The sequence below is a fragment of the Roseivivax halotolerans genome (genome assembly GCF_900115815.1).
In the GTDB taxonomy this organism is placed as follows: domain Bacteria; phylum Pseudomonadota; class Alphaproteobacteria; order Rhodobacterales; family Rhodobacteraceae; genus Roseivivax; species Roseivivax halotolerans.
The window spans coordinates 171,137-224,838 of record NZ_FOXV01000007.1; the positions used below are offsets into that span (position 1 = coordinate 171,137).

Annotated in this window: 60 protein-coding genes and 1 pseudogene (1 of these 61 cut by a window edge); 28 read left to right on the plus strand and 33 right to left on the minus strand. The window is 64.1% G+C overall.

Translation table 11 applies throughout. The features are described 5' to 3' along the window. Positions 1–3,217, minus strand: partial view of a chromosome segregation protein SMC gene (gene smc / locus BM171_RS11500; protein ID WP_093012373.1) — the 5' portion only. 239 nt of this gene lie to the left of the window's left edge; 3,217 of the gene's 3,456 nt are visible here — the first part of the coding sequence; it begins with the start codon at positions 3,215–3,217; its stop codon lies off the left edge, out of view. 203 nt (positions 3,218–3,420) lie between these two features. Here smc and BM171_RS11505 point away from each other — a divergent pair, with 203 nt between their 5' ends. Next, the gene (locus BM171_RS11505) at positions 3,421–3,882 is read left to right on the plus strand and encodes a GNAT family N-acetyltransferase (RefSeq protein ID WP_093012376.1); all 462 of its coding nucleotides are present in this window, start codon (positions 3,421–3,423) and stop codon (positions 3,880–3,882) included. On the opposite strand, the gene BM171_RS11510 is transcribed toward BM171_RS11505, so the two are convergent. The 5 genes from BM171_RS11510 to BM171_RS11530 form a co-directional block, all read right to left on the minus strand. Next, a complete protein-coding gene (locus BM171_RS11510) occupies positions 3,863–4,273 on the minus strand; it encodes a hypothetical protein (protein WP_093012171.1) in 411 nt (136 codons plus the stop codon). The genes BM171_RS11505 and BM171_RS11510 overlap by 20 nt on opposite strands. Before the next feature lie 35 nt (positions 4,274–4,308). Further along, the gene (locus BM171_RS11515) at positions 4,309–5,076 is read right to left on the minus strand and encodes an HpcH/HpaI aldolase family protein (protein WP_093012174.1); all 768 of its coding nucleotides are present in this window, start codon (positions 5,074–5,076) and stop codon (positions 4,309–4,311) included. A gap of 32 nt (positions 5,077–5,108) precedes the next feature. Next, complete coding sequence (locus BM171_RS11520; RefSeq protein WP_093012177.1) at positions 5,109–5,309, minus strand: hypothetical protein; 201 nt, start codon at positions 5,307–5,309, stop codon at positions 5,109–5,111. Next, positions 5,309–6,118, minus strand: a complete 810-nt coding sequence (locus BM171_RS11525) for a division plane positioning ATPase MipZ (RefSeq protein WP_093012180.1) — start codon at positions 6,116–6,118, stop codon at positions 5,309–5,311. Before BM171_RS11525 ends, BM171_RS11520 begins: the two co-directional genes overlap by 1 nt. Positions 6,119–6,227: 109 nt before the next feature. Then, positions 6,228–7,145, minus strand: a complete 918-nt coding sequence (locus BM171_RS11530; protein WP_093012183.1) for an endonuclease/exonuclease/phosphatase family protein — start codon at positions 7,143–7,145, stop codon at positions 6,228–6,230. A 90-nt stretch (positions 7,146–7,235) separates the two neighbouring features. On the opposite strand from BM171_RS11530, the gene BM171_RS11535 reads away from it, so the two are divergent. Continuing rightward, complete coding sequence (locus BM171_RS11535; protein WP_093012186.1) at positions 7,236–8,723, plus strand: DUF2252 domain-containing protein; 1,488 nt, start codon at positions 7,236–7,238, stop codon at positions 8,721–8,723. Here the strand turns inward: BM171_RS11535 and BM171_RS11540 are convergent. The 15 genes from BM171_RS11540 to ffh all read right to left on the minus strand — a co-directional run bounded on the left by BM171_RS11540 (position 8,714) and on the right by ffh (position 18,645). Next, the gene (locus BM171_RS11540) at positions 8,714–9,289 is read right to left on the minus strand and encodes a hypothetical protein (protein ID WP_093012189.1); all 576 of its coding nucleotides are present in this window, start codon (positions 9,287–9,289) and stop codon (positions 8,714–8,716) included. The genes BM171_RS11535 and BM171_RS11540 overlap by 10 nt on opposite strands. A 142-nt stretch (positions 9,290–9,431) precedes the next feature. Further along, positions 9,432–9,653, minus strand: coding sequence for a 50S ribosomal protein L31 (rpmE, locus tag BM171_RS11545; protein WP_093012192.1), 222 nt, complete (start codon positions 9,651–9,653; stop codon positions 9,432–9,434). Next, positions 9,650–10,057, minus strand: coding sequence for a 50S ribosomal protein L19 (rplS, locus tag BM171_RS11550; protein ID WP_093012195.1), 408 nt, complete (start codon positions 10,055–10,057; stop codon positions 9,650–9,652). Before rplS ends, rpmE begins: the two co-directional genes overlap by 4 nt. A 52-nt stretch (positions 10,058–10,109) precedes the next feature. Next, the gene (trmD, locus tag BM171_RS11555) at positions 10,110–10,913 is read right to left on the minus strand and encodes a tRNA (guanosine(37)-N1)-methyltransferase TrmD (protein WP_093012198.1); all 804 of its coding nucleotides are present in this window, start codon (positions 10,911–10,913) and stop codon (positions 10,110–10,112) included. Positions 10,914–10,984: 71 nt separating this feature from the next. Then, positions 10,985–12,016 (minus strand): hypothetical protein, encoded by a 1,032-nt coding sequence (locus BM171_RS11560; RefSeq protein ID WP_093012201.1) that lies wholly within the window; start codon positions 12,014–12,016, stop codon positions 10,985–10,987. Positions 12,017–12,195: 179 nt separating this feature from the next. Then, a complete protein-coding gene (gene rimM / locus BM171_RS11565; RefSeq protein ID WP_245760242.1) occupies positions 12,196–12,702 on the minus strand; it encodes a ribosome maturation factor RimM in 507 nt (168 codons plus the stop codon). A 75-nt stretch (positions 12,703–12,777) separates the two neighbouring features. After that, positions 12,778–13,548, minus strand: a complete 771-nt coding sequence (locus BM171_RS11570; protein WP_093012207.1) for a MipA/OmpV family protein — start codon at positions 13,546–13,548, stop codon at positions 12,778–12,780. A 166-nt stretch (positions 13,549–13,714) separates the two neighbouring features. After that, positions 13,715–14,092 carry a 30S ribosomal protein S16 gene (gene rpsP / locus BM171_RS11575; RefSeq protein ID WP_093012210.1) on the minus strand — a complete coding sequence of 126 codons (378 nt, stop codon included), beginning with the start codon at positions 14,090–14,092 and terminating at the stop codon, positions 13,715–13,717. A 47-nt stretch (positions 14,093–14,139) separates the two neighbouring features. Further along, positions 14,140–14,448 carry a chorismate mutase gene (locus BM171_RS11580; RefSeq protein WP_245760243.1) on the minus strand — a complete coding sequence of 103 codons (309 nt, stop codon included), beginning with the start codon at positions 14,446–14,448 and terminating at the stop codon, positions 14,140–14,142. Next, complete coding sequence (locus BM171_RS19210) at positions 14,441–15,040, minus strand: GNAT family N-acetyltransferase (RefSeq protein ID WP_093012216.1); 600 nt, start codon at positions 15,038–15,040, stop codon at positions 14,441–14,443. The genes BM171_RS11580 and BM171_RS19210 overlap by 8 nt, the downstream gene beginning before the upstream one ends. Continuing rightward, the gene (locus BM171_RS11590; RefSeq protein WP_093012219.1) at positions 15,037–15,567 is read right to left on the minus strand and encodes a GNAT family N-acetyltransferase; all 531 of its coding nucleotides are present in this window, start codon (positions 15,565–15,567) and stop codon (positions 15,037–15,039) included. The genes BM171_RS19210 and BM171_RS11590 overlap by 4 nt, the downstream gene beginning before the upstream one ends. Beyond that, on the minus strand, positions 15,564–16,079 hold the full coding sequence (locus tag BM171_RS11595) for a GNAT family N-acetyltransferase (RefSeq protein WP_093012222.1): 516 nt from the start codon (positions 16,077–16,079) through the stop codon (positions 15,564–15,566). Before BM171_RS11595 ends, BM171_RS11590 begins: the two co-directional genes overlap by 4 nt. Next, positions 16,076–16,606, minus strand: coding sequence for a GNAT family N-acetyltransferase (locus BM171_RS11600; protein ID WP_093012225.1), 531 nt, complete (start codon positions 16,604–16,606; stop codon positions 16,076–16,078). Before BM171_RS11600 ends, BM171_RS11595 begins: the two co-directional genes overlap by 4 nt. Next, positions 16,603–17,139, minus strand: coding sequence for a GNAT family N-acetyltransferase (locus BM171_RS11605; protein WP_093012228.1), 537 nt, complete (start codon positions 17,137–17,139; stop codon positions 16,603–16,605). Before BM171_RS11605 ends, BM171_RS11600 begins: the two co-directional genes overlap by 4 nt. Further along, the gene (gene ffh / locus BM171_RS11610) at positions 17,140–18,645 is read right to left on the minus strand and encodes a signal recognition particle protein (RefSeq protein WP_093012231.1); all 1,506 of its coding nucleotides are present in this window, start codon (positions 18,643–18,645) and stop codon (positions 17,140–17,142) included. 329 nt (positions 18,646–18,974) lie between these two features. Between ffh and BM171_RS11615 the strand changes: the two genes are divergently transcribed. Further along, positions 18,975–19,856, plus strand: a complete 882-nt coding sequence (locus BM171_RS11615) for a LysR family transcriptional regulator (RefSeq protein ID WP_093012233.1) — start codon at positions 18,975–18,977, stop codon at positions 19,854–19,856. Between the two features lie 6 nt (positions 19,857–19,862). Here BM171_RS11615 and BM171_RS11620 read toward each other — a convergent pair whose 3' ends face one another. After that, entirely contained in the window at positions 19,863–20,207 is a 345-nt protein-coding gene (locus BM171_RS11620) for an ArsR/SmtB family transcription factor (RefSeq protein WP_093012236.1), read from the minus strand. 255 nt (positions 20,208–20,462) lie between these two features. Between BM171_RS11620 and BM171_RS11625 the strand changes: the two genes are divergently transcribed. From BM171_RS11625 to BM171_RS11645, 5 genes are all read left to right on the plus strand, one after another. Next, positions 20,463–20,807, plus strand: coding sequence for an AtpZ/AtpI family protein (locus tag BM171_RS11625; protein WP_093012239.1), 345 nt, complete (start codon positions 20,463–20,465; stop codon positions 20,805–20,807). Continuing rightward, on the plus strand, positions 20,797–21,555 hold the full coding sequence (locus BM171_RS11630; RefSeq protein WP_093012242.1) for a F0F1 ATP synthase subunit A: 759 nt from the start codon (positions 20,797–20,799) through the stop codon (positions 21,553–21,555). Before BM171_RS11625 ends, BM171_RS11630 begins: the two co-directional genes overlap by 11 nt. A gap of 64 nt (positions 21,556–21,619) precedes the next feature. Further along, positions 21,620–21,856 carry a F0F1 ATP synthase subunit C gene (locus tag BM171_RS11635; protein ID WP_093012245.1) on the plus strand — a complete coding sequence of 79 codons (237 nt, stop codon included), beginning with the start codon at positions 21,620–21,622 and terminating at the stop codon, positions 21,854–21,856. A 91-nt stretch (positions 21,857–21,947) separates the two neighbouring features. Beyond that, positions 21,948–22,496: a F0F1 ATP synthase subunit B' gene (locus tag BM171_RS11640; RefSeq protein WP_093012248.1), complete on the plus strand. Its 549-nt coding sequence runs from the start codon at positions 21,948–21,950 to the stop codon at positions 22,494–22,496. Between the two features lie 5 nt (positions 22,497–22,501). Then, complete coding sequence (locus BM171_RS11645) at positions 22,502–23,065, plus strand: F0F1 ATP synthase subunit B (protein ID WP_093012379.1); 564 nt, start codon at positions 22,502–22,504, stop codon at positions 23,063–23,065. Between the two features lie 96 nt (positions 23,066–23,161). Here BM171_RS11645 and BM171_RS11650 read toward each other — a convergent pair whose 3' ends face one another. Both BM171_RS11650 and mutY read right to left on the minus strand, forming a co-directional pair. Next, on the minus strand, positions 23,162–24,325 hold the full coding sequence (locus BM171_RS11650; protein ID WP_093012252.1) for an alkane 1-monooxygenase: 1,164 nt from the start codon (positions 24,323–24,325) through the stop codon (positions 23,162–23,164). Between the two features lie 71 nt (positions 24,326–24,396). Beyond that, the gene (mutY, locus tag BM171_RS11655) at positions 24,397–25,455 is read right to left on the minus strand and encodes an A/G-specific adenine glycosylase (protein WP_093012255.1); all 1,059 of its coding nucleotides are present in this window, start codon (positions 25,453–25,455) and stop codon (positions 24,397–24,399) included. A 90-nt stretch (positions 25,456–25,545) separates the two neighbouring features. Between mutY and BM171_RS11660 the strand changes: the two genes are divergently transcribed. Genes BM171_RS11660 through BM171_RS11670 form a run of 3 tightly spaced genes read left to right on the plus strand, consistent with a single transcriptional unit; the run spans position 25,546 to position 27,938 of the window. Then, positions 25,546–26,058, plus strand: a complete 513-nt coding sequence (locus tag BM171_RS11660; RefSeq protein ID WP_093012258.1) for a DUF721 domain-containing protein — start codon at positions 25,546–25,548, stop codon at positions 26,056–26,058. A gap of 27 nt (positions 26,059–26,085) precedes the next feature. Continuing rightward, a complete protein-coding gene (locus BM171_RS11665; RefSeq protein ID WP_093012382.1) occupies positions 26,086–26,814 on the plus strand; it encodes a DsbA family protein in 729 nt (242 codons plus the stop codon). Next, on the plus strand, positions 26,811–27,938 hold the full coding sequence (locus BM171_RS11670; RefSeq protein ID WP_093012261.1) for a CaiB/BaiF CoA transferase family protein: 1,128 nt from the start codon (positions 26,811–26,813) through the stop codon (positions 27,936–27,938). The genes BM171_RS11665 and BM171_RS11670 overlap by 4 nt, the downstream gene beginning before the upstream one ends. A gap of 11 nt (positions 27,939–27,949) precedes the next feature. On the opposite strand, the gene BM171_RS11675 is transcribed toward BM171_RS11670, so the two are convergent. Then, the gene (locus tag BM171_RS11675; RefSeq protein ID WP_093012264.1) at positions 27,950–29,608 is read right to left on the minus strand and encodes a Y-family DNA polymerase; all 1,659 of its coding nucleotides are present in this window, start codon (positions 29,606–29,608) and stop codon (positions 27,950–27,952) included. Positions 29,609–29,690: 82 nt separating this feature from the next. Beyond that, positions 29,691–29,960 carry an I78 family peptidase inhibitor gene (locus BM171_RS11680; RefSeq protein ID WP_093012267.1) on the minus strand — a complete coding sequence of 90 codons (270 nt, stop codon included), beginning with the start codon at positions 29,958–29,960 and terminating at the stop codon, positions 29,691–29,693. A 51-nt stretch (positions 29,961–30,011) separates the two neighbouring features. Between BM171_RS11680 and BM171_RS11685 the strand changes: the two genes are divergently transcribed. From BM171_RS11685 to BM171_RS11695, 3 genes are read left to right on the plus strand one after another with little or no spacing between them, the layout of a single operon-like run. Beyond that, the gene (locus BM171_RS11685; protein ID WP_093012270.1) at positions 30,012–31,142 is read left to right on the plus strand and encodes an S-(hydroxymethyl)glutathione dehydrogenase/class III alcohol dehydrogenase; all 1,131 of its coding nucleotides are present in this window, start codon (positions 30,012–30,014) and stop codon (positions 31,140–31,142) included. A 3-nt stretch (positions 31,143–31,145) separates the two neighbouring features. Continuing rightward, the gene (locus tag BM171_RS19390) at positions 31,146–32,030 is read left to right on the plus strand and encodes a GNAT family N-acetyltransferase (RefSeq protein ID WP_342741992.1); all 885 of its coding nucleotides are present in this window, start codon (positions 31,146–31,148) and stop codon (positions 32,028–32,030) included. Between the two features lie 18 nt (positions 32,031–32,048). Continuing rightward, positions 32,049–32,768 (plus strand): NYN domain-containing protein, encoded by a 720-nt coding sequence (locus tag BM171_RS11695; RefSeq protein WP_093012276.1) that lies wholly within the window; start codon positions 32,049–32,051, stop codon positions 32,766–32,768. Between the two features lie 3 nt (positions 32,769–32,771). Here BM171_RS11695 and BM171_RS11700 read toward each other — a convergent pair whose 3' ends face one another. Further along, a complete protein-coding gene (locus BM171_RS11700) occupies positions 32,772–33,398 on the minus strand; it encodes a TetR/AcrR family transcriptional regulator (protein WP_093012279.1) in 627 nt (208 codons plus the stop codon). A 76-nt stretch (positions 33,399–33,474) separates the two neighbouring features. Beyond that, positions 33,475–33,630 (minus strand): hypothetical protein, encoded by a 156-nt coding sequence (locus BM171_RS18930; RefSeq protein ID WP_172974889.1) that lies wholly within the window; start codon positions 33,628–33,630, stop codon positions 33,475–33,477. Between the two features lie 147 nt (positions 33,631–33,777). Between BM171_RS18930 and mbfA the strand changes: the two genes are divergently transcribed. From mbfA to BM171_RS19230, 9 genes are all read left to right on the plus strand, one after another. Then, positions 33,778–34,752, plus strand: a complete 975-nt coding sequence (gene mbfA / locus BM171_RS11705; protein ID WP_093012282.1) for an iron exporter MbfA — start codon at positions 33,778–33,780, stop codon at positions 34,750–34,752. Between the two features lie 47 nt (positions 34,753–34,799). Next, positions 34,800–35,495, plus strand: a complete 696-nt coding sequence (locus BM171_RS11710) for a nitroreductase family protein (RefSeq protein WP_093012285.1) — start codon at positions 34,800–34,802, stop codon at positions 35,493–35,495. A gap of 45 nt (positions 35,496–35,540) precedes the next feature. Further along, on the plus strand, positions 35,541–36,467 hold the full coding sequence (locus BM171_RS11715) for an AEC family transporter (RefSeq protein ID WP_093012288.1): 927 nt from the start codon (positions 35,541–35,543) through the stop codon (positions 36,465–36,467). 69 nt (positions 36,468–36,536) lie between these two features. Continuing rightward, positions 36,537–37,367 (plus strand): S-formylglutathione hydrolase, encoded by an 831-nt coding sequence (gene fghA, locus BM171_RS11720; protein ID WP_093012291.1) that lies wholly within the window; start codon positions 36,537–36,539, stop codon positions 37,365–37,367. After that, complete coding sequence (locus BM171_RS11725) at positions 37,364–37,822, plus strand: YaiI/YqxD family protein (RefSeq protein WP_093012294.1); 459 nt, start codon at positions 37,364–37,366, stop codon at positions 37,820–37,822. The genes fghA and BM171_RS11725 overlap by 4 nt, the downstream gene beginning before the upstream one ends. Continuing rightward, positions 37,819–38,442: an HAD family hydrolase gene (locus BM171_RS11730; RefSeq protein ID WP_093012297.1), complete on the plus strand. Its 624-nt coding sequence runs from the start codon at positions 37,819–37,821 to the stop codon at positions 38,440–38,442. Before BM171_RS11725 ends, BM171_RS11730 begins: the two co-directional genes overlap by 4 nt. Further along, a complete protein-coding gene (locus BM171_RS11735) occupies positions 38,439–39,350 on the plus strand; it encodes an ornithine cyclodeaminase family protein (RefSeq protein WP_093012300.1) in 912 nt (303 codons plus the stop codon). Before BM171_RS11730 ends, BM171_RS11735 begins: the two co-directional genes overlap by 4 nt. Continuing rightward, positions 39,347–39,931, plus strand: a complete 585-nt coding sequence (locus tag BM171_RS19225; protein ID WP_245760244.1) for an alpha/beta fold hydrolase — start codon at positions 39,347–39,349, stop codon at positions 39,929–39,931. Before BM171_RS11735 ends, BM171_RS19225 begins: the two co-directional genes overlap by 4 nt. Continuing rightward, entirely contained in the window at positions 39,921–40,283 is a 363-nt protein-coding gene (locus BM171_RS19230) for an alpha/beta fold hydrolase (protein WP_245760245.1), read from the plus strand. Before BM171_RS19225 ends, BM171_RS19230 begins: the two co-directional genes overlap by 11 nt. Here the strand turns inward: BM171_RS19230 and BM171_RS11745 are convergent. Both BM171_RS11745 and BM171_RS11750 read right to left on the minus strand, forming a co-directional pair. Continuing rightward, positions 40,258–41,508: an MFS transporter gene (locus tag BM171_RS11745; protein ID WP_093012303.1), complete on the minus strand. Its 1,251-nt coding sequence runs from the start codon at positions 41,506–41,508 to the stop codon at positions 40,258–40,260. The genes BM171_RS19230 and BM171_RS11745 overlap by 26 nt on opposite strands. A gap of 76 nt (positions 41,509–41,584) precedes the next feature. Beyond that, positions 41,585–42,010, minus strand: coding sequence for a tellurite resistance TerB family protein (locus BM171_RS11750; protein WP_093012307.1), 426 nt, complete (start codon positions 42,008–42,010; stop codon positions 41,585–41,587). Positions 42,011–42,147: 137 nt separating this feature from the next. Here BM171_RS11750 and BM171_RS11755 point away from each other — a divergent pair, with 137 nt between their 5' ends. From BM171_RS11755 to BM171_RS11775, 5 genes and pseudogenes are all read left to right on the plus strand, one after another. After that, positions 42,148–43,725, plus strand: coding sequence for a lysine--tRNA ligase (locus BM171_RS11755; RefSeq protein WP_093012310.1), 1,578 nt, complete (start codon positions 42,148–42,150; stop codon positions 43,723–43,725). A 141-nt stretch (positions 43,726–43,866) separates the two neighbouring features. Then, complete coding sequence (locus tag BM171_RS11760; protein WP_093012313.1) at positions 43,867–44,286, plus strand: DUF4864 domain-containing protein; 420 nt, start codon at positions 43,867–43,869, stop codon at positions 44,284–44,286. Positions 44,287–44,390: 104 nt separating this feature from the next. Continuing rightward, positions 44,391–46,673, plus strand: a complete 2,283-nt coding sequence (locus BM171_RS11765; RefSeq protein WP_093012316.1) for a right-handed parallel beta-helix repeat-containing protein — start codon at positions 44,391–44,393, stop codon at positions 46,671–46,673. 76 nt (positions 46,674–46,749) lie between these two features. Next, the gene (dnaE, locus tag BM171_RS11770) at positions 46,750–50,247 is read left to right on the plus strand and encodes a DNA polymerase III subunit alpha (RefSeq protein WP_093012319.1); all 3,498 of its coding nucleotides are present in this window, start codon (positions 46,750–46,752) and stop codon (positions 50,245–50,247) included. A 241-nt stretch (positions 50,248–50,488) separates the two neighbouring features. After that, positions 50,489–51,591 (plus strand): annotated as a pseudogene (locus BM171_RS11775) (IS3 family transposase). 229 nt (positions 51,592–51,820) lie between these two features. On the opposite strand, the gene BM171_RS18710 reads toward BM171_RS11775, so the two are convergent. From BM171_RS18710 to BM171_RS11785, 3 genes are all read right to left on the minus strand, one after another. Then, the gene (locus BM171_RS18710; RefSeq protein ID WP_139218697.1) at positions 51,821–52,150 is read right to left on the minus strand and encodes a hypothetical protein; all 330 of its coding nucleotides are present in this window, start codon (positions 52,148–52,150) and stop codon (positions 51,821–51,823) included. 52 nt (positions 52,151–52,202) lie between these two features. Further along, positions 52,203–53,066, minus strand: a complete 864-nt coding sequence (locus BM171_RS11780) for a CsgG/HfaB family protein (protein WP_093012385.1) — start codon at positions 53,064–53,066, stop codon at positions 52,203–52,205. Positions 53,067–53,215: 149 nt separating this feature from the next. After that, a complete protein-coding gene (locus BM171_RS11785) occupies positions 53,216–53,542 on the minus strand; it encodes a curli assembly protein CsgF (RefSeq protein WP_093012322.1) in 327 nt (108 codons plus the stop codon). Between the last annotated feature and the right edge of the window lie 160 nt (positions 53,543–53,702).

Here is a 53,702-nt window from a genome sequence, read left to right on the forward strand (position 1 = left end):
GATTCGCGAGGAAGACAGCAAAGATCAGCGCGAGCGCGGTCAGCGTCTGTTCGCCCCCCGACAGAAGCGACAGGGTCGAGAGCTTCTTGCCCGGCGGTTGGCACATGATCTCGAGACCGGCCTCGAGCGGATCGTCACTCTCGACCATGACGAGGTTGGCCTCGCCACCGTTGAAGAGGTGGGTGAACAGCATCGAGAAATTGGCGTTTACCTGCTCGAAGGCGGTCAAGAGCCGCTCTCGGCCCTCGCGGTTGAGAGAGGCGATGCTGGAGCGCAGGGTCTTTACCGCTTCCTCGAGATCCTGCTTCTCGGACGAGAGCGTGTCGTGTTCGGTCTGAACCTCGCGGGCATCCTCTTCGGCGCGCAGGTTCACCGCGCCGAGCGCGTCGCGCTGGCGTTTGAGAGCGTTGACCTGCGTATCGATGTCTTGCGCCGTGGGAATGGCATCGGGATCGACGCCAAGCTTCTCGAGAAGGTTTTGAGGGGTTGTTTCCTGCTCTTCGCTGACGCGTTCGGCGGCAGCGCTGACAGCTTCGCGGGCGGAATCCGCTCGCGCTTCGGCTGCCGCGCGGGATTCGCGTGCCTCTGAGGCGGTGCGCTCGGCATCGCGCTCCGCTGCGACCAGCTCGCGGAGCGACGTTTCGGCATCGGCAAGCGCGTCGGCAGCTTTCTTGCGGCGCACTTCCGCATCCTCGATGGAGCGGCTCAGCTTGTCGTGCTGTTCCTCAAGTTGGGCGGGAATTCCCTGCGCCGCGGCCAGCTCGCTCTCGGCCTGTTCCTTGCGGGTCGTAAGCTCCGCGCTGCGGCCCTTCGCGGTCTCCAGTCGGTGCCGCCATCCCGACAGCTCTTTCGTCACTTGCTGGCTGCGCGCCTTGCGGGCGTCGCCCTCGCGCCGAAGCTCTTCATGTGCGGAGCGCTTGGCCATCATCGTCATGCGCGCGGCTTCAACGGTGAGCTTGATATCCTCGACCTCGGCGCGCGCCGCGTCGAGATCGCCAAGCTCGGCCACCGCGCGTTCGGCCTCGACGACCTGTTTGCGGGCGGCGCTCGCCTCGTCGGCGTAGCGGGTGACGGAAAGCCGCGCGCTTTCGAGCCGGCCTTCGGCCATGTCGCGGTCCGCCTCGGCGCGGCTCACGGCGCGAGACGCCTCTGTCACGGCCTGGTCGGCTGCGCGGCGTGCCTCGCGCGCGTCCTTGTCGGCACGGGCAAGGTCGGTGAGGCGGGTCTGCAGAGCCTCGTGCGCTTGCCGAGCCCCGGCGACCCGCGCCTCCGAATGCGCCATGTCCTGTTTCAGCGCCTCGAGGCGGTTCAGCTGTTCGAGGCGCAACGCCGCAGCCGACGGCATATCCTCCGCCCAGGCCCGGTAGCCATCCCAGCGCCAGAGATCACCCTCACGACTGACGAGCCGCTGGCCGGGCAAGAGCCGTGGCTGCAAGGCGTCACCCTCATCGGCGTCGACCAGTCCGATCTGGCTCATGCGGCGTTCGAGGACGGACGGGACCGAGACGTGCTGGGTGAGGGCCGTCACGCCGCTCGGCAGCGCTTGCGCGGCGTCGTAGGCGGGCAGCACGGTCCAGCCGGACGGCCCGTCCGCGTCGACTTCGGGCGCGCGCAGATCGTCGGCGAGCGCGGCGCCGAGCGCCTTCTCGAACCCTTGTTCGACCTGAAGCCGGTCGAGGATCTGCCCGCCTTCGGCGGTGTCGCGGTCGAGAAGGCGGGCAAGCGCCGTGACCTCCGCGCTGAGCGCGTTGAGCTCGCCTTCGGCAGAAGAGCGTTCGCTGCGCGCCTCGGCCTCGCGGGCCTGGGTGTCCGCGCGCGCGGTCTCGGCCTCCGACAGCACGGTTTCGGCGCGCCGCGCCGTCGCCTGTGCGTCGGTCAAGCGGGTCTCGGCCTCTGTCCGCGTCTCGCTGGCGGCCGCGAGTTTCGCCTCAGCGTCTGAAACGATCCCGCGCGCCTTGACGGCCTCGGCTTCGTTGCGTTCGAGCGTCTTACGCGTGTCGGCAAGATAGCGATGGGCCGATTGGTGACGCGCGGACAGACGCGCCACATCCTCGGTGCGCGTTGAAAGAAGATCCTCGCGCTCCTGCAGGATCGTGGCCGCCTCACTGGCCTCGCTTGCTGCACTCGACAGCCGATCCTCGTGGCCCTCGCCCGCCTTGGCGAGCTCGCGCGCTTCCCATTCGAGCCGCTCGATCGTCTCGCCCGCATCGCGGTTGAGGCCGGTCTCGCGTTCGATATCGCGGGCAAGCTGCTCGATACGGCCGGTCAGAGTGCGGATCGTGTCCTCGGCGCGGGCCTTCTCGTCTTTGAGCGTGTCGCGCTCCACCGTCAGGCGCTGCAGGATCGCGGCCGCAACGGCTTCTTCCTCGCGAAGGGGCGGCAGTGCGCTCTCCTGTGCCTCGCGCGTCTTTCCGGCCTCGCGCGCGGCGGTCTCGGCGCGGGCGGCCTCGGTCAGCTTTCCGCGCAGCACCTCCTCCGCGCTGGCACGCGCGGCGTCGGCATCCTTCCAGCGCCGGTAGAGGAGGAGCCCCTCTGCATGGCGCAGATCCTCGCCGATGGCGCGATAGCGCGCCGCCTGTTTGGCTTGCCGCGCAAGGCTCGAGAGCTGACTGGCCAGCCCTTCGATCACATCGTCGACGCGGGTGAGGTTCGCCTCGGTGTTCTTCAGCTTGAGTTCCGCCTCGTGGCGGCGCTGGTAGAGGCCGGCGATCCCTGCCGCGTCCTCGAGGATCCGCCGTCGGGCCTTGGGCTTGGCGTTGATCAGCTCGGAAATCTGGCCCTGACGAACGAGCGCGGGCGATTGCGACCCCGTCGCGGCATCGGCGAAGAGCATCTGCACATCCCGCGCGCGGGTATCCTTGCCGTTGGCCTTGTAGGCCGAGCCGACATCGCGCGTGATGCGGCGCACGATCTCGATCTGGTCCTGGTCGTTGAAGCCGGAGGGGGCGAGCCGGTCGGAATTGTCGATCTGAAGCACGACCTCGGCGAAATTTCGGGCCGGGCGGGAGGCGGCGCCTGCGAAGATCACATCTTCCATTCCGCCGCCGCGCATCGCGGTCGGGCGGTTCTCGCCCATGACCCAACGCAGCGCTTCGAGCAGATTAGACTTGCCGCAGCCATTGGGGCCCACCACGCCTGTCAGACCCTCGGCAATGACGAGGTCCGTGGGGTCGACGAAGCTTTTGAAGCCTGTGAGTTTCAGTTTCGAAAAGCGCACGTTCTGGAGGCTCCCGATTCCGCGGTTGAGGGAAAGCGTGCGAAGACGGCTGTCTTGAGTCAAACAAATTGCGCCGTATATCGGGTTTGCAGCGCCTTTATCCACAAGATATCGCGTAAAAGGCGAGATATTGCCGGCTTGACGCAAGGGCCCGCCGGCCTTGTGGTATGTCGCATAACGCTGACATCTGGCCGGAGCCCGTCATGGAAATCGTCATCGCGCACCCTTCCGATCCAAGCGTTGCGACCGTCCTTCGGCAAAGCCACGCGTTGATGCAGGCGCTCTTCCCGCCCGAACATAACAGCTTTCTCGATCTCGACGCGCTGGCCGCCCCCGGCATCACGCTATGGGCGGCACGCGACTACAGCCGGGTTCTCGGCACCGTCGCGCTGATGCGCTGCGACGGATATGGCGAGGTGAAATCGCTCTTTGTGACCGAGGCCGCACGAGGCACCGGGCTGGCGCGCCGGCTTCTGGAGCACCTTGAAGGCGCAGCGGCGGGCGAGGGCATCGGGCTTCTTCGGCTCGAGACCGGAAATCTTCTGGACGCAGCCGCCCGGCTTTACACCCGGGTAGGCTATGTCCGGCGTGGCCCGTTCGGTGAATACAGGGAGAACGGCACTTCGGTCTTCTACGAAAAACCGCTCATCCGCGTGTGCAGTTGAGGGAGATGTCGCTGGAGACGAGGGCATCGGTGATGGCACGCGATGCGGTGATAGCGTGGCACGACCAGTTCTTGGTGCGCGGCATCTTGGGCGGAGGCGGGCCACCCGGACAATCGAGCGCCATCACCATCACCGCCTGATCGCCCATGATCCATGCGACATCGCAGCCAGTTCGCGCCTCGGCGGCGCGTCCGGCCTTGGTGGCGACCATCTGAAAACGCGGCATCATTTCGGGTGAGATCCGCTGCGCCTCGATCAGCGGCCCGGTTTGACGGAAGAGGAAAGCGCTGCCATCCTGGCTCACCCGTTCGGGCTCGATACCTGCAAAGCCCGGCCCACCGGTGTTGCAGGCGGCGAGAATGAAGAGAAGAAGGGCGAGCAGCCAGCGCATTCGGCAAGGCTACCGCGCGCTGTCCTAACGCTGTGTTAACTCGCGCGCCATTTCGCGGACAAGGCGCTGAGGCCGCGCGAGAGGAAGGTCACATCCGATCCGACGGCCACGAATTGCGCGCCCGCATCGAAATGGCCCTCGATTGCGTCTTCGGAGAAATCGATGATCCCGGCAGCCTTGCCCGAAGCGGCGATCCGCCCAAGCGTTTCGGCGACCACTTTACGCATCTCCGGCGCATCGGCGCGGCCCGGAAAGCCCAGATCCGCCGAGAGATCGGCGGGTCCGACAAAGACACCGTCCACGCCTTCGACCTCGAGGATCTCGTCCAGTGCCTCGAGCGCCGCGCCTGTCTCGATCTGCACGATCAGGCACATCTCGTCATTCGCGGTCGCTGCATAGTCGGGGGTGCGTCCGAAATTCGTCGCTCTCGCCAGCGCGCCGCCCATCCCGCGGATACCTTCGGGCGGATAGCGCATGGCACGGACGAGGGCGCGCGCCTCGGCAGCTGAATTGACCATAGGGATCAGCAAGGATTGCACGCCGGTGTCGAGCACCTGCTTGATGAGCCAGGACTCCCCCATCGGAAGGCGCACGACCGGGTGCGTATGCGGTTCGATCACCTGCACCTGGCGCACGATCGCGGCGAGGTCGTTCGGCGAATGCTCTCCGTCGATCAGAACCCAGTCGAAGCCGGAGCGCGCGACGATCTCGGAAGCATAGGGATCCGCGAGACCCATCCAGAGACCGATTTGCCGCTGCCCCTGTGCGAGCGCGTCCTTGAACGGATTCTTCGGTGCGGACATATGTTCGGTCTTTCGCAAAACGGACCCGCGCGTCAGCGCCGGCCCCAGAGTTTCCAGGCCGACCAGATCGCGGTGCCGAGGAAGAAGACGCCCGCGATACCGAAAACCTCGAAGAGGGCTGGACCGCGCGGCATTCCGCGCATTGCGACGGCAACGGCGAGAAGGCCAAGTCCGCATAGCGAAAAGCAGAGGCGGAAGATCAGTTCGCCCCGGCTTGGACCCCCGGCTGCCATCAGAAATCCACCTCGACGCCGGGCAGGTTCAGCGTCTTCATCAGGTCGCGCAGCTCCTGCCTGGCGGCGATGTTGGAGATGTTGAGCTGCTTGACCCCGATATCCTTGAGATCGAGCAGCGTCAGCCCGCGCGGGAAGAGTTCGCGGAAGATCACCCGCTCTGAAAAGCCCGGCGCGATGCGGAAGCCGATCCGCTTGGACAGACGCTCGAGCGCCTTTTCCATCTTCTGCTTGTTGACCATTTGCTGCGCGCCGAGCCGGTTGCGGAGCACGACCCAGTCGATCGGCTGAAGCCCGGCCTGCGCCCGAAGCTGTCGGGCATGCCAGACCATCTCCGAATAGACCGAAGGCCCTTCGATCTTCTCGCCGTCCGCGCCGATATGGGCGAGCAGGTCGAAATCGACGAAACTGTCATTGAGCGGCGTCACCAGCGTATCGGCAAGCGAGTGCGCTACCTGGCTCAACCGGGTATGCGAACCCGGACAGTCGATCAGGACAAAATCGCTTTCCGGCTCCAGAACCGCGACCGCGGCCGACAGGCGATGGTCGTAGGCGTTCTCGCCGGGCTGCAGCGTCTCCTTGTCGATCTCGGGCAATTCCATGTAGCGCGGCGAGGGCAAGTCGAGCCCTTCTGCTTCCATGAACGCCTTCCGATTGCGGACGTAGCGGCCAAAGCTCTGCTGCCGCAAATCCAGATCGAGCGTGCCGACGCGAAAGCCCTGCCGCGCGAGCGCGGAGGCGATATGCATCGAGACGGTGGACTTCCCCGCGCCACCCTTCTCGTTCCCGACCACAATGATATGTGCCACGTGGTTCCCCAGATATTCCCCAAAAGTTCTTGGGCGCTACGGTATCTTGGGGGCTGCCACAAGTGAAGGCGTCACGGCATCTGAAGCGGAATCCGCGGCGCGGAAGCCACTACGGAAATGTGAGGTCCGCGACGACGGGATAATGATCGGACGGCCAGTCGCCCGCAAACTTGCGCTGCAGCGTGACCGGCCCGGACACCGCGTTCATGCCGGGGCTGATCGCAATATGATCGATCGCGCCGAAAAGATTGATGCCGAGATCGAAATGATAGGTGGAGCCGGGAACGTCGAGAAATCGCAGCCCTGCCGCTTCGAGCGTCTCGGTTGTTGGGGAGCCGAGGCGGGCATTCAGATCGCCGGTCAGGATCACCGGCTCGCCCCGCTCGAGAAACGGGTCGATGCGGCGCGCCGTCAGCTCGGCCGACAGCATGCGGTTGGACCCGGATGAGTATTCGTAATGCACGTTCATCACGGCAAAGACCGGCCCGCCGTCACGCGACCGGAACCGTGCCCAGGACGCGAAGGCCGGGTAGGATCCGTCGAAGGTGCGGGAATAAATCACGTCAGGCGTGTCTGAAAAGAAGAACCAGCCTTGTTCTACAAGCTCATAGCGCTCGGTCCGGTAAAAGATCGGCTGTGTCGATGGAAAGTCTCGCCAATCGCCGACCGCCGCCGCAGCATAATCTGGGTTTCGCTCCAGGAGGTAGCTGCGTGCGAGGTTCACGTCATCCGAGTTGCCGCCTGCAAAGCTCTCCATCTCCTGAAACGCGACGATATCGGCGTCGAGAGCCTTGAACGCGGCGTCCATCGACGGCGCGCGCGCCTCCCAATCGCCGCGTGACCACGGGCCGTCGGCGCGGTTGTACCAGATGTAATGCACGTTATGCGTGGCGACCCGGTGCGCCCCGTTCTGCTTTGCGGGCAGATCCGGATCGGCGGAGTTTTGGACCTGAAGCGCGCAGGCCACAAGCAGAAGCAGTGCAAGCAAAAGCCCGCCCGCCTTTGCAATCCGTACCAGAAACCACATGGATCGCCGCCTGCCTTTTGCATCTGTTCGGACCCCGATGGCCCAGTGGCGCGTTGAAGTCTTTATAAAGATTTAAAGGACGGGCCCGATATGTCGAACACGGCACCGAAGACATCGCAGCGAAAGAGCGGCACTTCCACGAAAAGCGCGAAGCCTGCGAAGACGACATCCTCTGCCAAAGCGGCTAAGAGCGAAGCGCGCGACCGCGTGCGGCACAAGCAAAAGATCGGCAGCCGTCTCGAAGAATATCGCCGTTTGACGGAGGCCTATGTTGCCTCGCCGATCACGATGCGCCCCAAGGACATCACCGGGCAGGATCGGCGCCACCATGTGCGCGAGACCATCCTCGAGGACCATGCGGTTCGGATCGACCAGCAAGCTTTCGGAACCAAGGAGAAGTTCGACAAGCTCGCCTCCTCGCTCTTCAAGTTCTTCCGCGGCACCTCGCTGCTTTTCCATCGCGACATGCTGGGCGAAGATGCCCGGATGCCGACGGTCTTGGCGCTGGGCGACGTGCATCCCGAGAATTTCGGCGTAATGCCCAATGCTGATAACGTGCCAATCTTTGGCGTGAACGATTTCGACGATGCGATCTACGCGCCGTTCTCGTGGGATCTCAAGCGTGGCACGGCAGGCTTCATGATCGCCGCGGAAGAAGAGGGCGGCTACAAGCGCAAGAAGCAGAAGAAGATCGCGCGCAAATTCCTCAAGGGCTATTTTGACGGCATGGCGCATTTTGCGCGCTACGAGACCGAAAGCAGCGAACAGATGCGCGAGGACAATGCCCCGAAAGTCATCAAGCGCCTGTTCGAGGAAGCCAAGAAGCCGCGCGAAGACTGGCTGTGGGATCGCTATCTCAATGAAACCGGTACGGGCTTCCGTGCCAGCGATGAGCTGACGCCGATCTCGACGCGCTGCGACGAGTTCCAGAAGCTCATCGACAAGCTTGGCAAGCAGAACAACATCGAGGGAACGGGGCGGATCGGCTCACTGAAACTCAAGGATGTCGCGATGCGGCACGGGCAGGGCACCGCGTCGCTCGGGCTGCCGCGCTATTACTGCCTTCTGGAGGGGCCGTTGCAGAACGCGACCGACGACCTGATCGTCGAGTTCAAGAAGGCGCGCCATTCCGCGCTCGACGGGCTGGTGCCGCCGCACGAGTTCGATGCGGGCGCAAAGGGCGACCGGATCGCACACGGCCAGTCCGTCCACCTCGCGAAAGGCGATGTCTTCTATGGCAGCGCCGAGATCGACGGCGAAAGCTTCATGACCCGCGAACGCGCGCCCTTCCGCGAGGATATCGATCTTGACGATTTGTCGAAGAAGTCATGGAAAGCCTACGCCCATGCGTGTGGCTGGGTGTTGGCGCAGGCCCATGCGCGGTCGGACGAGGCGGGCCAGCTCGATTACGATGTCGAGCAAAGCATCCTGGAGGCGGTGATGCCGCAACCGCTCTATATCGAGGACGTGATCCGCAGCGCCGAGGAAGCCGTCGAACGACTGCGCCGGGATCATGTGTTCTACAAGGAAGATCTCGAGAAAGGGGCCTTCGACAACACGCTAAGCCACTATCGCTGAGGAACGGTAATGCCTTTCTCGGCCAGCACGACGTGACGGGGAAGCCAGTCGTAGCGCGCATCCTCTAGGGTTGGTCCCCAATAGAGGACACCGCCCTTGCGCCATGGGTCTATGACGAGACCTTCCTGCATGGTTTCCCCGCGCGCGCTCATGATGAGCGTGGAATGCTCGAGGCGCAGAATGTTACGCGGCGGCGCAACGGCGCGGTGCAGGTCGAGCGTCGCGAAATTCTCTGACCGCATCCGGCGTTCCATGTCCTGCGCCCAGTGCCAGCACAGCCCGCGCGGCTTGAGGCCGGCATTGACCTTGGTGTTGTGAACGACAGGGCTGTCCTCGATCTCGTAAAGAGCGCGCAACTCGAGCGGATAGGTCACGGCGATACGCGCGGCGCGGTCTGCCTCCTCGGGATCGACGTTGGGATCGAGTTCGAGGAAGGCCTGCCGAAGCGCCGCGATCTCGGTGCGCGTAACGTCCGGCGTCTCGGGAATTGGCGCCGCGGCACAGGCGGTCAGAAGCGCGGCTAGGCAGACGAAGAGCGTGGTGCGCAGGTAGGCCAGGATTGTCATGGATGCTCGTATCCCTCACGTCCCGTGTTTTGAGCCCGCTTACCCCGGATTGCCGCATCTGTCGAATGACAGAGCCGGGAGGCCAACGAAAAACGCCGCCCCGACGCGGGAGCGGCGTTCGATCTTGCGGGCTGCGCCGACTTCAGAAGCCGAGGCCCTCGTACTTCTTCTTGAAGCGCGACACGCGGCCGCCCTGGTCCATCAGGCGCGAGGAGCCGCCGGTCCAGGCCGGGTGCACGGTCGGGTCGATGTCGAGGGTCAGCGTATCGCCCTCTGCGCCCCAGACGGTGCGGGTGTCGAAGGTCGTCCCGTCGGTCATCTTGACGGTCACGACGTGATATTCGGGATGAAGGTTCTTTTTCATGTCGAGGATCCTTGCACCGGCTTCTTGCCGTCGCCCTTGAGCACCTTGTAGTTGACGTCTTCCGCGATACGGGCCGACTTGCCGCGGCGCGAGCGCAGGTAGTACAGCTTCGCGCGGCGAACACGGCCACGGCGCACGACCTCGATATGCTCGATATTGGTCGAGTAGAGCGGGAAGATCCGCTCGACGCCTTCGCCGAAGGAAATCTTGCGAACGGTGAACGAGCCTGCGACCCCGTGGCCGTTCTTGCGGCTGATGCAGACGCCTTCGAAGTTCTGCACGCGGGTGCGGGTGCCCTCGGTCACCTTGTAGCCGACGCGAATGGTGTCGCCAGCTTTGAAATCGGGAATCGTCTTCCCGAGCGAGGCGATCTGTTCCGCCTCGAGTTCTGCGATCAGGTCCATTGACCTTACTCCTATGTCGCTTGCGGTTTTTTCCGCAAAGGTGATTGCCGCCTCAGAGCTCTTGGTCTTCGTCCGGGTCCCTATTCTGCGCTCGCAGATAAGCCCGCCAGAGATCAGGTCGTCTTTCCTTGGTCAGCCTTTCGGCCTGCACCCGCTGCCAGTCGGTGATCTTCGCGTGATGTCCCGAAAGAAGAATCTCGGGGATCGCGCGACCGTTCCAGACGGCGGGCTTCGTATACTGCGGGTGCTCCAATAATCCGTGCGAGAAGGATTCCTCCTCGACGGATTCCTGATTCCCGAGCACGCGCGGTATAAGCCTGACGCTCGCATCGATCAAGGCCTGCGCGGCAATCTCTCCGCCGGTGAGCACGAAGTCCCCGAGGCTGACTTCCTCGACCTCGTAGGCATCGATCACGCGCTGGTCGAGTCCTTCGAAACGCCCGCAAATCAGCGTCATGCCCGGCCCCTCGGCGAGCGCCCGAGCACGGGCCTGCGTGAACGGTTTTCCGCGCGGCGAGAGGTAGAGGAGCGGCGCGCCCGGAAGCCGGGACTGCGCCGCGTCGAGCGCCGAGGCCATCACGTCCGGTCGCAGCACCATCCCCGCGCCCCCGCCCGCAGGCGTGTCATCGACGTTGCGGTGTTTGCCGTCGCCGAATTCCCGCAGCGGCACGGTTTCGAGCTGCCACAGCCCGTCCTTCAATGCGCGGCCTGTGAGGGACAGGCCCAACGTGCCGGGAAAGGCTTCGGGAAAAAGCGTGACGACCTGCGCGGTCCAGACGCCTTTCAGCCGCTTCTCGGCCATGAGGTCGCGCGGCTGGAGCGAGGCCTGGATGGATTTGCGGCCGAGTGAGCGCATCTTGGCTGTCCTTGGAGCGGGTTCAGCCGCGTCCCTTACCCGCTTGGCCCCCTCTTGGCAAAGGGCCAGGTTCAGACCGGATCGAAATAATCCTGCGGCTGCGGTGTGCCGATCAGGATGCCCGCCTGAATGTCCCAGGCCCGGCGCGGTCGCGCGACGCTGCCCGAATAACAATCGAACGCGCCCTCGGGGAAGGGCCAGTCTTCTGCGAGTGCGCCAAGCTCGGCTTTTAGCGCCGGCCCCGCATCGACGACCGCGTTTGCCGGATCGAGTCCGATCGTCTTGTTCCTGTACCCGCCCTCGTTCCAGCGCCGGATGGCATGACTCGCGCTTCGAAGGAACAGGGTGTCGCCCGTGGCTTCGGCGTCGGTCAGGAGCCTCTCACGCCCAATGCGCGCGAAGAACAGTGCAACACTCGCCCTGCTGAGCGTCGGTTGCTCAAGGCACCAGAGCGCCGCAGCCCGCAATCCTGGATCTCGAAGATCTCCCTCCGCGATGACCCGGTGCCAGAGGTCCGCGTCCGGCGCGGTCATCAACATGAGGCTCGTTTTCAGGTCCCAGGGGCGCGCCGCGCTATCTGCTAGGTCGAGCGTGGCGCGGTAGGCGTCGCGCGCCTCCTCGAAGGCCTCGCGCCGCTCTGCGAGCGCCGAGATCTGGTCGCGGATGTCCGTGGCGAGCGCTGGATTGCGGAAGGATTGCGCGAGCTTTCCCGCGGCCACGGCATCGGCGAGGGCAAGCGTTTCGAGAACGTGCAGCTCCCGGAGCTGCGTCTCGCTCAACGCCTCGGCGCTGTCGGCCTCCCAAAGATCGACAACCTGCCCGACGATCCGCGACAGCGCGAAATCCATGCTGTCGGGCTCTGCCGGCCCGAACGGCTTGTTATCGGGGCAGTGACGCCGCACCAGCCGCGCCGCCACGCGGGCGCGAAGCTCGTCTGTGTCGGGTATGTCGATGGGCGGCGTATGATGCGCCGCGGCCGTCAGCAGAGTGCCCTCGTCCCGTATGCCTGTATGTTCTTCTTTATCTCGTGTCCGCCGCGTGGCGTGAACAGCAACGAAAGCGAGGAAGATCGCCAGCGACGACACGCCGAACGGTCCGATCATCCCGAGGACGGGACCTTGCACAAAGCCCGGTACGGCAAGTGCCGCCAAGGCAGGTGCCAGAGCAACCGCTGAAAAGATCAATCGTTGCGACATCGTCCCCCTCAGGCCCGATATGTCGAAAAACATATCAACCAAAAGGGGCGGAAACGTGGCGACGATGTGGCGCAGCCGCGAATTCCCTAGTCGAAGATCCCCGCAGGGGGATCGGCGATCAACCGGCCCGCGGCGAGGTCGACCGTTGGCACAGCTTCGCGAGTGAAGGGAAGGAGCGCTGTCTGCGACGATCCCGGCTGCGCGATCTCCAGAAGGTCGGTCGCGCCGTGGTTCAGAACCGCCTTCACATGACCGAGCGACACGCCGCCGGTATCCATGACTTCGAGCCCGATGAGATCGGCATGGTAGAACTCGTCATCGGGAAGCTGCGGCAAGCGCTCACGCGGTGCGTAGAGCCGAACGCTCTTGAGCGCATCGGCGTCTTCCTTGCTGCGAACGCCGGACAGCCGCGCGGCAAAGCCTTGCTTGACCGGCCGCGTGAGCTGGACGTGGAAGCTCTGCGAGCCGTCCTCGCTTTCAAGCGGGCCATAATCGGCGATGGCCTCCGGATCGGCGGTGAAGCTCTTCAAGCGCACTTCACCGTGGACGCCGAAGGCGCCGCCGATCATGCCCACGCAAATCCTGTCGCTCACGCTTTGCCTCGTCTCAGCCATGCTCTCGCGTCTCAATAGCGCGGGCGCGGGCGGAGGTGCAATCGCAGCGAACGATCAGAAGCCGAGTTGGAAGGTCCGGGTCAGGCCGACGCGCGCGCCCCAATCGTCCTCGCGACCGTTCTCGACGATCGGGCTGTCGGCCGCGTCGTTCATGTAGCGGTCCCAGGTCACAGCCGTCTCGACGCCCCAGACATCGTTGATCTGGTAGGTCGCGCCGAATTCCATGCCTGCAGAGACCAGCCCGCCATCCGCGTCATAGGCCGGGTTGAGCACGCTCGCCTCGGAGGAGGACACGCCGAAGTAAGTGTCCGTGTACTCGGAATTGCCGAACAGAACCCGGGGACCGGCGGTCAGGGTCAGTTGATCGCTGGGACGGAGGATCGCATCGGCGCCCGCTTCGGCGACAACGCCGGTATGCCCGCCGAAGCCTTGGCGCACATCTGCGAAGGCCGCGAAGTTGCGCGTCGTGTAACCGACGCCAAGGCCAAGCTCGACCGCCGCGTCGATATCGTCGAGACCGGTCAGCGCATCGTATTCGCTCGCATCGCGCATCCCGATGTAATTGAACGAGCCGCGCAGCCCGAAGCCGAGCTTGTCTGTCCGGGGATCCGGATCGCCGAATTGCAGCGGGCCGATATTGACCGAATTGAAGCCGAAGCCGAGATCGGGCTTCACCTCGTATTCCTCAGCGCCGAAATAGGCCGGGTCGGATGCCACGCCGCCGCGCAGAGTAAAGCTCAGCGCCGGATCGGCAGATTGCGCGGCGAGAGGCGCGGCAAGAAGGGTCGCGGCGAGGGTCGTCGAGGCGAGAAGCAGGCGGGTCATGTAGGCTCCGGATGCGTCGGATGTGGCGTGTTTGATCAAGCCTTATCTCGTCGCGCGCGACATTGCCAGTTTCCGCCGATCCCGTCTGTGTGATGCGCGAAAAGTCGCGACAAAAAAAGCGCGCGGACGGGGCCCGCGCGCTCTTCGTTTCGGGCCGGGCCCGGATTTACTCTTCTGCAGAGGCTTCCTCGGCGGGAGCTTCCGCGGCCGCGGCCTTCTCGGCGCGGGCTGCGGCGCGTTCCTGCGCGGCCTTGCCGGGCGTGCCTTTCTTGGGGTTCGAGCGTTCCTTCTTCTCGACTTCGCCAGCCGCTTCGAGGAAGCGGGAGACACGGTCGGTGGTGACGGCGCCATGCTCGATCCAGTGCTTGGCGCGCTCGACATCCATGATCACGCGGCGCTCGTCGCCCTTGGGCAGAAGCGGGTTGTAGGTGCCGATCTTCTCGATGAAGCGGCCGTCGCGCGGCATACGGCTGTCGGCGACGACGATCGAGTAGTGGGGGCGCTTCTTGGAGCCGCCGCGGGCGAGACGAATTTTGAGAGCCATGGTTTATCTCCTTTGGGCTGTCTTTGATCGGGCCGGTCGCACCGGCCTCAGGATTGGTGCTTTCGGTGGTGCTGGATGACTTCCTGAATGATGAAATTCAGAAAGTTCTTGGCGAATTCGGGATCTAGGTCCGCGTCATGCGCCAAGGTTTCGAGCCGCGCGATCTGTTTTTCTTCCCGCGCGGGATCGGAGGGGGGCAGGCCGTGGCGCGCTTTCAGGACGCCGACGGACTGGGTGTGCTTGAACCGCTCTGCAAGCGTGAAGACGAGGATCGCGTCGAGACGGTCGATCGACTCGCGGTGATGCTTGAGTAGCTCGGCCGCCTGGGCCGCGTCTGTGGCGGATGTCTCAGTCAATGGCCCAGCCTTTCGGTTTGAAGAGAGGGTCGATGTAGTTCTGGATCTCCATCTCGATCCCGTGGGCCAGCTGCGAGCCTTTGAGGGCCGCCGGTTCGGGATGGCGGTAGCAGACATCATGTCCATCGACGCTGGAGGCCGAATGGTCCTTCTTTGCGCCGAGCCGCTCGCAGAGGCGGATGGAATCGAGATCCTTGGGATCGAGGTAGGAGACCGCGCCATCCCAGCCGCGATCCTCGTAGAGATGCCGGCGTACGCGTGCCGTTGCCTCGAGCGCGTAACCGCGGCCCGCGCGGTCCGGCCAGATGATCCAGGCGATCTCGCGCTCTGGCCATTTCGCGGGCTGCCAGCCCCCGGCCATGCCCACGGTCTCGCCGGTCTCGCGCAGGTGGACCATCCACATCCCGAAGCCGCGGATTTGCCAATGGCCGATCTCTGCGGCATAGAGCATCCAGGTCTCATACGGATTGAGCGGCCCGCCCATGAAGCGCGAGCGGTACGAAGCGAAGGTCGCCTTGAAGTCGGGATAATCCTGCGGCTCGGGCGCCCGCAATTCCAGACGGTGGGTGGAGAGGACGGGAATGTCGGTCATGCCGCGCCCTCCTGCTCGAGACGTGCGCGGTCGAAGCGGAAGGCCCGTTCATCCGCGTAGCGGGTCGGAATGGTCTCGTCGGCCACGCCGCCGAGTGCCTCGGCGATCCTGGCCGAGCGCGCGTTGCTTTTATGCACGATGGCAGAGAGCGCGGGCAGGGCAAGCGCCCGGAACGCGTGATCGCGCACGGCGAGACCGGCCTCGCGCGCATAGCCCTGTCCCTCGGCCTCGGGCGTCCAGAGCGTCCAGGTCAGCTCGGGCAGTGCGCCATCGGCCATTTGCATGAGCCCGGCGTGACCGAAACCCTCGTCCTCGCCGCGCAGGCAGATCGCGAAACGGCCGAAACCGCGCATCTGCCAATGTCCGATCATCGAGCAGAAGCGGTTGAACGCATCGACCCGGGAAATCGGCCCGCCGACGAACTCAGCGCGCGGCCCGGTATAGTAGCCCGCATAGGCTTCGAAATCGCCGGCGCGGAGCGGGCGCAGGACCAGCCGGTCGGTATGGAGAAAGACGCGCTCGGTCATGCCGCGCCCTCTTGCAGGGCGGGATGGCGATAGACCCGGGCGAGCTTGCCGCGCAGCATGATATCGTCCTCGCGCACCGCACCGAGACGGATCGCGAGGCGCTGGGAGCGCTCGTTCTCGGGCGCGATAAAGCTCGGCATTTCGGTCAGCCCGAGATGGGTCGCGGCCGCCTTGCGCGCCGTTTCGACGGCCTCAAAGGCGAGCCCCTTGCCTTCGTGCTCTGCCGTGATGCCGTAGCCGAGTTCGGGCTCGGGCCAATCGACCGGGTGAAAGATACCGGCAAAGCCGATGAACGTGTCCGAACCCGCCAGGGTGACATGCCAGATGCCATGACCTCTGAGCCGCCATTGGCCGGCATTGGTAAAGATCGCGCGGCCCGCATCGTGCCGCTCAAGCGGCCCCCCATTCCACGCGCTGCGCGGATCGCGGAAATAGGCGGCCATTTCGCCCAGATCCTCAAGACGCGGCTCTCGCAGGGTCACACGCTCGGTATGGATGACGGGAACGTTCATGCCGCCACCGTCTCGGGGCCGGGATGTCGCCAGAGCTCGTCCTCGCCCATGTTCTCGTTGTGGTAGGTCCGCTCGTAGACCGCGCCGAGCCGCGTTGCGAGACGCTTGGAGCGGTCATTGTCGGGCAGAATGTTCGACGTAAGCGTGGTGAAACCGAGCTCGTCGTAGGCCCAGCGACGCGCGCGGCGTGCCGCCTCGAAGGCGATGCCCCGGCCTTCATAGCCGTCGAAAACCACCCAGCCGAGTTCCGGCTCGGGCCAGGTCTCGGGGAACCAGATGCCGGAAATGCCTGCGGGCGCGGCTGTCTCGCGATCCTCGATCACGAAATAGCCGTAGCCGTGCCAATGCCAGTGGCCGACATTCATTGCGAACCAGCGCCAGGCGTCGCCGCGCTTGGCGATGTGGCCGAAGCCAGCGCTGCGTGCGGGGTCCATGAGGAAGGCCATGACCGCCTCGGCGTCGGATTTCTCCGGGCCGCGCAGGATCAGGCGCTCGGTCTCGAGGCGGGGTGCGGCGGTTAGGCTCATGCGTAAGCCTCCGCACCGCCATCGGTGTCTGGAAGGTGCCGGTAGACGATGGTGTCTTCGGGCGTCTCGCCATCCGGCAAGGCAGCGTCCGCGTCATGGGTCGCGCCGAGGCGTTTCGCGAGCGAGATGGAGCGGGCATTCGCCGGATCGATATAAGAGACGAGGGTCTCGAAGCCCTGATCCCACGCCCAGAGGCTCGCAGCCAGCGCGGCCTCGAACGCGTAGCCCTTGCCCTCTGCCTCGGCGAGGACGGTCCAGCCCAGCTCGACTTCCGGGAAATGCGGCGGCTTCAGAATTCCGACCTGCCCGACGAAGTCGCCATCCTGGGTCTCGATGCCCCAGGCACCGTGGCCCATCAGCTCCCACATCGCGACTTCGGACGCGAGCCAGCGCCAGGCCGCAACGCGCGGCACGGGGCCGCCCATATGCACAGCCCGGTCCGTCCCGAACAGATCGCAGAGCTGCTCGAGGTCGGCCAGGGTGTGGCCGCGCAGGCGCAGGCGCGCCGTGGATATGACCGGGGCCGCCGTCACTTACTTCTTCTTGCCGAAGCCCGACATACCCGGTGGCAGACTGCCGCCGCCCATACCGGGGAAGCCGCCCTTGCCGCCCATCGCCTTCGCGGCCGCTTCGAGCTGCTTGGGATCCATCTTGGACGGGTCCATGCCCTCGGGCATGCCGCCGCCCTTGCCGAACATGCCGGACATGGCTTGTTTGAGCATGCCGCCTTTGCCCATCTTGCCCATCTTCTTCATCATGTCGCCCATCTGGCGCTGCATCTTCAGAAGCTTGTTGAGGTCAGAGACTTCGAGGCCCGACCCTGCCGCGATGCGCTTTTTCCGGGACGCCTGGAGGAGCGCGGGATTGGCGCGTTCCTTCTTCGTCATGGAGTTGATGAGCGCGATCTGCTGCCGCAGGATCGAATCGTCCATGCCGCTCTCGTCGAGCTGCTTGGCCATCTTCGCGGCACCCGGCATCATCTGGAGCATGGCGCCCATGCCGCCCATCTTCTGCATCTGTTCGAGCTGCATCTTGAGGTCGTTCATGTTGAACTGACCTTTCTGAAAGCGCTTCATCATGCGCTCGGCCTGCTCGGCCTCGAGCGTCTGCTGCGCCTTCTCGACGAGAGCGACGATATCGCCCATGCCGAGGATGCGGCCCGCGACGCGCTCGGGCTCGAAGGTTTCGAGCGCGTCCATCTTCTCGCCGAGGCCGACGAACTTGATCGGTTTGCCGGTCACGGCGCGCATCGAAAGCGCCGCACCGCCGCGCCCGTCGCCGTCCATCCGCGTCAGCACCACGCCCGAGATGCCGATGCGTTCGTCGAAATTCTCGGCGGTGTTGACGGCATCCTGGCCGGTCAGGCCGTCCACGACCAGCAGCGTCTCGCGCGGGTTGACCACGTCGCGGACCGCCTCGACCTGCGACATCAGCTCTTCGTCGATCGACAGGCGGCCGGCGGTGTCGAGCATGTAGACGTCATAGCCGCCGAGGCTCGCCTGAGTCTTGGCGCGCTTGGCGATGGCGACGGGATCCTCGCCCTTGACGATGGGCAGCGTGTCGACCCCGATCTGCTTGCCCAGCACTTCAAGCTGTTCCATCGCCGCGGGGCGCTGGACGTCGAGCGAGGCCATCAGGACTCTCTTGCGGTCGCGCTCGGAGAGGCGCTTGGCAAGTTTCGCGGTGGTGGTCGTCTTGCCGCCGCCCTGCAGGCCGACCATCAGGATCGGCGCGGGCGGCGTGCCGATACGCAGCTCTCCGGACTCGTCGCTGTCCCCCGCGAGCACCTGGATCAGCTCGTCGTGGACGATCTTGACGACCTGCTGGCCGGGCGTCACCGATTTCGTCACTGCCGCGCCGGTGGCCTTCTTCTCCACCGACTTGATAAAGTTTCTCGCCACCGGCAACGAGACGTCGGCCTCCAGGAGCGCCACGCGCACCTCGCGCAGCGCCGTCTTGACGTCCTCCTCGCTGAGCGCGCCCTGCTTTGTCAGCCGGTCGAAGACGCCGCCCAGGCGATCTGACAGGTTCTCGAACATGGGCAGATGCCCCCTTGTCTTCCGTTGATCCTCTGTCTCCGAACTTGGGGGCAGAGGCGCGCGCACGCAAACCGCTTCGAGGCTCAAACCAGTAGCGCCCCCGTGGGCGCAACGCGCTGACGGAGGGCGATCCCGGGCCGAGCCCATGGGACCGGAAGCGTTGGCACTTCCGGAAGTTGCCGTGGCGCTTACGCGCGCGGGCCTCACGAGTCAAGCGGGGCGGGGTCCGAGGCGACGGGCTCACGCGAATGCGCCTTGCAAAATTGCACCTTATGACGAATTTTCCGCGAAAACTGTGAAACCACGCACAAAACACGGAGCCCGCGCCAATGGAAAACTGGGACGAGGTCCGCACGGCCTTTCAGGTTGCGCGCATGGGGACGGTGTCGGGCGCGGCGGATGCGCTCGGCGTGCACCATGCAACGGTGATCCGGCATATCGACGCGCTCGAAGGCCGGCTTGGCGTGAAGCTGTTCCAACGGCACGCGCGCGGGTACACGCCGACCGAGGCCGGTCAGGATCTGTTGCGCGTCGCACAATCGACCGATGAGCAATTCCAGCAGCTCTCGAGCCGGATCAAGGGTCAGGGCTCGGAAGTGTCGGGCGAACTCGTGGTGACTTCGCTCATCAATTTCTCACCGCTTCTCGTGCCGGCCATCGCGTCCTTCCAGACCGCCCATCCCGAAGTGACGGTGCGCTACCTGACCGATGATCGGGTGTTCCGGCTCGAATACGGCGAAGCGCATGTCGCATTGCGCGCCGGGCCGAAGCCCGACGAGCCGGACAATGTCGTGCAATCGTTCATGAAGGCGTATGTCGCGCTTTATGCCTCGCAATCCTATGTCGAGACGCACGGGCGGCCCACGACGTCCGAAGAGCTGCTCGAGCACCGCTTCGTCGGCCCGGACAATATCGACAACCGCGCTCCCTTTTTCCGGTGGATGAAAGAGAACATCCCGCGCGAGCGGGTCGTGTTCCGCGCTGGCGATAGCCGCGTGATCGAGCGCGCGGTGATGGATGGCGTCGGCATCGGTTTCGTCGCCGAGCGGGTCGCCGAGGTGGATGAGAACCTCGTGGAGATCATGCCCTCGCTCGAGGATTGGGTTTCGGATACCTGGCTCGTCACCCATGTGGACCTGCACCGCACCGCGAAGGTTCAAGCCTTCCTGAAGCACCTCAAGGCTTACGTCGCCGAGCGCGGCCTCGCCTGAGGCAGCTCATTCGCCCAGGCTGGCGTCTTCGCGGATGAGTTCGGTTTCGAGAAACCGCTCGAAAGCGTCGAGGTTGATCGGCTCGATCTGACCGAAGCTCTGCATCCAGATCGCTGCCTCTCGCAATGCGCCGGGTTCGAGCTGGCACCATTTCACCCGCCCGCGCTTCTCCTGCGTGATAAGACCGGCGCCCGCGAGGATCGCCAGGTGCTTGGAGATCGCGGCCAGCGACATCTCGAACGGCTCGGCGACATCGGTGACGGCCATGTCGTCTTCGAGCAGCATCGCAAGGATGCGGCGTCGGGTCGGATCGGCGAGTGCCGCGAAGACGAGGTCGAGATCATGCGCCATGACCCGGCACATGGGCGCGAAACGCAGGTCCGGTCAAGCGGCTGCCGCGCCATAGTCAACTTGCCGGTTGAATATGGCTTTCGGGCCGCATTGCACGCTCGAAGGCGCTTGAAGGTCCTGAGCCACAGCGCCGAGCCCTCATGGAATATAATGAAATCAATTGCTTGCGCGCGCCAAGCCTGCGGCGGCCTGCCGCTTGACTCGGAGCCGGGCGGCGCATAGCACCTTGCCAAACTCCGAACGGGGCTCGCAGACGTGGAAGACCACGACAGACAGCGGCGGATGGCGGCGCTCGACGCCAAGATCGCGGCGATGAAAGCGGCCAAAGAGCCGCCCAAGCGCCACCAGGAGGAGCATTACAGCCAGGCTCATCTCGCCTGGCGCATGGTTATCGAGCTGGTCGCGGGACTCGGGATCGGCTTCGGCATCGGATACGGGATCGACGCGGCGCTCGGGACGCGCCCCTTGTTTCTGGTGCTCTTCACATTGCTGGGTTTCGCGGCGGGCGTGAACGTGATGATCCGCTCGGCGCGCGAGATCCAGGACCAACGTCTGGCCGAAGCGGCCGAAGAGAACGAGAGGGACGAGCATGGCGACTGAAGCCAATGGTGCAGAAGAAGGCGGCCTGGTCTTCCACCCGATGGATCAGTTCATCGTCTCCCCGCTGTTCGGGGACGGCGCGGTGAACATGTTCACGATCACCAACGTAACGCTGTGGATGGCGATCACCGTTCTGGCAGTGATCGGTCTTCTGGTCGTCGGCACGAGCCGCCGCGCGATCGTGCCCTCGCGCGCCCAGTCGATCGCGGAGCTCGCCTACGGCTTCATCTACAAGATGGTCGAGGACGTGACCGGCAAGGAAGGCGTGAAGTACTTCCCCTACATCATGACGCTGTTCATGTTCATCGTGCTGGCGAACTTCCTCGGGCTCATCCCGATGGCCTTCACCACCACCTCGCATATCGCTGTAACCGCGGTGCTCGCGATGGCGGTGTTCCTCACGGTGACGGTCCTTGGCTTCGTCATCAACGGCGCGTCGTTCCTGTCTCTGTTCTGGGTAAGCTCGGCCCCATTGGCGCTGCGGCCGGTTCTCGCGATCATCGAGATCATCTCGTATTTCGTCCGCCCCGTCAGCCACTCCATCCGTCTTGCCGGCAACATGATGGCCGGTCACGCGGTGATCAAAGTCTTCGCGGGCTTCGCGGCAATCGCGGCGATTTCGCCGCTGTCGATCCTGGCCATCACGGCGATGTATGGCCTCGAAGTGCTGGTGTCCTTCATTCAGGCGTATGTCTTCACGATCCTGACCTGCGTCTACCTCAAGGACGCGCTTCATCCGCATCACTGATGCTGCGGCGGGGCTTGACCCGTCCGGCGCTAATTCACGCAATTCCATCGTAAGGAGAAAGATCATGGAAGGCGATATCGTTCAAATGGGTGCATTCATCGGTGCCGGTCTCGCATGCATGGGCATGGGCGGCTCGGCCATCGGTGTGGGCAACGTCGCTGGCAACTACCTTGCCGGCGCTCTGCGCAACCCCTCCGCCGCAGCGTCGCAGACCGCGACCCTCTTCATCGGCATCGCATTCGCAGAAGCGCTGGGCATCTTCTCGTTCCTCGTCGCTCTGCTGCTGATGTTCGCCGTCTAAGACACGGGCCTAACAATCCTTACGCGACGGGCGGGACCGGACCCTTTTCGGCCCGCCCGCTGATTGATTGAGAAGCCTGACGGAGGGCGCAATGGCGACCGAAACAACTGCCGCAGCCGGCGAAGGGCTTGCAACCAGCCCCGAGACCGCGCCGGGCATGCCGCAGCTCGATTTCTCGACCTTCGGCAACCAGATTTTCTGGCTGATCGTCACGCTTGTCGTGATCTATTTCATCCTGTCGCGCATCGCGCTGCCGCGCATCGCGGCTGTCCTCGCTGAGCGTCAGGGGACGATCACCAACGACCTCGCCAAGGCGGAAGACCTGAAGAAACAGGCAGCCGAGGCGGAAGAGGCCTATGAGAAGGCTCTCGCCGACGCACGCGCCGAGGCGCAGAAGATCGCGGATCAGACCCGCGAGGAGATCAAGGGACAGGTCGCTGAGGCTCAAGCCAAGGCCGACGCCGAGATCGCCGCCAAGACGGCTGAATCGACGAAGCAGATCGAAGAGATCCGCGCGTCGGCACTGTCGAATGTCGAAGCCGTCGCCAAAGACACCGCCGCCGCTCTCGTGGCTGCGCTGGGCGTCTCGGCGAACCAGGGCGAAATCGACAAGGCTGTCGACGACCGGATCAAGGGGTGAGCGCGATGAAGAAACTGCTGACACTCACCGCAACCGCCAGCGTGATCGCGACTCCCTCCTTCGCGGCGGGTGACGTGTTCTTCTCGCTGTCGAACACCGATTTCGTGGTGCTTCTGGCATTCCTCGTGTTCCTTGGCGTGCTCGTCTACTTCAAGGTGCCGGGCATGTTGGGCAAAATGCTCGACGACCGGGCGTCCGGCATCCAGTCCGAGCTCGACGAAGCCCGCGGTATCCGCGAGGAAGCGCAGAGCCTTCTGGCCAGCTACGAGCGCAAGCAGCGCGAAGTGCAGGAACAGGCCGATCGCATCGTCGCAAAGGCGCGCGAAGACGCGAAGGCCAATGCGGAACAAGCGAAAGAAGACCTGCAACGCTCCATCGAGCGCCGCATCGCTGCCGCTGAAGACCAGATCGCCTCGGCGGAAAGCCAGGCCGTCAAGGAAGTCCGCGACCGCGCCATCGTCGTGGCCACTGCCGCTGCACGGGAAGTGGTGGCGAAAGAACTCGGCGCGAAGGACAAGGCCAAGCTCGTCGATCAGTCCATCGACACGGTCGGTGCTAAGCTGCACTGAGGCGTTTGAAGGCAACCAACTAGAAAGACCCGGAGCGTCTGCTCCGGGTCTTTTTGTTTGTGTCAGGTGGTGAGCTTGCGGAGAAACGCAAATTCTTCAACGCGGCATCGGCGTTGCGTGCTTGTTATAGGCCGACCAGTCTTCGACATGGGGATAGAACTTTTTGCGCCAAGCACGGACGCGGGGGTTCATCACGCGTCGCCAGACCGGCGGCACCATCGCCGCCATCGTCATCACCGGATAGCCATAGGGCAGCTGCGGGGCCTCATCCTCGTCGTAATTCTGAAGAAGCGGGAAGCGGCGGTCGGGTTTGTAATGGTGGTCCGAATGGCGTTGCAGATTGATGAGCAGCCAGTTCGACGCCTTCTGTGCGGCATTCCAGGAATGGCGCGGCTTCACGTGCTCGTATTTGCCGTCGCCCAGGTGTTCACGCGTGAGACCGTAATGCTCCACGTAATTCACTAGCTCGAGCTGCCAGATAGCTACGCCGGCCTGCAGCAGGAACAGGCCAAGACCGGCCCATCCCCCGAGACCGACAGCGAGAAGAAGGAACCCTGCCTGCAGCCCCCAATACTGCCAGAAGGGATTGCGGTGGTGTGTCCATGGTAGGCCCTTCCGTGCGAGCATCGCGCGTTCGGCCTCGAAGGCCGATGTGAGCGATTGCCAGAGAACGCGCGGATAGAAACGGTGAAATCCCTCGTTGTAACGCGCAGTCACCGGATCGCGGGGCGTGCCCACGTAGCGGTGATGGACGTGCAGATGCTCGGATCGGAAATGCGAGTAGAGCACCGATGCCAGGAGGATGTCGCCCAAGAGGCGCTCCCACTTGTTCTTCTGATGCATCAGCTCATGCGAGTAGTTGATCCCGATCGTGCCCGACACGACGCCCATGCCGAAGAAGATCCAGATCTTCTCCGCGGTGCCGAGATGGCTCGCATCGGGCACATAGGCGAGAAGCGCCACCAAGGTCGCAAGCTGGACGGGCAGCCAGATCAGCGTGACGAGGCGATACCAGAACAGCTGGTTTTCTTCCGTCTCGGGATCCGCATTGTCGATATTCACGCCGAGCGCTGCATCGAGCGCGGAGAACAGGTACCACGTCATCAGCGGGGTCAGTGCGATCCACCAGCCGCCCAGCATGACGCCGAGCCACAGTACCGGAATGAGCGCGAGTGACATCCAGAAGGGCAGGGCCGCCGAGAGGCGCGAGACCTTGTCTGGCGAAAGGAACGGACGTTGCGACAGAGAACCGTCAGCCATTTGAGACCTTTGACCTTGCTCGATTTTGCCCGGCAGGATACGCGCCCCGCCCTGTCTCGCAAGAGGTCAGATCAGCGCGGGCGGGCGAGATCGAAAGCCTTTCGCATGAGCGTCGGCAAATCGGCCGGACGGAACTCTTCTGCCGCAACGAATGCGCCGCGTTCCGGCGCGCGATCCATCGGCACGAGCGCGGTCTTGAGCGTCAGGCGCAGGTGGAAATGAGTGAAGGTGTGCCGCGCTTCCTCGGGCAGCGTCTTCCATTCGGCGCGGATCGGCGGTGCTTCGGCCGGGGCCGGCTCGCTCGTGTCGACCCAATCGGTGCCAGGCCAGCCCAGCATTCCGCCGAGAAGTCCGGTTTCGGGCCGGGTCTCCAGAAGCCACGCCCCGTCCACCCGGCGGACAAGGTAGGCGGTTCCTTGGCGTATGGGCTTGCGCTTTTTCGGCGCCTTTTTCGGCAGCTCGGCTTGCGTGCCCGCCGCCCATGCCGCGCAGGCGGGCCGCCAGGGGCAAAGCCCGCAGGCCGGATTGCGCGGCGTGCAGATCGTTGCGCCAAGATCCATCACCGCCTGCGCGTAATCGCCCGGCCGGCCGGTCGGTGTCAGCGCCTCGGCATGTTCGGTCAGGATCTTCTTCGATTGCGGCAGCGGCATGTGTTCGTCATGAAGCCGTGCCATCACGCGCTCGACATTACCGTCCACGACCGTTTCGGGGCGGTCGAAAGCGATCGCGGCGACGGCGGAGGCCGTGTAGGGTCCGATCCCCGGTAGCGCCATCAGCCCGGCATGGGTATCGGGAAAGACGCCGCCGTGCTCTTCCGCCACCGCCCGCGCGCATTTGAGAAGGTTCCGCGCCCGTGCGTAGTAGCCAAGTCCCGCCCAGGCCGCCATGACCTCTGCATCCTCTGCCGCGGCAAGGTCGGTCACGCGCGGCCAGCGCTCGGTGAAGGCAAGAAAATAGGATTTCACCGCCGCGACCGTGGTCTGCTGCAGCATCACCTCGGAGAGCCAGACGCGATAGGGATCGGGCCGCACGCCGTCCGCCCGTGCCTTCGGACCGACGCGCCACGGCATCTGCCGGGCATGGCGGTCATACCAGGAGAGCAGCGCGTTGGGGTCGGCGGTCTCACGCACGGATCACACTCCTCTGATCGCGGGGCTGTCGCGCGGGGTGGTGCTCGCGCTGCGGCTGACTAGTATATGCGCCAGAAGGAGAGTCCAACCATGGCGCGACATCAGGGCAGCACGCGCGGCTTTCAACAAACCGCGAGCCTCCTCAAGAGCCGGATCCGCAAGGCATCCGAGACGCGCGGCTTCGCGCAATCGCGCCTCCTGACCCATTGGGAGGAGATCGCAGGCCCCGATACCGCCCGCATCGCCCGACCCGTCGAGGTCAGCTATTCGCGGGGCGGCATGGGGGCGACGCTGGTTCTGCTCACGACCGGTGCGAACGCGCCGCAACTCGAGATGCAGAAAGAGCGGATCCGCGCCCGCGTGAACCAGGTCTACGGCTACAACGCGATCCAGAAGATCCGCGTGACGCAGACCGCGCCGACAGGGTTCGCCGAAGGGCAAGTGGCCTTCACACCCGCACCGAAGGCCGCACCCGCGGAGCCAACTCCCGAGGTGCGGCAGGCAGCGCGGCGAACCGCCGAGGATGTCGGCGATGACGGGCTCAGGGTTGCGCTTGAAACGCTGGCAACCAACGTTCTATCCCGAAACAGACATTCGGACTGAAGATCCGGCAGGCAAAAGGTGATGACAATGACACGCATGATTTCCGCGACCGCACTCGCAGCGGTGCTGGGCGCAGGCGGCTTCTGGGCGATCGAGCGACTCGGTGCGCCGGACACGGCCGAGTTCGAACTGCCTGGCGCAGCGCAGGCGCAGGACAATGCAGATGCCGGCGAGAGCGCGGATGCCGAAGGCACGGAGACCGAAGCCGCTCAGGCCGATGGCGGCGTTCAGGAGATGACCCTCGGAGCCGAGGATGCGGCGGTCGAGGTGATCGAATACGCGTCCTACACCTGCCCGCATTGCGCGACCTTCCACCAGAACGTCTTCGACCGCATCAAGGAGAATTACGTCGATACGGGCGATGTGAAATTCACCTATCGCGAGGTCTATTTCGACAAGTACGGCATGTGGGCGTCGCTCGTGGCACGGTGTGGCGGCAACCAAGAGCGTTTCTTCGGCATCACGGACATGATCTACGAGCAGCAATCCGAATGGGTTCGCGCAGGCTCCGATGCGGCGGTCGCGGATGAGCTGCGCCGGATTGGCCGGGTCGCGGGCCTGGACGGGGACCAGCTGGAAAGCTGCCTGACCGATGGCGACAAGCTGCGGACCCTCGTGGAATGGTACCGCACGAACGCGACCGAGGACGGGATCCAGTCGACGCCGTCCTTCGTGATCGACGGCGAGCTTCATTCGAACATGAACTATGACGACTTCGCCGCGCTTCTCGATGAGAAGATCGCCGAAGCGGAATGAGCGTATCGGCACCGCGCGGGCCGCTCGAGGGCCTGAAGGTCGTCGAACTGGCGCGCATCCTGGCCGGCCCCTGGGCCGGTCAGACACTTGCCGATCTCGGCGCGGAGGTCATCAAGGTCGAGGCCGCCGCGGGCGATGATACGCGCCAGTGGGGGCCGCCCTTCATCGATCGCGACGACGAGCGGTCGGCGGCCTATTTCCATTCCTGCAATCGCGGCAAACGCTCGGTCGTGATCGACCTGCGCGACCCGTCGGGGCAGGCGGCGTTGCGCGATCTCGTGGCCGATGCGGATATCCTGATCGAGAACTTCAAGGTCGGCGGGCTCGCGAAATATGGCGCGGATTACGAGAGCCTCTCGGCGCTCAATCCGCGGCTCATCTATTGTTCGATCACCGGCTTCGGACAGGATGGGCCTTACGCGCACCGTGCAGGCTACGATTACATCATTCAGGGCATGTCGGGTCTGATGTCGATCACCGGCGATCCGGACGGGCAGCCGCAGCGCGCGGGAGTGGCGGTCACCGACCTTTTCACCGGGCTTTATTCGGTCATCGGAATCCTCTCGGCGGTGGAGCAGCGCCACCGCACTGGGCGGGGCCAGCATCTAGACATGGCGCTTCTCGATTGCGCGGTGGCGGCAACGGCGAACCAGGCGCTGAACTATCTCGCCACGGGCACCCCGCCGGGCCGGACGGGCAACTACCACCCGAACCTGACGCCCTATCAGGTCTTCGACGTCTCTGACGGGCATATCATCATCGCGACGGGGAACGACGCGCAGTACCGAAGGCTCTGCGGGCTTCTGGGCGTTGCGGAGTTGGCGGAAGATCCTAGCTTCCTCACCAATGCCGACCGCATCGCCAATCGCGAGGAACTGACGCGGCGGCTGACCGAGGCGAGCCTGCGCTTCACCAAGGCGGAGCTTCTTGCCGCCTGCGAGGCGGAAGGCGTGCCCGCCGGGCCGATCAACGATATTGCCGAGGTGATGGCCGATCCGCAGATCGTCGCGCGGGGGATGCAGATCGCGCCCGAAGGCCTGCCGGGCGTGCGCGCGCCTTTCCGGTTCTCGGATGCGGAGCTGGTGTTGGATCGCGCGGCGCCGAAGCTCGGACAGGAGAGCTGATCGGCGGGGCCTCACCCCGCCGTGCCGTGGCAGAACCAGCCTGAGGACAGCGCGCCGCCATGCGCGTAGAAGAGCCAGAGCCGCTCGCCCCGGTCCGTCTCTACCCACCAGTAATCGCGCTGGCCCGAACGCCAGTCGGGCTCGTCGAGCCACCATTCGGGCGCGATCCGTTCGGGGCCCGTTGCCGCGCGGGCGGACATGTCGCGTCCGCGCCAGCGAAAGGTTCGTGGCGGATCGGGCGCATCCGGGGCGTGCACCGGCTCGGGCCGCCAGAGCCGGAGGGGGCGCCCGCGCGCCACGTCGGGCCAGGGCATGGCGGCTTCTGACCAGGCGGCCGCGAGGGTCAGCGCGCCTTTCTCGGGAATGTGGCTCGAGGCGGGATGCCTGCGCGTGATCGCCTCGAGACCGAGCCGCGCGCCGAGGCGTCCGATCAGATCTTCGAGCGCGGTATCGGCCCGCATCCGCTCGCTCACCGCGCGGCCCGCCTCGAGATGCCCGGCAGGCTGGGCGGCGTGGACGGGTTCGTGACCGACCACGTCGAGGCGCAGCATGTCGATGCCGAAGCCCGCGTCGATCTCGGCCACCTTCATCGCCAGAAGCGGGCGCAGCCGGTCGGGATCTCGCGTCGCCCGTGCCAGGCTGACGAGCGCCCATTCCATGCTCTGATCCGTGCGGTAGGCCTCGAGCCGCACCCGCCGTGCGCCGCGCCCTCGCCGCCTGAGCTTGTCGCAGAGCGGCGGCAGCATCCGGTCGAGCCCGGCCATCAGATCCGCCTCGAGCCCGATCGGGTCGGGCAGGGTGAGCCGGATCGAGAAATGCTCGGGCGGCGCGGCAGGAGCGACGGGCTCCGGCGCCGCTCCCATCGCCTGGTCGAGACGCGCAACGAGCCCGGTGCCGAAACGCCGGGCCAGAGCGGCGCGGGGCTGGCCCGCGAGATCCTCGATTCGCCGCAGCCCCAGGCGCGAGAGCGCCTCGACGGTCTCGGCATCGAGCCGGAGCGCCGCGACGGGCAAGGGCGCGAGCGCGCCATAGGTCTTGCCGGGCGCGGCAATGCGGGTGACGTCCGGTCCCGGTGGTGCCAAGAGCGCGGGTGCAGCGCCGCCCCGTTCCCAATGCCGCCGCTTGCCCGCGCGTGAGCGGGTGGCGCGCGCTTCCTGGTCGACCGCATCGCCGCTCCGGTGCGATCCGGCCCGCGCACCGCCATGCCGGGCCAGCGCCCAAGCCGCGCCAAGCGTATCGGCGATCCCCGCGCGCACGCTCAGCCCCAGATCGGCGCAATCCTGTTCGACCTGCGCCAGAAGCCCCACCTCGCCGCCGAAAAGATGCGCGCAGCCGGTCAGGTCGATGACCAGCGCATCCGGCGCTTCCCGCGCGACCCAGGGCGAGAACTTGCCCGCCCAGCGGTGCAGACTGCCGAGAAACGCCGCTTCCCGGTGCGGGTTCGCAATGCGCGTCAGAAGGTCTGCGCAGGCGGCATGGGCATCCCGCAAGGGCTGACCGGGATATAGCCCCGCGCGCGAGGCCGCCACCGACAGCGCCGCGAGGCTCTGGGCATTGCCGGTTTCGGTAACGGTGGCAAAGGGCACCTCGGCCAAAGCCGGGTCACGCCGGATCAGCCGTTCGGCGCCCAGCCGGGGAAACCAGAGGGAAAGAATGCGTCGGTTGGGCATCGGGCAGCATGAATGTTCCTGATATGTTCCATCTAGCCCGAGTCGCCTCCGGGGTCGAGTCCGGAGCTGCCGCGCCAACCTCTCAGCCGCAATAGACGCGGACGATCTCTCCGGCCTCGTTCACCTCGATATTGAGCCGGTCGGCGCGGAAATCCATCGTGACCGCCATGCCCGGCCGGATGATCCGCGCATCGAGATCCGCAGGCAGCGCCGCGGCGGCGAGTGGCGTGCCGACGAGGCTCTGGTATCCAGATGCTCCGCACGCGTCGGGGCCGGGCTCGGCAGGAGGCGTTCCAGCGCTCGTGCAGGCCGACAAAAACAGCGCTCCGAGCGCGATGATCTTCTGTTGCATAAAGCGACCCTTTCCTGAAAACAGGTCCAGACAAACATAGGGAGCCTGACCATGAAAACCCGCGCCGCTGTCGCCCTCGAGGCTGGAAAGCCCCTTGAGATCATGGAGGTCAATCTCGAAGGCCCCAAGGCCGGGGAAGTCCTCGTGGAGATCAAGGCCACCGGCATCTGTCACACCGACGAATTCACCCGCTCGGGCGCGGACCCCGAGGGCCTTTTCCCGGCGATCCTCGGCCATGAGGGCGCGGGCGTCGTGGTGGAGGTCGGCGAGGGCGTCACCAGCCTCAAACCCGGCGATCACGTGATCCCGCTCTACACGCCGGAATGCCGCGAATGCGCGTCCTGCCTTTCGGGCAAGACCAATCTCTGCACGCGGATCCGTGCGACCCAGGGCCAGGGCGTGATGCCGGACGGAACGACGCGGTTCTCCATGTTGGATGGCACGCCGATCCATCACTACATGGGCTGCTCGACCTTCGCCAATCACACCGTCCTGCCCGAGATCTCGCTTGCCAAGGTCCGTGAGGACGCGCCCTTCGACAAGATCTGCTATATCGGTTGCGGCGTGACCACCGGCATCGGCGCGGTCATCAACACGGCGGGCGTCGAGATCGGCTCGACCGCGGCCGTCTTCGGGCTGGGCGGCATCGGCCTCAACGTGATCCAGGGGCTCCGCATGGCCGGGGCGGACAAGATCATCGGTGTCGATATCAACCCCGAGAAGAAGGCGATGGCCGAACGTTTCGGCATGACCCATTTCGTGAACCCCAAAGAGATCGAGGGCTCGGTCGTCGCGCATATCGTCGAGATGACCAAGACCGAGTTCGACCAGACCGGCGGCGTCGATTATTCCTTCGACGCGACGGGCAACGTGCAGGTGATGCGCGATGCGCTCGAATGCACGCATAGGGGCTGGGGCCAGTCGATCATCATCGGCGTTGCGCCGGCGGGAGCCGAGATCTCCACCCGTCCGTTCCAGCTCGTCACGGGGCGCGTCTGGAAAGGCACGGCCTTTGGCGGGGCGAAGGGCCGCACCGACGTGCCGAAGATCGTCGACTGGTACATGGACGGCAAGATCGAGATCGATCCGATGATCACGCACACGCTGTCGCTCGACGAGATCAACCACGGCTTCGACCTGATGCATGAGGGCAAGTCGATCCGGGCGGTCGTGACGTTCTGACCGGTGGCCAGCCCCGTCCGCGATACACACCAGATGATCCGGCAGATGGCGCCATCGCTGCTGCCGGACCGCTACGTCTTCGCCGGGCCGGAGGCCGCAGCGGCAGCGGATCGTGCGATTGCGACCGTCCGGGAGGCGGAGGGGCTGTCACTGATCCTGCCGGTGGAGGTAGCGGCGGAATTCGGCGCGCCGTCCGGTCCCATCATGCGGCAAATCACGCTGAACGTGACCTCGGCGCTTGACGGAATCGGGCTGACGGCGGTGGTCGCTGACGCGCTGACCCGCGAAGGGATTGCCTGCAACGTCATCGCCGGGCTCAACCATGATCATGTCTTCGTGCCGGAAGAAGATGCGGATCGTGCGCTCTCCGCTCTTGAGGCGCTCAGCCGCGATGCGGGCGAGCCGACCGCGATCCGCCCGGCGACGGAGGCGGACAACGCGGAGATCGCCGCGATCCTGATGCCGGTCTTTCGCGCGGGCGATACCTATACGGTCGATCCCGATATCCCCGAGGCCGACGCGCTTGCCTATTGGACCGGCGGCGAGCGACAGGTCTTCGTGGCCGAGCGCGATGGCAGGGTTCTCGGCACCTACTACCTCGTGCGAAACCAGAAGGGCGGGGGGAGCCACGTTGCCAATGCCGGTTTCGCAACTCATTCCGATGCGCGCGGCAAAGGCCTCGCACGGGCCATGCTCGCCCATGCCGAGGACGCGGCGCGGCAGACGGGTTTCCGCGCGATGCAGTTCAATTTCGTCGTGGCCTCCAACACCCGCGCCGTGACAACGTGGGAACGCGCAGGCTACGTGACGGCAGGCCGGTTGCCGGAGGCTTTCCGGCATCCCGAACACGGCTACGTCGATGTTCTCGTGATGATGAAACGCCTTTAGGCGGAAAGGACGGATCCGATGGCCGACGAGAAGGGCACCGCGCTGCTTGCTGTGCTGATCGACGCCGACAACACGTCACCGAAATACGCGCGCGCGCTCTTCGATGAGATCGCCACGCTCGGTGAAGCGGCTGTGCGCCGTCTCTATGGCGATTTCTCGAGCCATCAGATGTCCGGCTGGTCGAAGGTCGCGGCCGAGTTCGGTCTTGTGCCGCATCACCAGCCTGCGAACACGGTTGGCAAGAACGCCTCCGACATCGCGCTTGTGATCGACGCGATGGACCTGATGCATTCGGCGCGCTTCGACGGGTTCGTTCTGGTCTCCTCGGACAGCGATTTCACCCGCCTCGCCTCGCGCTTGCGCGAACAGGGGCTCGAGGTGTTCGGAATGGGAATGCAAAAGACACCGGATGCCTTCCGCAAGGCCTGCAAGCGCTTCATCTTCCTGGAGAACATCGACGCGGCCGCCGAAGCCTCGAAATCGGGGCAGCGCGACACGAAGGCCACCGGCAGCCTCGAAGAGGCGCGAAATCTCATCTTCAACGCGATGGATGCGATCGAGCAGGATGACGAATGGTACACGCTTGGCCAGCTCGGCCAGTATCTGACCGCCGCCAATCCCGATTTCGACACGCGGACCTATGGCAAGCGCAAGCTGTCGGATCTCATCAGGGATCTGAAGGTCTTCGAGACCAAGCGCTCGCAGGGCAACCAGATGCTGGTGCGGCGGCTCGACTGACGGTCAGGCCGTGCCGTAGCGCGCAAGGAACACCTTGACCGCGTCGCGGACATTCTCGTCCTTCTCGTCGTCCGAGACCGTGCCACGTATGTTGAAAAGCCGCGCCATGTAGAGCCCGGCCTTGCAGAGCTCCCCGAACTGGTGCGCGGCGTGTTCGCGTCGATCCTGCGGGATGTCGAGATCGCCGCGCGCGATGGCGAGGTCGAAGAGGCTCAGCATGGCATCGACGAAGTAAACCGGGCCGAAGCGCCAGAACTCCTCGGCGAGGGCCGGAAAGCGCTCCGCTTCCGCAAGGCACATACGACAATTCTGGATGGCAAGCGGCGAGAAGATGATGTCGAGGAAGGTCCGCCCCGCATCGTAGAACAGCTCCGCTGTCGGCTTGTCGCGATCGAGATGTGTGATCGCCTCTTCGGCCTGATGGCGGCACTGCAGGCGCGCGACCTCCATGAAGAGAAGCCGCTTGTCGGAGAAATACGAATAGAGCGTCGCTTTGGACACGCCGGCGGCGCGAGCGATGTCATCGACGCTCGCACCGTCGTAGCCGTCGCGCAGAAACACATCGCGGGCCCCTTCGATCACCTGATCGTATTTCCGGCCCTTGCGGATCTTGTCGACTGAAGCGTCCATGAATTCTCCTTGCTCGAAGGAGAAGTATAAACCGCTTGGTTCAGTTTCAACAATCTCCGCCGCGACGTCGCAAAGCCTACCGTGTCTCCGCCGCGCCGTCCTGGGCAGGCTGCGGCTCTGTCGGAGCGCTGTCCGGGAACCACAGGTAAGGCAATTGCGGCGCGGTAATACCGGCGGATGCGCCCGTGGCGATACTGACGGTGACGATGAGGGGGAGTAGTAGAGTTCGCATGGATATCTCCATCGTTGAAAGACAAAAGTAAACTAAACAGTATGGTTCACTAATCAAGGTTAAATTTAAACTGTTCGGTTCATTTATTGGGCTTGCGCCATAAGGCTGAGCGTCTAAATTAGAATTATTCTAATTTCTGGTGCTCTCATGCGTTTTCTTCCCAGCCGACGGCGGTTCGATGACCTGTCTGAACAAGAGATCCTCGCGCTCGCGATTTCCTCCGAGGAAGACGATGCACGGATATACAGGATGTATGCCGAGCATCTTCGAGAGGAGTATCCGGGGTCGGCCAAGGTTTTCGATGGCATGGCTGCCGAGGAAGATGGGCACCGCCAGCGGTTGATCGACATGCATACCGCGCGTTTCGGGACCGTCATTCCCCTGATCCGGCGAGAACACGTAGCGGGTTTCTACTCCCGCAACCCGGTTTGGCTGATCGAGAACCTCAGCCTCGACCGGATCCGCGAAGAGGCCCGCGCGATGGAGCGGGACGCCGAGCGCTTTTACCACGAGGCTGCGCGGAGAACGCAGGATGCCGGCACGCGCAAGCTTCTTGGCGATCTTGCCGCTGCCGAGGCCGGGCATGAAAGCAAGGCCGGTGCGCTCGAGGCAGAGCATCTGCCGGACGATGTCCGCAGCGCCGAGGATGACGGCGCGAAACGGCAATTCCTGCTGACCTGGGTGCAGCCGGGCCTTGCGGGATTGATGGACGGTTCCGTCTCGACGCTTGCGCCGATCTTCGCCACGGCCTTCGCGACGCAGGACACCTGGACCACCTTCCTCGTCGGACTTGCCGCCAGCGTCGGCGCGGGCATCTCGATGGGCTTCACCGAGGCGGCCTCCGATGATGGAGAGCTTTCCGGCCGTGGCTCGCCGGTCAAGCGGGGCATCGCCTCTGGCGTGATGACGACCGTCGGCGGGCTCGGGCACGCGCTGCCCTATCTCATTCCGCATTTCTGGACCGCGACGATCACCGCCATCATCGTCGTCTTCATCGAGCTCTGGGCCATTGCGTGGATCCAGAACCGCTTCATGCAGACGCCATTCCTGCGCGCGACCTTCCAGGTCGTCCTCGGTGGCGCGCTGGTCTTCGCTGCCGGGGCGCTGATCGGGTCCGGTTGACGGAGCGGGGAAAAGCGGCTCTCGTCCGGGCTGAGAGGAGAGAGCCGATGCCCAAAGACGACCAGCCGGTCTATACGCCCTTGCCGCTGCCCGACCGGGTGCAGCTCACGCCCGAAGAGGCGCTCTCCGCCGCAGAGGCGTTCCGCGTCTACATGCAAAAGCGCCATTCGGTGCGCGATTACGCGGAGACGCCGGTCCCCGAAGCGGTCATCCGCGCCTGCATCGCCGCGGCGCATAGCGCACCGTCCGGGGCAAACCGGCAGCCTTGGCATTTCGTGGCGATCTCGGACCCGGGGATGAAGGCGCGCGTCCGCGAAGGTGCTGAAGAAGAGGAACGTCAGTTCTACGGCGGCGGCGGCGGGGACGCGTGGCTCCAGGCGCTGGAGCCCATCGGCACGGGCGTCGAGAAGCCCCATCTCACCCGCGCCCCTTGGCTGATCGTCGTTTTCGCAGAGCGCTGGGGCGTCGATGCGGAGGGCGCTCGCTACAAGAATTATTACGTGCCCGAAAGTGTCGGCATCGCGACGGGCATGCTCATTGCGGCGATCCATCACGCGGGGCTCGTCTGCCTCGAGCACACGCCGAACCCGATGAAGTTTCTCAACGAGATGTGTGGCCGGCCCGAGCGCGAGAAGCCGGTGATGATCCTGCCCGTTGGCTACCCTTCCGAGGATGCGACGGTGCCGGAAGCGGCAAAACGCAAAAAACCCCTCGACGAAGTGATGACGATCCTCGCCGAGTGAACGGATCGCGTTGACCCCGCGCGAAAGCTCGCTCAAAAACGTTCCATGCTGGCGATCTTCCTCAAGACCCTGCCTTTTTTCGCGTTGATCGGGCTGGGTTACGGCGCGGCCAAGACGCGTTTCTTCACCGAGGAAGCCAGCGCGTACCTCACGAAATTCGTATTCTATTTCGCGCTCTCGGCGATGCTGTTCCGCTTCTCGGCGAACCTGTCCTTTGCCGAGATCTTCGATGCCTGGCTGGCAATGGCCTATCTTTGGGGCACGGCCTTCGTCTACGCGGTCGGGCTTCTGGTCGCGTTTTGGCGGCGCGTGAAGGTCGAGACCGCGGCGATCGAGGCGCAATGCGCGGCCATCGGCAACACCGGCTTTCTCGGCGTGCCGATGCTGGCGCTTCTCCTGGGCGACGAGGCGGTCGGGCCGATCATCCTCGTTCTGTCCATCGATCTTATCGTGTTCTCCTCGGCTCTCGTGATCCTGGTGGAAGGCTCGCGCGACGGACGCATGAGCCTTGGCGTTCTGAAGACAATCGGCATGGGCCTTGTGAAGAACCCGATGATCGTCTCGATCACCCTTGGGCTCGCGGTCGCCGCATCGGGCTGGACGTTGCCAGTGCCGGTCAACGAGTTCGTCACCATCCTCGGCAATGCGGCGACACCGGGCGCGCTTTTCGCCATCGGCGCGTCCCTCGCCTCGAAATCGGCGGAGCGTCTCTTTATCGCGGGCTGGCTCAGTTTCGCCAAGCTCATGCTGCATCCGTTGTTCGTGGCGATTGCCGCGCTCGTCCTGTTCCCGGTCGAGCCTTATGCCGCGGCGGTTGCGGTCTCGGCGGCCTCGCTGCCGGTCGCGGGCAACGTCTTCATTCTCGCGCAGCATTACGGCACCTCGCCGCAGCGGGTCTCGGCCTCGATCCTGATCTCGACCGCGGCGAGCATCGTCACCGTTTCGGCCTGGATCGCCTGGGTCACGAGCTGAGCCACTTGCGCCGCACGGACGCGCCCGCTAGCCGTTCGGGACAGCACCGACAAACGTCAGGAGACGCGCATGGAAACGAAATCCGAGAACCGGTCCTTCGGCGGAACGCAGGGCGTCTACAGCCACGCCTCCGAGGCCTGCGGTTGCGACATGACCTTCGCGCTGTTTCTGCCCGAGGAAGCGCGCACCGCGCCGGTGCCGCTTCTGTGGTTTCTCTCGGGGCTGACCTGCACCCACGAGAACGCCATGACCAAGGCAGGCGCGCAGGCCTGGGCCGCCGATCACGGCGTCGCTCTGTGCTTTCCCGATACCTCCCCGCGCGGTGACGATGTCGCCAATGACGAGGCCTTCGATCTCGGGCAGGGCGCGGGGTTCTACGTCAACGCGACGCAAGACCCTTGGGCGAAGCATTTCAAGATGTGGGACTACATCACCGAGGAATTGCCGACGCTTCTGGAGCGGAACTTCGCGCTCGACAGGGAGCGGCAAGCGATCAGCGGGCACTCGATGGGCGGGCACGGTGCGCTGACGATCGCAATGCATCTTCCGGACCGCTTCCGCTCCGTCTCGGCCTTCGCACCCATCGCGAACCCGACTGAGAGCGATTGGGGGCGGAAGCAATTCACCGCCTATCTCGGCGACGATACCTCCACCTGGGCACTGCACGATTCCACGCGCCTCATGGAAGAGCGGGGCTTCGACGGGCCGGTGCTGATCGACCAGGGGACAGACGACCAGTTCCTCCATCTTCTGAAGCCCGAAGCGCTCGCCCACGCGATGACGGCCCGGCGGCAGGACGGGGCGTTCCGGATGCAGAAGGGCTACGATCACAGCTACTTCTTCATCTCGACCTTCATGGAGGAGCATGTCGCCTTCCACGCCGAGGCTCTTTACGCGTGAGCGTACTCTACGTCGATGCAGATGCCTGCCCGGTCAAGGAAGAGGCCGAGCGCGTCGCGACCCGGCATGGGCTCGAGATGAAGCTCGTCTCGAATGGCGGCTTGCGTATGTCGCGCAACCCGCTGGTCGAGGTGGTGATCGTGCCCGACGGCCCGGATATCGCCGACATGTGGATCGCGGATCGCGCGGGGCCGGGCGATGTGGTCGTCACCGGCGATATCCCGCTTGCCGCACGTGCGATAGAGAACGGCGCGCGGGTCTTGGCGCATAACGGCGAGGCCTTCACCGAGGCCAATATCGGCCAGCGCCTCGCGACGCGCGATCTGATGAGCGATCTGCGTGCCGCCGATCCGTTCCGGCAGGGCGGTGGCCGCGCGTTCTCGAAGGCGGACCGCGCGCGCTTTCTCGACGCGCTCGAACGCGAGCTGCGCGCGGCGCAAAGGGTCGCCCGATGAGCGCGCCGGACGCCGTCGTCTTCGATATCGGCAACGTGCTGATCGAATGGCAGCCCGAGCGCTATTTCGACGCTAGGATCGGCGAGGCGCGGCGCAAGCGGCTCTTCGCGGAGGTCGATCTGCACGAGATCAACGACCGCGTCGATCGTGGCGGCGATTTCCGCGAGACGATCTACGGTGCCGCCGAGGGTTACCCCGAATGGCGTGAAGAGGTGCGGCTCTGGCACGACGATTGGGGCAAGATCGCGGGCCCCGAGATCCCGGAATCGGTCGCACTCCTGCGCCGCTTGCGCGACAAGGGCGTGCCAGTCTTCGCGTTGTCGAATTTCGGCATCGGCCCGTTCGAGATCGCCCGGGTGATCTGGCCGTTTCTCGAAGAATTCGACCGCGCCTACATCTCGGGGCATATGGCGATGGCAAAGCCCGATGCCGAGATATACGCCGCGCTCGAGGCCGATTGCAGGGTGCCCCCGGACAGGCTCTTTTTCACTGACGATCGTGCGGATAACATCGAGGCAGCACGGGCGCGCGGCTGGCGCACGCACCACTTTAGCGGCCCCGACGGGTTCGGGCGCGCGCTCGTCGAACAAGGGCTTCTTGAGAAGGACGATCTTCCGTGACGACACCGGCCGTAATCCCTTTTGAGGACGGCGAAGCGAGGCTCGACTGGCTCGGCCTCTGCGATGCCTTCGAGGCCGGGCACCGGCTGCCCAAAGCCGAGATCGCGGACAAGTTCCTCTACCGGGGTGACGACACGCTGCTCAACCGCTCGGCCTGGATCGACGGGTTGGGGCTTGCCGTGAAGGCCGCGACGATCTTTCCCGGCAACGGCGCGAGTGGGCTGCCCGCGATCAATGGTGCGGTGAACCTTTTCTCCGACGCGACGGGTCAGCTGGAAGCGGTCGTGGATTTTCACCTCGTTACGAAGTGGAAGACCGCGGGAGACAGCCTTTATGGAGCGCGCAGACTTGCCCGGCCGGATAGCCGGAAGATCCTCCTGGTCGGCGCGGGCACGGTCGCACGCTCCATGGTCGAGGCCTATGGCGCTGCCTTCCCGAACGCCGAATTCACGGTCTGGAACCGCTCGCCCGAGGGCGCGGCGCGTATGGCCGAAGATATTCCGGGGCTGAACGTGGCCGCCGACCTCGAAGCGGCGGTCGGCGAGGCCGACATCATCCTGACGGCGACGATGGCGAAGGAGCCGGTGATCCGCGGCGAGTGGCTGCGCCCCGGCCAGCATCTCGACCTCATCGGTGCATTCCGGCCCGATATGCGGGAGGTTGACGACACGGCGCTGCAAAAAGCGCGGATCTTCGTCGACAGTTTCGAGACGACGCTCGATCATATCGGAGAGTTGAAGATCCCGCTGGCCTCGGGCGCGATCCGCCGCGAGGACGTGATCGCGGATTACTACTCGCCCGAGGCCTTCACGCGGGGCGACGACGATATCACCATTCTGAAGAACGGCGGCGGCGCGCATCTCGACCTCATGTGCGCCCGCTACATCCACCAGGCCTGGGCCGGATGATCTGGGCGCTCGCGCTTGCTTTGGCGGTGGTCGCGGCCCTGCCGGTCATGCGGGAGCGGATGCGGCAGGATGTGCGTACCCTTCGAGACACCGCGCCGGGCGAGCTGCTGCCCCTCAGCCAGGGTGTCACCCATTGCCGCTGGCTCGGGCGAACGCGCGGGCCGGTGGCTGTCTGCATCCACGGCCTGACCACGCCGTCGACCGCGTGGGAAGGACTTGCGCGGCAACTCGAGGAGACCGGATTTCGCGTCTTGGTCTACGATCTCTACGGGCGCGGCCTGTCCGACGCGCCGCGCGCCCGGCATACGCCGGGCTTCTACGTGCGGCAGCTCCAGGACGTGCTGGATCACTACGATCTGACCGAGGATCTGACGCTCATCGGCTATTCCATGGGCGGAGTGATCGCGACCGCCGCGGCGGTCGAGGAGCCGGGCCGCTATCGACAGGTCGCGCTGGTGGCGCCTGCCGGGCTCGGGATGCCGTTCAGTCGTTTCCAGCGGTTTGTCATCGACTGGCCCTGGATCGGCGACTGGCATGTTTCACATGCTCTGGCCAGGCCGGCACCGTGCCGTGATCGATAGGGGGCAGGCGCCGGAGCTCGTGCGGGAGGCGCAGCGCGATGCGCTGGACCGGCGGGGCTTTGTCGGCGCGGTGCTGTCGAGCCTCAGGCACAGCCTGTCGAAGCCCGTGCCGCGCCTGCATCGCGCGCTCGCCGAGACGGGGCTTCCCGTTCTGGCGGTCTGGGGCAATGTCGATCCGGTCATCCCGTTGTCGGGCATGGGGCAACTCGCCCAGGCGAACCGCGAGGCCCGGCAGGAGGTCGTTGCCGGGGCCGATCACGGTCTGCCCTTCACCCATCCCGAGGAGCTTGGGCTCGCGCTCGCACGGCTGATGGACGAAGTCCGCGTCAGGTCGTCGCAACAGGACGCATAGGCGGCGCGTCGCGGTTTTCCTTCACGCCGAGATGCACAAGCGCCGAGAGCGCGCCGACCCCGACGCCAACCCACCAGACCATCGTGTAATCGCCGGTGAGGTCGTACATCCGCCCGCCCAGCCAGACGCCCACGAAGCTGCCAAGCTGGTGCGAGAAGAAAACGATGCCATAGAGCGTGCCCATGTAGCGCAGCCCCCAGATATGCGCGACGAGCCCGGAGGTCAGAGGCACGGTGGCAAGCCAGAGCGCGCCCATGACAGCGCTGAAGACCAAAACCGAAAGCGGCGTGATCGGCAGAGCGATGAAGAGCGCCGCCGCGATGGTTCGCCCGGTATAGATCGCCGCGAGGAGGTATTTCTTCGGGAAGTAATTGCCGAGCCAGCCTGCGATCAGCGTGCCCGCGATATTGAACAGCCCGATGAGCGAGATCGCCACCGCGCCAAGCGCCGAGGTCGTAGTGATGCCGATGGAATGCAGAACGCCGCCCTGCAGGATCGGCCCGCACATCTCGGTCACGAGGGCAGGGAAATGCGCCGTGACGAAAGCCAACTGATAGCCGCAGGAGAAAAAGCCGATGAAGATCAGCGAAAAGGACGGATCGCGGAAGGCCCGGCCGAGGATATGGCCCAATGTTTCCTCGAGCTCGGCCTTGGACGCCTCGGGCGCGCGGATCATCGGAAGGCAGAGAAGCACGCAGAGGATCGCCGCGGCGAAGACGAGGAAGATGTCCTGCCAGGCCATGAAGCCCAGCATCCATTCGGCAAGCGGCGCACCGAAGACCTGACCCGCGCTGCCGGCCGCGGTCGCGATCGCCAGCGACATCGAGCGGTTCTTGGCGGAGGAAGATCGCCCGACCACCGCGAGGATGACACCGAAGCCCGTGCCCGCGACGCCGAAGCCCACGAGCACCTCCAGCATCTGATGCGCCTCGGGTGTCGTCGCGAAGGACGACAGCACGAGCCCCGCCGCATACATCAGCGCGCCGATGATGATCGCGAGGCGGTCGCCCATCTTCTCGGCGAGCGCGCCGAAGATCGGCTGCCCGATCCCCCAGGCGAGGTTCTGAATCGCGATGGCGAGTGAGAACTCCGCGCGCAGCCAGCCGAATTCCTCTGCGATGGGGATCTGGAAGACGCCGAAGCTCGCGCGGATCGCGAACGACACGAGAATGATGATACAGCCCGCGATGAGAACGGGCGTGACGAGCGGTGCGGGACGGTCCATGACGTCTCTCCTTCGACGTCATGAATTACCGGCAGGGGCCCGCTACGGCAATTTCTTCATTGTATTGGTGACGATTTCACGCCCGCATGTGCCGTGCTCGGGCTCCGCGCTCGATCGCGGCGGCGTGCAGGCGGTCGAGCTCGAGTTCGTAGCGCAACTCCTCGAGAAGCCGCAGCTCGGTGTCGGTGAGCGTTCCGTCTGCGGCGGCGACATCGCAGGAGAGCGCGTAGGCGGTCTCGTGCAGGCGCTCGGGCAGCGCTTCGCGCATCAGGCCGAACAGCGCGTCGAGCCCGTCATCCTGATCGAAGAGGTCGAAGACCATCTGCGAGAGATGCTTGATCCGGTCGGTGTCGTAGCCAATGAAGACCGGCAGGGTGCCGACGATGGACTGGATCTTCACCAGCTCGGACGTGCGGATATTCTCGTCCGAGGCCGAAACCGCGACCATCAATGCGACGAGCGCATCCTGCGGGGACATCGAGTGTTCTACGCTTTCGGGCATCTGGTGGCATCCTTGGGGGTAACGGTAACTCGCGGTAGAAATATTGACCCGGTCCCGACACCGCAATAGGTAGCGCACGCTTGAGCACCGGGCGCCCGTGCAACGGGCGGCGCCCCGCCACAAAAGGAAAGAGCAAGATGTCGGACTTCCGCGACGCCGCGATGAATTCGAAGGCCTGGCCGTTCGAAGAGGCGCGCCGCCTTCTCAAACGCTACGAGGCGGGGAAGGTGAAGAAGGACCACATCCTTTTCGAGACGGGTTACGGCCCCTCTGGCCTGCCGCATATCGGCACCTTCGGCGAGGTCGCGCGCACCACGATGATCCGCCGCGCCTTCGAGGCGATCTCCGATGTGCCGACCCGTCTCATCTGCTTTTCGGACGATCTCGACGGTATGCGCAAGGTGCCTGACAACGTCCCGAATCCCGAGGCGCTGAAAGAGCATCTGCAAAAGCCGCTGACATCGGTGCCGGATCCGTTCGGCAAGTTCGAAAGCTTCGGGCATCACAACAACGCCATGCTGCGGCGCTTCCTTGATACGTTCGGCTTCGAATACGAGTTCTATTCGGCGACCGAATACTATCGCTCGGGCGCTTTCGACGAGGTGCTTCTGCGCGCCTGCGAGCGCTATGACGATATCATGGAAGTCATGCTGAAATCGCTCCGCGAAGAGCGCCAGCAGACCTATTCGATTTTCCTGCCCATTCATCCCGAAACGGGCCGCGTCCTCTATGTGCCGATCAAGAACGTCGACGCAGCGAAAGGCGAGATCACCTTCGACGACGAAGGCGGTCGCGAATGGACGCTGCCGGTCACCGGGGGCAACGTGAAGTTCCAGTGGAAGCCCGATTTCGGCGCGCGCTGGGCCGCGCTGGGCGTCGATTTCGAGATGTATGGCAAGGACCATTCCACAAATACGCCGATCTACGACCGGATCTGCGAAATCCTCGGCGGCGCGAAGCCCGAGCATTTCACCTATGAGCTTTTCCTCGACGCGTCGGGTGAGAAGATCTCCAAGTCGAAAGGCAATGGCCTGTCGATCGATGAATGGCTGACCTATGCCTCGACCGAGAGCCTTGCCTATTACATGTTCCTCAAGCCCAAGACCGCCAAGCGGCTGAGCTGGGACGTGATTCCCAAGGCCGTGGACGAATACCACCAGCAGCTCCGCGCCTATCCGGGGCAAAGCCCCGAGCAGCAGGCCGCGAACCCCGTTTGGCATATTCACGGCGGCGATGTGCCGGCCTCCACGATGGTCGTGCCCTTCGCGATGCTTCTCAACCTCGCCTCGGTCTCGGGCGCCGAGGACAAGGAAACGCTTTGGGGCTTCATCATGCGCTATGCGCCGGATGCCTCGCCCGAGGCCAATCCCGACCTCGATCAGGCGGCCGGCTTCGCGATCCGCTACTACGAGGACTTCGTGAAGCCGCAGAAGGTCTATCGGGCGCCCGACGAAAAAGAGGAAGCCGCGATGCGCGATCTTGCCGCGCGGCTTCAGGCGCATGACGGGCCGACCGACGACGAGACGCTGCAGAGCCTGGTGTTCGCAGTCGGGAAAGAGCACGAGTTCGACCCGCTCCGGGACTGGTTCAAAGCTCTCTACGAGGTGCTTCTGGGCGCAAGCCAGGGCCCGCGTTTCGGCGGGTTCATCGCGCTTTATGGTATCGAGGAGAGCGTACAGCTCATCGAGCGGGGCCTGCGCGGCGAGCTCGGCTGAGGTTGGTCTGGCAGGGCGGATGCCCGGTTTCCGGGCGCAGGCTTTGCGCGCCTTCCCGAAACTCTTGTCGTGACACATGCGTGACTTTGGCTGATGCCGGGGTCGCGCTATCTTCCCTTGCGTCAGCAAGAGGAGGACCTCATGAGACATGCGCGTATCCTTGGCCCTGTCGCCGCGCTCTGGCTTGCCCTTCCGGCCTGGGCGCAGGAAGTGGTGGCCCCAGTACCCGGCATCGAAGAGACGATCTCGGGCCAGATGCAGGCGTTCGACGCGGGCGACGTGGAAGGCGCTTTCGACTTCGCAAGCCCGATGATCCAAGGCATTTTCCGCACGCCGGAGATGTTCGGCCGCATGGTCGAGCAGGGCTACCCGATGGTCTGGCAGCCGTCTGACGTCGATTTCGGCGATCTGCGCGAGGTGGATGGCCGTCTGACCCAGCGGGTGATCGTCACCGACGGCGCAGGCCGGGTCCACATGCTCGACTACAGAATGCTCGAGACCGAGGATGGCTGGCTCATCGACGGCGTCCAGATCCTGCCGCAGCAAGGCTTCGCCGCCTGATCCGCGCAACGCTCGGCTGCCCAAGCCCCCGTTAATGCGGCACAGCTACCCCTGACCCTTGCAAGGTAAACGCCGCGGGCGTTTCGGTCAGGAAAGGGGTAGCGATGAACAAGGCGATCACCGACGGCTGGGAGATCATGCCGCCGCCATTTGGGGACGGGCTCGGCGTCTGGTCGAGCCAGAATGGCACGCCCGGCTCCGACACCTACGCCAATATTCCTACCGCAGCTTTCGTCTCGGCCGACCAGGATTTCGGTGGCTGCCTCGAACTTCTGAAGACCGAAGCGACACAGCGCCTGCGCTACATGGGCGACACGCGGATCGAGCCGGGCGTCTACCTGCGCGTGACCGCACGGGTAAAGGTGCTGTCCGGCAGTCTGCCATCCGTACGGATTGCGGCCTGGGCGGGTCGCGCGAACAATCAGACGGTCGGCGGGATTCCGACTGCGGGCCCCGCCACGCAAATACCGGGCTACGGCGAGATCGTCGAGGTGAGCGCGATCATTGGCTCGGGCAATCGCTCGGGCGTTGATCTCGTCTGGGGCGCGGAGCCGACTTTCGGCCATTTCGGGCTCGACCTGACCGGCGCGACCGGATCGGTCGTCCGCATCGACGATCTGGTCATCGAGGATGTCACCTCGGTCTTCCTGCGCGACATGCTGGGCTATGTCGATGTGCGAGACTGGGGCGCGCGGGGCGATGGCGTCACCGATGACAGCGCGGCCTTCGAAGCGGCGGATCAAGCCGCAGGCGGGCGGACGCTGTTCGTCTCGGTGGGTGAGTATCTTCTGGCGCAGGACGTGAGCATCGACAGCGAGATCGTTTTCGAAGGGCGCGTCAGGATGCCCACCCATCGCCGTCTGTCGCTGACGAAAAATTTCAGCCTGCCCGCCTATATCGATGCGTTCGGCGACGAGGAGGAGGCGCTCCGCAAGGCTTTGCAGGCGCTGATGAACGACGCCGACCACGAAAGCCTCGACATGGCCGGGCGGCGCGTGACCCTGACCGGGCCGCTCGACGTGCGCGCAGCGGTCGCGAACCGCGCGAGCTACGCACAGCGGCGGGTTCTCAGGAACGGGCAGCTTCAAGCGGCCCCCGGAGGAAACTGGGGCGAAGTCGTCGTCACGCGGCAAGCAAGCTATTCGCCGTCCAACGCAACCCGTCTCACCGGTATCTCGAATGCCGGGGAAATTCCCGTCGGCGCGCTCGTGGAAGGGGCGGGCGTCGGACGCGAAATCTACGTCCGCAGCGTCAATCCCGGCGCCGGCGACGTTGTTCTTTCGCAGCCGCTCTCGGATGCGACGGGAACGCAGACTTTCACCTTCCGGCGCTTTGCCTACATGCTCGACTTCTCCGGCTTCGACCGGCTCGACGTCTTCCAGCTCGAAGATATCGAATTTCAGTGCGGGATCGAGGCCTCGGGCGTGATGCTTGCACCGACCGGCACGATCATGGTCATCCGTGAATGCACGTTCAATCGACCGAAAAACCGCGGCATCACCAGCCCCGGTGAGGGCTGCCAGGGCATGCTGGTCGAACATTGCCAGTTCCTCAGCCACGAAGGCGGCGAGCTTACGCAGAACCGGCAATCCGTCGCGATCAACGTGAACGCCAATGATGTAAAGGTGCGTGACAACCGCGCGTCGCAATTCCGGCACTTCCTCGTGGCCTCCGGCGCGCAAAACATTATTTCCGGCAATCACTTCTTCCAGGGAGACGCGGCGGAGAACGGGATTCGCAGCGCGGGCATCGTGATCGCACTTCGGGCCTGCAATACGCAGATCTCGAACAACTACATCGACAATTGCTTCATCGAATGGACCAACGAGCGCGAGCCTGAGCCCGATTTCACCGGGGGCTTCGGCTTTGCGGGCCTCTCGATCACCGACAACGTGCTCTTGTGCTCGAAGGTCGCCACGAGCTTCTCATATATCGTCGTGAAGCCCTATGGGACCGGGCATTTCATCAACGGCATGACCGTGACGGGCAACACCTTCCGCGCGTCCTCGGGCACGATAGACCGGGTCGAGCGGCCTGACACGAGCTTCGCCCCGCTCGATTTCAGCCGGATGAAACGGGTCTATTTCGCCGACAACACGTTCCACAACATCGAAAAAGCCTCGCGCAATCCGCTGATCGTCGCGCATGCGCAGAACACTCATGCCGATACGTGGATGGTGGAGACGGGCGGCGAGCTGCCTTTCGACGCTTGGGCGACCGAGGTGGACGGGATCGTGCATACCTCGCGGCTGCGGAACGCGGCCAATGTCAGCGAATGGTGGATGCCCTACGTCTCGACCCGGGAAGGCGGGCAGAGCAACCGTGTACACCTGATCTATCCCGGACAGGTTCGGGGCGATGCGAACGTGACGATCCGCATGGATTGAGCGGGCGAGCGCGGGTGCGTGCGGATCGGCAGATTTATGACTTTTCGCACGCGGCGCACCCAAATACTGTGGCGCCATGGCAGATCCCCGATTCATCCACCTGCGCGTTCACACCGAATATTCCCTGCTCGAAGGGGCGGTACGGCTCAAGAAGCTGCCCGGCCTCTGCGAGAAGATGGGGATGCCGGCGGTCGCCGTGACCGACACCAACAACCTTTTCGCGGCGCTTGAGTTTTCGGTCACAGCGGCGGGGGCGGGCGTGCAGCCCATCGTCGGCTGCCAGGTCGATCTGCGTTTCTCCGATCCCCAGCCCGGAGAGCGTCCCCGCGATCCTGCACCGGTCGTTCTGCTCGCGCAGTCCGAGGCAGGGTACGAGAACCTGATGAAGCTCAATTCCTGCCTCTACCTGCGCGGCGACGGTGAGCTTGCGCATGTGACGCTCGATGAGCTCGAACGCCATTCGGAGGGCGTGATCTGCCTGTCGGGTGGGCCGGATGGACCGGTCGGAATGCTGCTTCGGCAGGGCAGCCGGGGCGCGGCCGAGGCGCTGATGGTGCGGCTCCATGCGATGTTCGGGGACCGCCTCTATGTCGAGCTTCAACGCCATCCCGGAGAGGACGGCCAACCCGAGGCCGAGCGCCTGACCGAGCGCGGCTTCGTCGAAATGGCCTATGAGATGGGCCTTCCGCTCGTCGCCACGAACGATGTCTATTTCCCGAAATCGGACATGTACGAGGCGCATGATGCACTGATCTGCATCGCCGATGGCGCCTATGTCGACCAGCAGGAGCCGCGCCGCCGCCTGACGCCGCAGCATTATTTCAAGTCGCCCGAAGAGATGGTCACGCTTTTCGCCGATCTGCCCGAGGCGGTGGAAAACACGGTCGAGATCGCGCGCCGCTGCGCCTTCATGACCTACAAGCGCGACCCGATCCTGCCGCGATTCGCCGATGACGAGGTCGAGGAGCTGCGCCGTCAGGCCAATGAAGGCTTGCAGGCCCGCCTCGCCGTCATCCCCCATGCCGCCAGCGTAGAGGACTACCAGGCCCGGCTCGATTTCGAGCTGGGCATCATCGAGGGGATGGGCTTTCCCGGCTATTTCCTGATCGTTGCGGACTTCATCAAGTGGGGCAAGGAGCATGACATCCCGGTGGGGCCGGGGCGCGGTTCGGGGGCGGGCAGCCTGGTTGCCTACGCATTGACGATCACCGACCTCGATCCATTGCGCTACAAACTCCTCTTCGAGCGGTTCCTAAACCCCGAACGTGTCTCCATGCCCGACTTCGACATCGACTTCTGCATGGATCGCCGCGAGGAGGTCATCCACTACGTCCAGGAGAAATATGGCCGCGACAAGGTCGCCCAGATCATCACCTTCGGCGCGCTTCTTTCGAAGGCCGCCGTGCGCGACGTGGGCCGGGTGCTCCAGATGCCTTATGGGCAGGTGGACCGGTTGTCGAAGATGATCCCTGTCGAGGGGGTGAAGCCCGTCTCCATCGAGAAGGCGCTCGCGGACGAGCCGCGCTTGCGGGAGGAAGCCCGGAACGAAGAGGTCGTGGACCGGCTCCTGACCTATGGCCAGCAGGTCGAGGGTCTTTTGCGGAACGCCTCGACCCACGCCGCAGGCGTCGTGATCGGGGATAGGCCGCTCGACGAGCTGGTGCCGCTCTACCAGGATCCGCGCTCGGACATGCCGGCGACGCAGTTCAACATGAAATGGGTCGAACAGGCGGGCCTTGTGAAGTTCGACTTCCTCGGGCTGAAAACGCTGACCGTGATCCAGAACGCCGTGGATCTCATCCACAAGTCCGGCCGCGATCTGCACGTCGGAGCCGATGGCGCCACGCTCTATGAGCCCTTCGACGGGGCCGAGAACGATATCGGTCAGATCCCGCTCGACGACGAAAAGACCTATGATCTTTACTCGCGGGCCAAGACGGTCGCGGTGTTCCAGGTGGAAAGCTCGGGCATGATGGATGCGCTGAAGCGCATGAAGCCGACCTGCATCGAGGACATCGTCGCGCTGGTGGCTCTCTACCGCCCCGGTCCGATGGAAAACATCCCCGTCTATTGCGAGGTCAAGAACGGGCTGCGCGAGCGGGCGGGCATCCACCCCTCGATCGACCACATCCTCGACGAGACGCAAGGCATCATCGTCTACCAGGAACAGGTGATGCAGATCGCGCAGGAGATGGCGGGCTATTCGCTCGGCGGTGCGGACCTGTTGCGCCGCGCGATGGGCAAGAAGATCCAAGAGGCGATGGACGCCGAGCGCCCGAAATTCATCGAAGGCGCCAAGAAAAACGGCGTCGATGACGACAAGGCACTCGAGGTCTGGAACCTCCTCGACAAGTTCGCCAATTACGGCTTCAATAAGTCCCACGCCGCGGCCTACGCGGTGGTCAGCTATCAGACCGCATGGCTCAAGACGAACCATCCGGTGGAGTTCATGGCCGGCGTCATGAACTGCGATATCCATCTCACCGACAAGCTCGCGATCTACTTTGAAGAGGTGAAGAAGGGGCTCGAACTGCCCTGGGTGCCGCCTTGCGTGAACCGCAGCCAGGCCATGTTCGATGTTCAGAACGGAGAGCTGGTCTACGCCCTCGGCGCACTCAAGAATGTCGGCGTCGAAGCGATGCGGCTCGTGGTCGAAGGGCGCGGAGCGCAGCCTTTTGCGACGCTCTACGATCTTGCGCGGCGCGTCGATCTCAAGCGCGTGGGCAAGCGCCCGCTCGAGATGATGGCGCGTGCGGGCGCGTTCGATCAGCTCGATCCGAACCGGCGGCGGGTCTTCGACAGCCTCGATGCGCTGGTCGCCTATTCGGCGGCGGTGCAGGAGCAGAAGACCTCGAACCAGGTCTCGCTTTTCGGCGATGCGGGCGAGGATCTGCCCGAGCCGCGCCTTGCGCCGGTGAACGACTGGCTGCCGGCAGAGCGGCTCGCCGAGGAGTTCAAGGCGATCGGCTTCTATCTCTCAGGGCACCCGCTCGACGATTATCTCGCAGCGCTGAAGCGCAAGGGCGTGATGACGCTCGACGAGGTTATGCGGAAAGCCGAGGGCGGCCCGTTTCTTGCCAAGCTCGCTGGAACCGTCGCCGGGCGACAGGAGCGCAAATCGGCGAAGGGCAACCGCTTTGCCTTCTGCCAGCTCTCCGACCCGACCGGGGCTTACGAGGTCACGCTCTTTTCGGAGACGCTGGAGAAAAGCCGCGAGCACCTGGAGACCGGCGCGAAGGTCGTGGTGACGGTGGAGGCGACGCTTGAGAGCGATCAGCTCAAGCTTCTGGGCCGGTCAGTCGCGCCGGTGGACGTGGCGGTCGCCGATGCCGGTGCGTCGGGCCTTCGGATCTACCTCGAAGAGGAAGCCGCGATTCCGCAGATCGCATCCGTTCTCAGCCGTGCGGCCCAGCAGATGCCGAAAGCGGGCCGCGGCCCCGTGCACCTGTGCCTGTCACATCGCGATTTGCCCGGCGAGGTCGAGATCGGGTTGGAGGAAGAGTTTCCCGTCACGCCTGAGATCAAGGGCGCGATCAAGTCGCTCGCAGGCATCATGGACGTTGTGGAATTCTGATCCGAAGGACGCGGACAAGCCGCGACATGTCTGGCCTGCCGATCGTTCCGATCGTCAGGCGGGCGAGGGGCGCTGCTCAAGCGTTGATTTCACTTTCGCCGCATGATCCCGGGATGGTGCTTTTGACTGATCTGATCCCCGGTCTCCGGGCCATCGCGAATGATCTGATCCCCTGATTCTGGACCGTTTGAAGCTGGAGTTTTCCGCTACGCTTTCCTGGCTGACAGAGGAGCGGAGTCGCATGAAGGCATCGAAGTCTACGGACGCGCAGAAGGCGTTCATCTTGAAGCAGGGCGAGGAAGGCACGCCGGTCGGCCAGATCTGCCGTAAGGCGGGGATCAGCCAGGCGACCTACTTCAACTGAAAGAAGAAGTATGCCGGCTTGCCGCCTACGGAGATGAAACGGCTGAAGCAGCTCCAGGACGAGAACGGCCGGTTGGAGAAGATCGCGGCCGATCTGACGATCGACCGGGAGATGTTGCAGGACGTCATCCGGCGAAAGATCTGAAGCCTGGCCGGATGCGCGAGCTGGTTCGCGGCATGTGCAGCGATTGGGCGGTCTCGATCCGGACGGCGTGTGGCACCATCGGATTCGACCGTACGACGTTTCACTACAAGTCCCGACGCGCCGATCAGGCTGCAGTGGAGAAGCGGATCAAGGAGATCTGCGAGACCCGGGTCCGCTACGGCTATCGCCGGGTTCATGTGCTCCTCGCACGCGAGGGCTGGGGCATCAACATCAAGAAGGTCTGTCGCATTTACAGGGAGTTGGGCATGCAGCTCAGGAACAAGACGCCGAAGCGGCGGGTGAAGGCAAAGCTGCGCGATGATCGTGCTGAAGCCGTCGGACCCAACGATGTCTGGACGATGGATTTCGTTCATGACCAACTGGCGACGGGCAAGAAGCCCCGCGTGCTGACTGTCGTGGACATATTCTCCCGATACGTTCCAGTGCTCGACGCGCGGTTCAGTTATCGCGGTGAGGATGTTGTAGCGACGCTGGATCGGGTGTGCCGCAGAACCGGCTATCCCAAGACAATCCCGGTCGATCAGGGGAGTGAGTTCGTCTCCCGGGACATGGATCTCTGGGCCTACCAACGCGGCGTTACCGTCGACTTTTCATGGCCAGGGAAGCCGACAGACAACGCGTTCATCGAAGCCTTCAACGGCCGCTTCCGGGCGGAATGCCTGAACAGCCACTGGTTCCTGACGCTTGCGGATGCCCCCGAAAAGTTGGAGGCTTGGCGTAGATACTACAACGAGGAATGGCCACACAGCGCGATCGGCAACAAGATCCCGATCACGCTGACGAAATTGGGGGGCATTTCCAGCCTGTCACCCTGATCGGAGGCGGAAAACTCTCGCCGAGGGCGGTAGAAGGTTCGGTGTCGGACCACGGAATGGAAATTTCCACCTTCGAATGGACGAAAGTTCAGTGGCAGGTCACCGGCTCTAACCGCGGGGGAAGGTAAACTGTTTCTGCACACATTTTTAACCCCGAAGTGTTGTCGGGATTGGCGTGACAACCTCATTATGATCGCGCCGAGCCGCAAACGCCAATTCTTCTTGAAATTTAATTAGATCCGCTGGTCGACGATGTAGTGCTGGAGCTACCGCCCTCGCTGTCCCCCATCGCGGCAATCAATGCCAAAAAGGTCACCGCAGCGGTTGCGGTCGTCGTCGGTCCAAGTCCACCGCCTAAGTCAGCACCGGCGGGCCTGACGCAAGTCACCTCAACGGTGTCAGTATCAATGAAGACGGCGCTTTCAATCGCTGCAGCAACGCCGCAAGCTTCCTGCTCAGCTGCAATCTGAAGGGCGCGAGCTGTGCTTTGCTGCGCGCTCACCGTGCCAGCTGAGAAAACCAAGGCAGCAAAAATATTTGCTAATGTGGTCGCCTTCATGAATTTCTCCTATGAAAAAGTACGCCAGGTTAGTGTTAGCACGAAGGTAGCTTCAGTTGTCGGTTACAACTACCGTTGTTCTCTCTGAGGATTCGCGTTCTTTTCTCAAAAATCCCCGGATCTGTTCCGCAGAATATCCAAGTCGCGCCAGCTTGTAGCGCATCCTATAGTCTTCAATCACTGCATTGCCTGCCGCCTCGGTCGCAAACGCCCATTGACCGTCCTCAGCACCTTCAACGATCATCGCGAGAACTGCTAACTCCATTGCTTCACGCACAACAAAGATTTCAGGCTCATTACGGGTGAAGCCAGTTTCGTATTCAAGGATTTCGTCGACCGCCACATAACGAAATGCATCCCCTTGCACTTGTACGGAATAAACGGTCTTCGTAGTTGTCACCGAGGTCAGTACGCGCCCGGTTGAAACACTGACGGCACGCAATGCGACGGTGACAATATCCTTGCGATACTGGTTGAAATTACCAATGCCGAGAAAACGTGCGCCAACACCACCTGTGACTGTATTGGTGTCGTAGCCAACGATTGACCCCTCTATCAACGTGCCTGCAAACCGCAGCGGTGGGATGGACACGCCTCCAGTGAAGGCAGCCTGTGTCTGTTCGATGATGCTGCGCTCGCGAAGAAGGTTATCGACTCGCGCACGCTCGATCACATTGAACCACTCGCCTTTGCCTGCCGCTGTCAGAACGTCCGTGAGGATATCAGCACCGCCTTGTGTAACAGCACGCGACAGCTCAGCGTAATCATCAGTGGGTTCATTTTGCCCGGTCAGATCGGGGAATGCATAGACCGCGACGTCCAGCGCGCGAGCTGGAGGAGGAAGCCGCTCAAGTTTCAGCCCCGTTTGTGTTGCAGACATCTCTTGAGCTTGTTCCAGAAGCAGCTCGTCGCTCATCGGCACTGTATATTCACAAGCCGAGAGGGCCAAGATGGCCAAAAACGAAAGTAAATGTAGCTTCGGAAACTTCATTTCTCGGACGCCTATTATCTGAGTTCGGATCGCCAAGCCGGCACTTACACTAAGGAGACTTTAAGAAGCGTGCGTCAGTCGGACACATCCACTGTTGGGTCCGTTGGAGCTCCAGTGTTGATTGGGATCACAATAGTTGGACCGCCTACGCTTCCTCCGCCGGTTACACCGGGAGTAGGCTGTCCTCCACCACCGCCGATACCGGCACCGCTCTCCAGTCTATCTGGATCTATCGTGGCCGTTCGCTGCACGTCAGCCAAACCGAACAGGAACGCTCCGTTGTTTGGATTGCCACCGAAATTCGGATTGTTGAACTGGAATTCAAGATTAGTCGCAGAAGCGGCTCCTGCCGCCATGGCGAACACCGACGCCAGGATGGTCAAGTTCGTTGTCTTAGCCATAGAAATTTCTCCCTTCTCCCGCTTACGCGTACCAACATTTTCAGTGGCTCACCGCAAGGTGTTGTTGAGCTAAGACAAACGTTGGAGGAAATGTTGTATTATCGCAACCACAGTTGCCTGGCGCTCACTGCATAAAAGAGCTTCGCCATGGACGTTCTCG

What these genes read in the sequence shown, in the direction of transcription:
- BM171_RS11590 (WP_093012219.1), bottom strand. Translation starts at nt 15,567, where the DNA reads ATGACCGAGCGCGTCTTTCTCCATACCGACCGGCTGGTCCTGCGCCCG.
- rplS (WP_093012195.1), bottom strand. Translation starts at nt 10,057, where the DNA reads ATGGACCTGATCGCAGAACTCGAGGCGGAACAGATCGCCTCGCTCGGG.
- BM171_RS11520 (WP_093012177.1), bottom strand. Translation starts at nt 5,309, where the DNA reads ATGGCAGCCGGGGGTCCAAGCCGGGGCGAACTGATCTTCCGCCTCTGC.
- mbfA (WP_093012282.1), top strand. Translation starts at nt 33,778, where the DNA reads ATGCGTTTTCTTCCCAGCCGACGGCGGTTCGATGACCTGTCTGAACAA.
- dnaE (WP_093012319.1), top strand. Translation starts at nt 46,750, where the DNA reads ATGGCAGATCCCCGATTCATCCACCTGCGCGTTCACACCGAATATTCC.
- BM171_RS11535 (WP_093012186.1), top strand. Translation starts at nt 7,236, where the DNA reads ATGTCGAACACGGCACCGAAGACATCGCAGCGAAAGAGCGGCACTTCC.
- BM171_RS11675 (WP_093012264.1), bottom strand. Translation starts at nt 29,608, where the DNA reads ATGCCCAACCGACGCATTCTTTCCCTCTGGTTTCCCCGGCTGGGCGCC.
- BM171_RS11530 (WP_093012183.1), bottom strand. Translation starts at nt 7,145, where the DNA reads ATGTGGTTTCTGGTACGGATTGCAAAGGCGGGCGGGCTTTTGCTTGCA.
- BM171_RS19225 (WP_245760244.1), top strand. Translation starts at nt 39,347, where the DNA reads ATGATCTGGGCGCTCGCGCTTGCTTTGGCGGTGGTCGCGGCCCTGCCG.
- BM171_RS11670 (WP_093012261.1), top strand. Translation starts at nt 26,811, where the DNA reads ATGAGCGTATCGGCACCGCGCGGGCCGCTCGAGGGCCTGAAGGTCGTC.
- BM171_RS11515 (WP_093012174.1), bottom strand. Translation starts at nt 5,076, where the DNA reads ATGTCCGCACCGAAGAATCCGTTCAAGGACGCGCTCGCACAGGGGCAG.
- BM171_RS11750 (WP_093012307.1), bottom strand. Translation starts at nt 42,010, where the DNA reads ATGCCCGAAAGCGTAGAACACTCGATGTCCCCGCAGGATGCGCTCGTC.
- BM171_RS11660 (WP_093012258.1), top strand. Translation starts at nt 25,546, where the DNA reads ATGGCGCGACATCAGGGCAGCACGCGCGGCTTTCAACAAACCGCGAGC.
- BM171_RS11710 (WP_093012285.1), top strand. Translation starts at nt 34,800, where the DNA reads ATGCCCAAAGACGACCAGCCGGTCTATACGCCCTTGCCGCTGCCCGAC.
- BM171_RS11765 (WP_093012316.1), top strand. Translation starts at nt 44,391, where the DNA reads ATGAACAAGGCGATCACCGACGGCTGGGAGATCATGCCGCCGCCATTT.
- BM171_RS11685 (WP_093012270.1), top strand. Translation starts at nt 30,012, where the DNA reads ATGAAAACCCGCGCCGCTGTCGCCCTCGAGGCTGGAAAGCCCCTTGAG.
- BM171_RS11570 (WP_093012207.1), bottom strand. Translation starts at nt 13,548, where the DNA reads ATGACCCGCCTGCTTCTCGCCTCGACGACCCTCGCCGCGACCCTTCTT.
- BM171_RS11635 (WP_093012245.1), top strand. Translation starts at nt 21,620, where the DNA reads ATGGAAGGCGATATCGTTCAAATGGGTGCATTCATCGGTGCCGGTCTC.
- BM171_RS11510 (WP_093012171.1), bottom strand. Translation starts at nt 4,273, where the DNA reads ATGCGCTGGCTGCTCGCCCTTCTTCTCTTCATTCTCGCCGCCTGCAAC.
- BM171_RS18930 (WP_172974889.1), bottom strand. Translation starts at nt 33,630, where the DNA reads ATGCGAACTCTACTACTCCCCCTCATCGTCACCGTCAGTATCGCCACG.
- BM171_RS11745 (WP_093012303.1), bottom strand. Translation starts at nt 41,508, where the DNA reads ATGGACCGTCCCGCACCGCTCGTCACGCCCGTTCTCATCGCGGGCTGT.
- BM171_RS19210 (WP_093012216.1), bottom strand. Translation starts at nt 15,040, where the DNA reads ATGACCGACATTCCCGTCCTCTCCACCCACCGTCTGGAATTGCGGGCG.
- BM171_RS11695 (WP_093012276.1), top strand. Translation starts at nt 32,049, where the DNA reads ATGGCCGACGAGAAGGGCACCGCGCTGCTTGCTGTGCTGATCGACGCC.
- BM171_RS11680 (WP_093012267.1), bottom strand. Translation starts at nt 29,960, where the DNA reads ATGCAACAGAAGATCATCGCGCTCGGAGCGCTGTTTTTGTCGGCCTGC.
- BM171_RS11615 (WP_093012233.1), top strand. Translation starts at nt 18,975, where the DNA reads ATGGAAAACTGGGACGAGGTCCGCACGGCCTTTCAGGTTGCGCGCATG.
- BM171_RS11630 (WP_093012242.1), top strand. Translation starts at nt 20,797, where the DNA reads ATGGCGACTGAAGCCAATGGTGCAGAAGAAGGCGGCCTGGTCTTCCAC.
- BM171_RS11595 (WP_093012222.1), bottom strand. Translation starts at nt 16,079, where the DNA reads ATGAACGTTCCCGTCATCCATACCGAGCGTGTGACCCTGCGAGAGCCG.
- BM171_RS11760 (WP_093012313.1), top strand. Translation starts at nt 43,867, where the DNA reads ATGAGACATGCGCGTATCCTTGGCCCTGTCGCCGCGCTCTGGCTTGCC.
- BM171_RS11665 (WP_093012382.1), top strand. Translation starts at nt 26,086, where the DNA reads ATGACACGCATGATTTCCGCGACCGCACTCGCAGCGGTGCTGGGCGCA.
- rpsP (WP_093012210.1), bottom strand. Translation starts at nt 14,092, where the DNA reads ATGGCTCTCAAAATTCGTCTCGCCCGCGGCGGCTCCAAGAAGCGCCCC.
- BM171_RS11505 (WP_093012376.1), top strand. Translation starts at nt 3,421, where the DNA reads ATGGAAATCGTCATCGCGCACCCTTCCGATCCAAGCGTTGCGACCGTC.
- trmD (WP_093012198.1), bottom strand. Translation starts at nt 10,913, where the DNA reads ATGCGCTCACTCGGCCGCAAATCCATCCAGGCCTCGCTCCAGCCGCGC.
- BM171_RS18710 (WP_139218697.1), bottom strand. Translation starts at nt 52,150, where the DNA reads ATGAAGGCGACCACATTAGCAAATATTTTTGCTGCCTTGGTTTTCTCA.
- BM171_RS11540 (WP_093012189.1), bottom strand. Translation starts at nt 9,289, where the DNA reads ATGACAATCCTGGCCTACCTGCGCACCACGCTCTTCGTCTGCCTAGCC.
- BM171_RS11755 (WP_093012310.1), top strand. Translation starts at nt 42,148, where the DNA reads ATGTCGGACTTCCGCGACGCCGCGATGAATTCGAAGGCCTGGCCGTTC.
- BM171_RS11650 (WP_093012252.1), bottom strand. Translation starts at nt 24,325, where the DNA reads ATGGCTGACGGTTCTCTGTCGCAACGTCCGTTCCTTTCGCCAGACAAG.
- BM171_RS11600 (WP_093012225.1), bottom strand. Translation starts at nt 16,606, where the DNA reads ATGAGCCTAACCGCCGCACCCCGCCTCGAGACCGAGCGCCTGATCCTG.
- BM171_RS11640 (WP_093012248.1), top strand. Translation starts at nt 21,948, where the DNA reads ATGGCGACCGAAACAACTGCCGCAGCCGGCGAAGGGCTTGCAACCAGC.
- BM171_RS11785 (WP_093012322.1), bottom strand. Translation starts at nt 53,542, where the DNA reads ATGGCTAAGACAACGAACTTGACCATCCTGGCGTCGGTGTTCGCCATG.
- BM171_RS11700 (WP_093012279.1), bottom strand. Translation starts at nt 33,398, where the DNA reads ATGGACGCTTCAGTCGACAAGATCCGCAAGGGCCGGAAATACGATCAG.
- BM171_RS11780 (WP_093012385.1), bottom strand. Translation starts at nt 53,066, where the DNA reads ATGAGCGACGAGCTGCTTCTGGAACAAGCTCAAGAGATGTCTGCAACA.
- BM171_RS11620 (WP_093012236.1), bottom strand. Translation starts at nt 20,207, where the DNA reads ATGGCGCATGATCTCGACCTCGTCTTCGCGGCACTCGCCGATCCGACC.
- BM171_RS11645 (WP_093012379.1), top strand. Translation starts at nt 22,502, where the DNA reads ATGAAGAAACTGCTGACACTCACCGCAACCGCCAGCGTGATCGCGACT.
- BM171_RS11730 (WP_093012297.1), top strand. Translation starts at nt 37,819, where the DNA reads ATGAGCGCGCCGGACGCCGTCGTCTTCGATATCGGCAACGTGCTGATC.
- fghA (WP_093012291.1), top strand. Translation starts at nt 36,537, where the DNA reads ATGGAAACGAAATCCGAGAACCGGTCCTTCGGCGGAACGCAGGGCGTC.
- BM171_RS11560 (WP_093012201.1), bottom strand. Translation starts at nt 12,016, where the DNA reads ATGATCGGACCGTTCGGCGTGTCGTCGCTGGCGATCTTCCTCGCTTTC.
- ffh (WP_093012231.1), bottom strand. Translation starts at nt 18,645, where the DNA reads ATGTTCGAGAACCTGTCAGATCGCCTGGGCGGCGTCTTCGACCGGCTG.
- BM171_RS11715 (WP_093012288.1), top strand. Translation starts at nt 35,541, where the DNA reads ATGCTGGCGATCTTCCTCAAGACCCTGCCTTTTTTCGCGTTGATCGGG.
- rpmE (WP_093012192.1), bottom strand. Translation starts at nt 9,653, where the DNA reads ATGAAAAAGAACCTTCATCCCGAATATCACGTCGTGACCGTCAAGATG.